Source organism: Agrobacterium sp. LAD9 (genome assembly GCF_003031125.1).
Lineage (GTDB): Bacteria > Pseudomonadota > Alphaproteobacteria > Rhizobiales > Rhizobiaceae > Agrobacterium > Agrobacterium radiobacter.
In genome coordinates, this window is the sequence record NZ_PHGS01000013.1 from 230,687 (window position 1) to 288,357 (window position 57,671).

52 protein-coding genes (1 of these 52 cut by a window edge) are annotated in these 57,671 nt (G+C 57.0%); 24 read left to right on the plus strand and 28 right to left on the minus strand.

Annotated features, from left to right (window positions below; genetic code table 11):
* Positions 1-78 precede the first annotated feature (78 nt).
* The 7 genes from DA915_RS14850 (at position 79) to DA915_RS14880 (ending at position 8,300) form a co-directional block, all read left to right on the plus strand.
* Positions 79-978 carry a LysR family transcriptional regulator gene (locus tag DA915_RS14850; protein WP_153064559.1) on the plus strand — a complete coding sequence of 300 codons (900 nt, stop codon included), beginning with the start codon at positions 79-81 and terminating at the stop codon, positions 976-978.
* A 305-nt stretch (positions 979-1,283) separates the two neighbouring features.
* Complete coding sequence (locus DA915_RS14855; RefSeq protein ID WP_192886532.1) at positions 1,284-2,261, plus strand: tripartite tricarboxylate transporter substrate binding protein; 978 nt, start codon at positions 1,284-1,286, stop codon at positions 2,259-2,261.
* A 70-nt stretch (positions 2,262-2,331) separates the two neighbouring features.
* Positions 2,332-4,032 carry a thiamine pyrophosphate-dependent enzyme gene (locus DA915_RS14860; RefSeq protein ID WP_202864241.1) on the plus strand — a complete coding sequence of 567 codons (1,701 nt, stop codon included), beginning with the start codon at positions 2,332-2,334 and terminating at the stop codon, positions 4,030-4,032.
* Between the two features lie 16 nt (positions 4,033-4,048).
* Positions 4,049-5,557: an aldehyde dehydrogenase gene (locus DA915_RS14865; RefSeq protein WP_107676357.1), complete on the plus strand. Its 1,509-nt coding sequence runs from the start codon at positions 4,049-4,051 to the stop codon at positions 5,555-5,557.
* Positions 5,496-6,815: a CaiB/BaiF CoA-transferase family protein gene (locus DA915_RS14870; protein ID WP_244600721.1), complete on the plus strand. Its 1,320-nt coding sequence runs from the start codon at positions 5,496-5,498 to the stop codon at positions 6,813-6,815. Before DA915_RS14865 ends, DA915_RS14870 begins: the two co-directional genes overlap by 62 nt.
* 10 nt (positions 6,816-6,825) lie before the next feature.
* A complete protein-coding gene (locus tag DA915_RS14875; RefSeq protein ID WP_107676359.1) occupies positions 6,826-7,761 on the plus strand; it encodes a hydroxymethylglutaryl-CoA lyase in 936 nt (311 codons plus the stop codon).
* An 11-nt stretch (positions 7,762-7,772) separates the two neighbouring features.
* Entirely contained in the window at positions 7,773-8,300 is a 528-nt protein-coding gene (locus tag DA915_RS14880; protein WP_107676360.1) for a gamma carbonic anhydrase family protein, read from the plus strand.
* A 54-nt stretch (positions 8,301-8,354) separates the two neighbouring features.
* Here DA915_RS14880 and DA915_RS14885 read toward each other — a convergent pair whose 3' ends face one another.
* Positions 8,355-8,903 carry an NADPH-dependent FMN reductase gene (locus DA915_RS14885; protein ID WP_107676361.1) on the minus strand — a complete coding sequence of 183 codons (549 nt, stop codon included), beginning with the start codon at positions 8,901-8,903 and terminating at the stop codon, positions 8,355-8,357.
* 147 nt (positions 8,904-9,050) lie between these two features.
* Here DA915_RS14885 and DA915_RS14890 point away from each other — a divergent pair, with 147 nt between their 5' ends.
* The 5 genes from DA915_RS14890 (at position 9,051) to DA915_RS14910 (ending at position 13,558) form a co-directional block, all read left to right on the plus strand.
* Positions 9,051-9,734 carry a GntR family transcriptional regulator gene (locus DA915_RS14890; protein WP_192886534.1) on the plus strand — a complete coding sequence of 228 codons (684 nt, stop codon included), beginning with the start codon at positions 9,051-9,053 and terminating at the stop codon, positions 9,732-9,734.
* 403 nt (positions 9,735-10,137) lie between these two features.
* Complete coding sequence (locus DA915_RS14895; protein ID WP_192886536.1) at positions 10,138-10,476, plus strand: cupin domain-containing protein; 339 nt, start codon at positions 10,138-10,140, stop codon at positions 10,474-10,476.
* A 98-nt stretch (positions 10,477-10,574) separates the two neighbouring features.
* Positions 10,575-11,504 carry a dihydrodipicolinate synthase family protein gene (locus DA915_RS14900; protein WP_107676364.1) on the plus strand — a complete coding sequence of 310 codons (930 nt, stop codon included), beginning with the start codon at positions 10,575-10,577 and terminating at the stop codon, positions 11,502-11,504.
* A gap of 79 nt (positions 11,505-11,583) precedes the next feature.
* Entirely contained in the window at positions 11,584-12,045 is a 462-nt protein-coding gene (locus DA915_RS14905; RefSeq protein WP_107676365.1) for a tripartite tricarboxylate transporter TctB family protein, read from the plus strand.
* A gap of 10 nt (positions 12,046-12,055) precedes the next feature.
* Positions 12,056-13,558, plus strand: coding sequence for a tripartite tricarboxylate transporter permease (locus DA915_RS14910; RefSeq protein ID WP_107676366.1), 1,503 nt, complete (start codon positions 12,056-12,058; stop codon positions 13,556-13,558).
* Positions 13,559-13,598: 40 nt separating this feature from the next.
* On the opposite strand, the gene DA915_RS14915 is transcribed toward DA915_RS14910, so the two are convergent.
* Positions 13,599-14,276: an IclR family transcriptional regulator gene (locus DA915_RS14915; protein WP_107676458.1), complete on the minus strand. Its 678-nt coding sequence runs from the start codon at positions 14,274-14,276 to the stop codon at positions 13,599-13,601.
* Between the two features lie 179 nt (positions 14,277-14,455).
* Between DA915_RS14915 and DA915_RS14920 the strand changes: the two genes are divergently transcribed.
* Both DA915_RS14920 and DA915_RS14925 read left to right on the plus strand, forming a co-directional pair.
* A complete protein-coding gene (locus DA915_RS14920; protein WP_107676367.1) occupies positions 14,456-15,379 on the plus strand; it encodes a fumarylacetoacetate hydrolase family protein in 924 nt (307 codons plus the stop codon).
* Positions 15,379-15,759 (plus strand): carboxymuconolactone decarboxylase family protein, encoded by a 381-nt coding sequence (locus DA915_RS14925; protein WP_107676368.1) that lies wholly within the window; start codon positions 15,379-15,381, stop codon positions 15,757-15,759. The genes DA915_RS14920 and DA915_RS14925 overlap by 1 nt, the downstream gene beginning before the upstream one ends.
* Before the next feature lie 101 nt (positions 15,760-15,860).
* On the opposite strand, the gene DA915_RS14930 is transcribed toward DA915_RS14925, so the two are convergent.
* Positions 15,861-16,436, minus strand: coding sequence for a VOC family protein (locus tag DA915_RS14930; protein ID WP_107676369.1), 576 nt, complete (start codon positions 16,434-16,436; stop codon positions 15,861-15,863).
* A 71-nt stretch (positions 16,437-16,507) separates the two neighbouring features.
* Between DA915_RS14930 and DA915_RS14935 the strand changes: the two genes are divergently transcribed.
* The 4 genes from DA915_RS14935 (at position 16,508) to DA915_RS14950 (ending at position 19,945) form a co-directional block, all read left to right on the plus strand.
* Positions 16,508-16,744 carry a hypothetical protein gene (locus DA915_RS14935; protein ID WP_153064560.1) on the plus strand — a complete coding sequence of 79 codons (237 nt, stop codon included), beginning with the start codon at positions 16,508-16,510 and terminating at the stop codon, positions 16,742-16,744.
* Between the two features lie 93 nt (positions 16,745-16,837).
* Complete coding sequence (locus DA915_RS14940; RefSeq protein ID WP_107676371.1) at positions 16,838-18,325, plus strand: NAD-dependent succinate-semialdehyde dehydrogenase; 1,488 nt, start codon at positions 16,838-16,840, stop codon at positions 18,323-18,325.
* 526 nt (positions 18,326-18,851) lie between these two features.
* Positions 18,852-19,229 carry a CidA/LrgA family protein gene (locus DA915_RS14945; RefSeq protein WP_107676372.1) on the plus strand — a complete coding sequence of 126 codons (378 nt, stop codon included), beginning with the start codon at positions 18,852-18,854 and terminating at the stop codon, positions 19,227-19,229.
* A complete protein-coding gene (locus DA915_RS14950; protein ID WP_107676373.1) occupies positions 19,226-19,945 on the plus strand; it encodes an LrgB family protein in 720 nt (239 codons plus the stop codon). Before DA915_RS14945 ends, DA915_RS14950 begins: the two co-directional genes overlap by 4 nt.
* A 124-nt stretch (positions 19,946-20,069) precedes the next feature.
* Here DA915_RS14950 and DA915_RS14955 read toward each other — a convergent pair whose 3' ends face one another.
* The 4 genes from DA915_RS14955 to DA915_RS28685 form a co-directional block, all read right to left on the minus strand.
* A complete protein-coding gene (locus DA915_RS14955) occupies positions 20,070-21,035 on the minus strand; it encodes an alpha/beta hydrolase (protein ID WP_192886538.1) in 966 nt (321 codons plus the stop codon).
* A gap of 479 nt (positions 21,036-21,514) precedes the next feature.
* The gene (locus tag DA915_RS14960) at positions 21,515-22,837 is read right to left on the minus strand and encodes an ATP-binding protein (protein ID WP_107676375.1); all 1,323 of its coding nucleotides are present in this window, start codon (positions 22,835-22,837) and stop codon (positions 21,515-21,517) included.
* The gene (locus tag DA915_RS14965) at positions 22,830-23,576 is read right to left on the minus strand and encodes a response regulator (protein ID WP_107676376.1); all 747 of its coding nucleotides are present in this window, start codon (positions 23,574-23,576) and stop codon (positions 22,830-22,832) included. The genes DA915_RS14960 and DA915_RS14965 overlap by 8 nt, the downstream gene beginning before the upstream one ends.
* Before the next feature lie 169 nt (positions 23,577-23,745).
* Positions 23,746-24,207, minus strand: a complete 462-nt coding sequence (locus tag DA915_RS28685; protein ID WP_153064561.1) for a hypothetical protein — start codon at positions 24,205-24,207, stop codon at positions 23,746-23,748.
* Between DA915_RS28685 and DA915_RS14970 the strand changes: the two genes are divergently transcribed.
* The 4 genes from DA915_RS14970 (at position 24,206) to DA915_RS29460 (ending at position 29,998) form a co-directional block, all read left to right on the plus strand.
* Positions 24,206-25,078 (plus strand): DUF3313 domain-containing protein, encoded by an 873-nt coding sequence (locus DA915_RS14970; protein ID WP_107676377.1) that lies wholly within the window; start codon positions 24,206-24,208, stop codon positions 25,076-25,078. The two genes, DA915_RS28685 and DA915_RS14970, sit on opposite strands and share 2 nt — an antisense overlap.
* Positions 25,079-25,263: 185 nt before the next feature.
* A complete protein-coding gene (locus tag DA915_RS14975) occupies positions 25,264-26,337 on the plus strand; it encodes an efflux RND transporter periplasmic adaptor subunit (protein ID WP_107676378.1) in 1,074 nt (357 codons plus the stop codon).
* A gap of 2 nt (positions 26,338-26,339) precedes the next feature.
* A complete protein-coding gene (locus DA915_RS14980; protein WP_107676379.1) occupies positions 26,340-29,438 on the plus strand; it encodes an efflux RND transporter permease subunit in 3,099 nt (1,032 codons plus the stop codon).
* A 410-nt stretch (positions 29,439-29,848) separates the two neighbouring features.
* A complete protein-coding gene (locus tag DA915_RS29460; protein WP_192886539.1) occupies positions 29,849-29,998 on the plus strand; it encodes an alpha/beta hydrolase in 150 nt (49 codons plus the stop codon).
* On the opposite strand, the gene DA915_RS14990 is transcribed toward DA915_RS29460, so the two are convergent.
* From DA915_RS14990 to DA915_RS15020, 7 genes are all read right to left on the minus strand, one after another.
* Entirely contained in the window at positions 29,958-30,734 is a 777-nt protein-coding gene (locus tag DA915_RS14990; RefSeq protein WP_107676381.1) for an SDR family oxidoreductase, read from the minus strand. The two genes, DA915_RS29460 and DA915_RS14990, sit on opposite strands and share 41 nt — an antisense overlap.
* 16 nt (positions 30,735-30,750) lie before the next feature.
* Positions 30,751-31,899 carry a galactonate dehydratase gene (gene dgoD, locus DA915_RS14995; RefSeq protein WP_107676382.1) on the minus strand — a complete coding sequence of 383 codons (1,149 nt, stop codon included), beginning with the start codon at positions 31,897-31,899 and terminating at the stop codon, positions 30,751-30,753.
* Between the two features lie 67 nt (positions 31,900-31,966).
* A complete protein-coding gene (locus tag DA915_RS15000) occupies positions 31,967-33,595 on the minus strand; it encodes a GMC family oxidoreductase (protein WP_107676383.1) in 1,629 nt (542 codons plus the stop codon).
* A gap of 32 nt (positions 33,596-33,627) precedes the next feature.
* The gene (locus DA915_RS15005; RefSeq protein WP_107676384.1) at positions 33,628-34,530 is read right to left on the minus strand and encodes an aldose 1-epimerase; all 903 of its coding nucleotides are present in this window, start codon (positions 34,528-34,530) and stop codon (positions 33,628-33,630) included.
* A 3-nt stretch (positions 34,531-34,533) separates the two neighbouring features.
* A complete protein-coding gene (locus tag DA915_RS15010) occupies positions 34,534-35,535 on the minus strand; it encodes an ABC transporter permease (protein ID WP_107676385.1) in 1,002 nt (333 codons plus the stop codon).
* A 13-nt stretch (positions 35,536-35,548) separates the two neighbouring features.
* Positions 35,549-37,075 carry a sugar ABC transporter ATP-binding protein gene (locus tag DA915_RS15015; RefSeq protein ID WP_107676386.1) on the minus strand — a complete coding sequence of 509 codons (1,527 nt, stop codon included), beginning with the start codon at positions 37,073-37,075 and terminating at the stop codon, positions 35,549-35,551.
* Between the two features lie 126 nt (positions 37,076-37,201).
* On the minus strand, positions 37,202-38,185 hold the full coding sequence (locus tag DA915_RS15020; RefSeq protein WP_107676387.1) for a substrate-binding domain-containing protein: 984 nt from the start codon (positions 38,183-38,185) through the stop codon (positions 37,202-37,204).
* A 374-nt stretch (positions 38,186-38,559) separates the two neighbouring features.
* Here DA915_RS15020 and DA915_RS15025 point away from each other — a divergent pair, with 374 nt between their 5' ends.
* Together DA915_RS15025 and DA915_RS28690 are read left to right on the plus strand one after the other, a co-directional pair.
* Entirely contained in the window at positions 38,560-39,324 is a 765-nt protein-coding gene (locus tag DA915_RS15025; RefSeq protein ID WP_107676388.1) for a FadR/GntR family transcriptional regulator, read from the plus strand.
* A gap of 698 nt (positions 39,325-40,022) precedes the next feature.
* Positions 40,023-40,670, plus strand: a complete 648-nt coding sequence (locus tag DA915_RS28690) for a hypothetical protein (protein WP_153064562.1) — start codon at positions 40,023-40,025, stop codon at positions 40,668-40,670.
* Between the two features lie 18 nt (positions 40,671-40,688).
* On the opposite strand, the gene DA915_RS15040 is transcribed toward DA915_RS28690, so the two are convergent.
* From DA915_RS15040 to DA915_RS15105, 14 genes are all read right to left on the minus strand, one after another.
* Complete coding sequence (locus DA915_RS15040) at positions 40,689-41,699, minus strand: ABC transporter ATP-binding protein (protein WP_107676391.1); 1,011 nt, start codon at positions 41,697-41,699, stop codon at positions 40,689-40,691.
* Positions 41,696-42,673, minus strand: coding sequence for an ABC transporter ATP-binding protein (locus DA915_RS15045; RefSeq protein WP_107676392.1), 978 nt, complete (start codon positions 42,671-42,673; stop codon positions 41,696-41,698). Before DA915_RS15045 ends, DA915_RS15040 begins: the two co-directional genes overlap by 4 nt.
* Before the next feature lie 11 nt (positions 42,674-42,684).
* Positions 42,685-43,596, minus strand: a complete 912-nt coding sequence (locus DA915_RS15050; protein ID WP_107676393.1) for an ABC transporter permease — start codon at positions 43,594-43,596, stop codon at positions 42,685-42,687.
* Positions 43,593-44,567, minus strand: coding sequence for an ABC transporter permease (locus tag DA915_RS15055; RefSeq protein ID WP_107676394.1), 975 nt, complete (start codon positions 44,565-44,567; stop codon positions 43,593-43,595). Before DA915_RS15055 ends, DA915_RS15050 begins: the two co-directional genes overlap by 4 nt.
* Positions 44,568-44,832: 265 nt before the next feature.
* Complete coding sequence (locus DA915_RS15060; protein WP_192886541.1) at positions 44,833-46,413, minus strand: ABC transporter substrate-binding protein; 1,581 nt, start codon at positions 46,411-46,413, stop codon at positions 44,833-44,835.
* A 397-nt stretch (positions 46,414-46,810) separates the two neighbouring features.
* Complete coding sequence (locus tag DA915_RS15065) at positions 46,811-47,866, minus strand: aminomethyltransferase family protein (RefSeq protein WP_107676396.1); 1,056 nt, start codon at positions 47,864-47,866, stop codon at positions 46,811-46,813.
* Positions 47,867-48,034: 168 nt separating this feature from the next.
* Positions 48,035-49,225, minus strand: a complete 1,191-nt coding sequence (gene bhcA, locus DA915_RS15070) for an L-aspartate--glyoxylate aminotransferase BhcA (protein ID WP_107676459.1) — start codon at positions 49,223-49,225, stop codon at positions 48,035-48,037.
* Between the two features lie 48 nt (positions 49,226-49,273).
* Complete coding sequence (locus DA915_RS15075) at positions 49,274-49,741, minus strand: ureidoglycolate lyase (RefSeq protein ID WP_107676397.1); 468 nt, start codon at positions 49,739-49,741, stop codon at positions 49,274-49,276.
* An 82-nt stretch (positions 49,742-49,823) separates the two neighbouring features.
* Entirely contained in the window at positions 49,824-50,807 is a 984-nt protein-coding gene (locus tag DA915_RS15080; protein ID WP_107676398.1) for a ketopantoate reductase family protein, read from the minus strand.
* A gap of 45 nt (positions 50,808-50,852) precedes the next feature.
* Entirely contained in the window at positions 50,853-51,839 is a 987-nt protein-coding gene (locus tag DA915_RS15085; RefSeq protein ID WP_107676399.1) for a tripartite tricarboxylate transporter substrate binding protein, read from the minus strand.
* Between the two features lie 111 nt (positions 51,840-51,950).
* Positions 51,951-52,715 (minus strand): class II aldolase/adducin family protein, encoded by a 765-nt coding sequence (locus tag DA915_RS15090; RefSeq protein ID WP_107676400.1) that lies wholly within the window; start codon positions 52,713-52,715, stop codon positions 51,951-51,953.
* A gap of 48 nt (positions 52,716-52,763) precedes the next feature.
* A complete protein-coding gene (locus DA915_RS15095) occupies positions 52,764-53,705 on the minus strand; it encodes a LysR family transcriptional regulator (protein ID WP_107676401.1) in 942 nt (313 codons plus the stop codon).
* Positions 53,702-55,705 (minus strand): hydantoinase B/oxoprolinase family protein, encoded by a 2,004-nt coding sequence (locus DA915_RS15100; RefSeq protein WP_107676402.1) that lies wholly within the window; start codon positions 55,703-55,705, stop codon positions 53,702-53,704. Before DA915_RS15100 ends, DA915_RS15095 begins: the two co-directional genes overlap by 4 nt.
* On the minus strand, positions 55,705-57,671 hold the 3' portion of the coding sequence (locus tag DA915_RS15105) for a hydantoinase/oxoprolinase family protein (RefSeq protein ID WP_107676403.1). It continues 64 nt past the right edge of the window; the window shows 1,967 of its 2,031 coding nt (coding positions 65-2,031); the start codon falls outside the window, past its right edge — the gene reads right to left on this strand; it ends in the stop codon at positions 55,705-55,707. Before DA915_RS15105 ends, DA915_RS15100 begins: the two co-directional genes overlap by 1 nt.

The following is a 57,671-nucleotide window of genomic DNA, read 5'->3' on the forward strand; positions in this document are numbered from 1 at the left end:
GCGTATCATGCCCCACGTCTTCGAAAAAGTCGGGAAAACTTCGTTGTTCAGCATCGAATATTTTGATATAGATTGATCATGGATGTGCCGGCCACCTCTCAACTCATTGACTTTCTTGCCGTTATTGATCACGGGGGCCTTTCTGCAGGGGCCCGCGCGCTCGGGCGGGCACAGGCCGCTGTTTCTTACTCGATACAGTCGCTCGAGCGTGAGTTGGGCGTCCTCCTGTTTGATCGGGCAGCAAGACCACTTGCGCCGACAGACGACGGCCTGGCTCTCGCGGCTGTAGCACGCGATGTCGTGCACGATATTGCTCGCCTCCAAGCAAAGGCTGCCAATCTGCGCGGAGGCATCGAAAACCAGGTTAGTCTCATCGTCGATACTTTGATGCCCATGGCGCCCCTTATCCCTGCAGTCGCATCTTTTGCAGAACAGTTTCCCGCGGTCGACCTCGAGGTCGTTGTCGATGCGATGACCTCGCCGCTGAGCGCTGTTATCAACGGTCTGAGTGCACTTGGGATTGCCGGCCCCATGGCGCTGAAGCATCCAGAAATCATTGTTGTTCCTCTGATCCAGGTGAAGAGAGTTGCCGTCGCCGCCCGAACTCACCCGCTTGCGCAAATCAACGAGCCGATCTCCTATGAGGTGGCGCGGCGGCACAGGCAGGTAATCATGCTGGACCGCGACCAGACGAGTACCAGCCGAGCTTTGAATGCCGTCTCTGATCAGTCCTGGCGCACCAGTGACATTGGCGCAAAGCGCGAAATGTTGTTGGCCGGTCTTGGCTGGGGAAACATGCCGCTTCACGTCGTCGAAGACGATCTTTCCACGGGGCGGCTGGTGGAACTTCCTTTCACGGTGGATCTGGCTGCCCGGTGGTCTTTGCCGCTGCAGATGTATCTGATTCGCTCAAGCCGCCATCCATCTGGCGTCGCTGCCAACTGGTTGTTTCAGCGCGCATCCATTCTTGTCGGTTAGATTTCCTGCATCCTCACGTCGCCTCTGTTTCAGCGACTTTCCCTCCCCCGCTGCGCACGACGACAGTGTCCGTCTGTCATTTTCTACCCTGGCGTCTGAATGGGAAATGCCATCGCGTGGTAGAAAGTCACGCGCATCACAAAATGGTATCTTGCATTGGATACCAAAATGGTTGTAGATACGGAATACCGGACCACCTCTGCCTATTTGCTGCATTGAGACCCCGGAATGACGGCCGATCGTCGATCGTGGAGGAGGGCAACTGGCCGTCTCTCAATTAGACTTTGTCAGGGAGGATGAGACTCATGAGATTTGAATTGAAGCGAAGAACATTGCTCACCGGTGCGGCGGCGTCCCTTGCGCTGCCTTCTATCCTTCGCGCGGCCGAATGGCCAGCGCGCGCAGTGACCTTGGCCCACGGTTTCGGACCTGGTGGCAATAGCGATGGTATCGCACGCGTTGCAGCCGAAGGCCTGACGGCCCACATAAAGCAGAGCTTCATTGTTGATCCCCGGCCCGGCGCCGGTGGGACGACTGCCGCCGACCAAATCGCGCGCGCTGAACCTGACGGCTACTCGCTGATCATGCTTACCGGAGCACATGCCGTTGCGGCAGCCGTTTATGCCAAGCTGCCTTACCAGACTGTCGACGACTTCACCTTCATCAGTCTGATTGCGGGCGGCACGCCATTCACCATCGCCACGTATCCGGATCATCCCGTCAACAATCCTAAGGACTTGATCGAGCAAGCGAAAAAGGCAAACCGGCCCTTCACTTATGCGTCTTCCGGGATTGGCACAACGTTGCACCTGGCGATGGAGCTTCTTGCGTCGCAGGCAGGCATCAAACTCCAACACGTCCCCTACAAGCAAAATGCCCAATCAATGGTCGACCTTCTCTCCAAGCGATTGGATTTTGTGATTAACGGGCCAGCCTCCGTTTTCCCCCAGATCCAATCCAAGGAAATCAAGGCGATCGCGGTTACAAGTCCCCAGCGCTATGCCGATCTTCCTGATGTCCCCGCCATCGCCGAAGTTTTACCCGGATACGACGTCACCTCCTACTACGGCATCGCAGGACCAAAGGGCCTACCCGCAGACATAGTCGCGAAGCTGCAAGGCATCATCGCCGATGTCGTAAAACAAGAGGCCAATATATCGCGCATCAAGGGCCTCGGCTCCACCGCAATGTCCTCAACCTCTCAGCAGTTCCACAATCGAGTGGAAGCGGACGTCGCGAAGTGGACGAAGGTCGTCAAGGACGCAAACATCGAGCGTATCTAGTTGCGTCAACCACCTCTGCGTCGACACGGCTCCGTGGACGTAGAGGTGGCTCTATGGCCCATGAGTAGAAATGGAACATTTTATGGAAAACGTCTCCAAAGCCTGGCCCCTACATAAAGACCGCGGATTCGCAAAAAGCCTCCATTCCCCGAGGATGACGACGGCGGAGGCCATCGTGAAAAGTCTGATAAGCCGCGGGATTGATACAGTTTACGCGCTGCCAGGCCTGCAGAGCGATCCATTGTTTGACGCTTTTTACAAAGAATCCGTATCACTTCGTGTCATCCATCCCAGACATGAGCAAACGGCAGCCTATATGGCCCTGGGTGCGGCACTCGCGACCGGCAGGCCACAGGTCTGCTCCGTCGTACCGGGGCCGGGTTTTCTGAATGCATGCGCCGCGTTACTGACTGCCTTCAGCATGAACGCACCGGTTGTCGCGATCATCGGCCAGATACCCCAGACTGACATCGACCGCGGCTACGGACATCTGCACGAACTGCGTGATCAATTAGGCGTAGCCGACCGCTTCAGCAAGTTTACGATGCGGATCACTCATCCGCAGCAGGCGCCTTCGGTGATTGCCGAAGCGCTGGCGAAGGCGACATCGGGCAAACAAGGTCCCGTCGTGCTGGAATGCGCGATGGATGTTCTTGCACAATTTGCGCCCGTTGATCTTAATGAACCTGCTTTCCCTGTCCGCTCTTATCCTATCGATCACGAAGCCGTAGACAGGGCTGCGTCGATGCTGGCGGATGCCAAACGTCCTTTGATCGTCGTTGGAGGCGGAGCTCAGGATGCCGGACCAGAGATTGCTGCTCTTGCGGAATTGCTTGAGGCGCCGGTGGCAGGATTTCGCCGCGGTACGGGTGTCATCCCCTCAGACCACCGTCTTTCAGTCAGGCTGCCGGTGTCGCATCGACTCTGGGCAGAAGCGGATGTGGTGATCGGGATTGGCACACGGCTTCATATGCAGCAGTCCATGTGGGGCGTTTCAGATGATCTCAAGGTCATCCGGATCGATATCGACCCGCAGGAGCCGGATCGCTACCGCAAGGCCGATGTCGCACTGGTCGGAGACGCCGCACTCTATGCATCGGCGCTGGCTGAACGGCTTTCCGATCTCGCTATCACCCCCTCCTCCCGGGCTGTCGAGCTGGCCGCGCACAATGCGTGGCTGGCCGGCAGACTCGAGGAGCTTTCCCCGCAAGTCGGCTTCCTCAAGGCAATTCGCGCTGCTCTGCCGAAGGACGGCATTTTTGTCGACGAGGTGACGCAGGTCGGTTTCGTCAGCCGCCTCGCCTTCCCCGTCAACGGTCCGCGCACGTTTCTTTCGCCCGGCTATCAGGACAATCTCGGCTGGGGTGTCGGAACGGCACTCGGCGCCAAGGCCGCTATGCCTGACCGCGCCGTCGTTTCGATAGCCGGCGATGGAGGTTTTCTCTACCAAGTCGGCGAGCTGGCGACTGCCGTCAAGCACAACCTCGCCGTCGTCTTTGTCGTCTTTGACAACAAGATGTTCGGAAACGTCAAGCGCATCCAGCAGGAGCGCTATGGCAACCGCGTCATTGCAGCAGATCTGGAGAGCCCCGATTTTGTCAAATTAGCAGAAGCCTTCGGGGTGTTGGGACTACGCGCCGAAACCCCGGACGAACTGGAAAAGGCAGTGCGGGCCGGGTTTGAAAGCGGCCGCCCGACCCTCGTCCATGTGCCGTGCGGGGTGATGCCAAGTCCCTGGCCGTTAATCTTGATGCCCAAAGTCCGTGGTTGAACGCGTGGGAGACGATATGACCTTAGAACAGACACTGATCCATCTTGACCCCGGTGCTCGCGCCTTCCTGAAAAAGGATCAGCAGATATTCGTCGGCGGCGGGTTCATGGCGACTCCCGATGTTGAGCGCATCGAGGTGTTCGACCCCTCAAGCGGGCTTGCGATCACCACCATACCTGCATGCGGGCAAATCGAGATCAATGCTGCCGTGGCCGCCGCCAGAACAGCCCTCAAAGGCGAGTGGTCGCGGATGCGCCCGGCGGACCGCGAGCGCGTGATCCAGAAGCTGGCGGATCTTCTCGAACGCGACGGCGAGACCTTCGCGCAACTCGAATCCCTCAATAACGGCAAGAATATCGGCATCGCACGCGCCATCGAGGTCGGCGCTTCGGTGGATTACTTGCGCTATATGGCTGGCTGGGCAACCAAGATTGAAGGCCATACGCTGGACAGTTCCATCCAGGCGCCTCCGGAAGGCAGCCGCTACATGACCTATACACTCCGCGAACCAGTGGGCGTCGTGGGTGCGATCATTCCCTGGAACTTTCCTCTCTCGATGCTTGTCTGGAAAGTCGGTACCGCACTGGCAGCCGGCTGCACAATTGTCGTCAAACCCTCCGAGGAAACCCCGCTGACGGCTCTGCGTTTCGCACAGCTTTGCATCGAGGCGGGGCTTCCAGCCGGTGTCGTCAACATCGTGACCGGTTATGGTCATGTGGCAGGAGCTGCGCTTGCCAAGCATCCAGGCGTCGACAAGCTGGCCTTCACCGGGTCCACCGAAGTCGGCAAGATCATCGGTCACGACGCCATAGACAGCATGAAGCGCTTTACTCTGGAACTCGGCGGCAAGTCGCCGATGCTCCTGTTTTCCGACATGCAGGATAATCAGGATCAGCTTCTGGTACGGCTCGGCCTGTTCTTCAACCAGGGACAGGTCTGCACCGCCGCAACACGGGTTCTGATCGAGCGCAGCATCTACGATGAGACTGTAGACAAGCTGGCAAAGGTTGCAGACAGCCTTGCCTTCGGCGCGGGCCTCGATCCGGCGGCGGAGCTGAACCCGGTGGTCTCGGCCCGGCAGCGAGACCGTGTTCAAGGCTTCATCAATCGCGCGGAGTCGGACGGCGCATGCCTCTCGAGCGGCCGCCGGGCGGTCCCGGAGCGGGGCTACTTCGTGGCCCCTACCCTCATCAGCAACGTAACACCGGATATGGAAATCGTGCGAGAGGAAGTCTTCGGTCCCGTCATCGTCGCCATGCCTTTTGAGGATGAAGACCATGCCCTCGAACTCGCCAACAACACGCCCTATGGGCTCGCGGCGTCGATCTGGAGTACCGACCTCAACCGGACCATGCGGCTGTCACGGGCGCTGAAGGCCGGCACGGTCTGGGTCAACACCCACAACGTTCTCGATGCCAACCTTCCCTTCGGCGGGATGAAGCAATCCGGTCTCGGACGTGAGCATGGCCGCGAAGGGCTTGAACATTACTTGGAAACCAAAACGGTCACCATTCGATACCAATGAATTCGTCTACGGAGAGATTAACATGACAAACTTGCCACTCGCGGGACTTCGTGTGCTCGAATTCACCCAGATGGTCATGGGGCCATGCTGTGGGCTGATCCTGGCCGATCTCGGTGCTGAAGTCATTAAGATCGAGCCGATGCCACGCGGTGACCGCACCCGGCATCTATCGGGTCTCGCTGCCGGTTTCTTCGCTGCGTTCAACCGCAACAAGAAGAGTATCGCCGTCGATATGAAAAGTCCGGAGGGGCTCCAGCTGGTGAAGCAACTCGTGGGCGGTGCTGATATTGTGATCGAGAATTTCCGGCCCGGTCGTATGGAAAGTCTCGGCCTTTCGTACAAGACCCTCTCGGACATCAACGAGAAGATCGTCTATTGCTCCCTGAAGGGCTTTCTGCCTGGCCCTTACGACAAACGCTCTGCACTCGACGAGGTCGTGCAGATGATGGGCGGCCTCGCCTATATGACTGGCCTGCCAGGCAAGCCGATGCGTGCGGGAGCCTCCGTCAATGACATCATGGGCGCCATGTTCGGTGTCATTGCCATCCAGGCCGCGATCCGCGAACGCGAGAAGACCGGCAAGGGCCAGGAGGTACAAGCCTCTCTGTTCGAGAACAACGTCTTCCTGATGGCACAAGCCATGTTGGCCGAGGCGATGACCGGCGAAGTTTCGGAACCTTGGTCGGTCAAGGAAAGGCCGTGGCCGGTTTACGACCTGTTCGATATGACGGATGGAACGCAGCTCTTCGTCGGTATCATCGGGGATGGCCAATGGAATGATTTCTGCGTCGAGTTTGGCCGACAGGAATGGCTTTCCGACCCCCGCCTCCAGAGTAATAATGATCGCTCCGCCCAACGCTTCTGGCTGCTGCCGGAAGTCCGCACGATGCTGACGGCCCTGCCGACCAATCAGCTCATCGAGCGTTTGGAAGCTATCGGACTTCCTTTCGCACCGGTCCGCCGGCCCGGCGAATTGCTTCAGGATCCGCATCTTCTGGCGTCCGGGGGGCTTATCGACCTGACACTGCCAAACGGCGTCGCGGCCAGGACCCCCGCGTTGCCGATCACGTTCCACGGCAAGCGGCTTAACCCGACCGAGGGGTTGCCAGGCGTTGGTGCGCATACCCGTGATGTGTTGAGCTCCTACGGCATCAGCGCCAGCGAAATCGGCAATATGATTGCCAACGGTATTGTTGCCGAGAGGCCGCTCGAGCGTTCCGGAGAAGGTAGCGTTCAACGCAAAGCCCAGTCGGCGTGAGGAGACGAATGTGACAAGAGAGAAAGTTCAAGTCGTGGAAGTTGGCTTACGCGACGGCCTGCAGATGCTGCCAATGACGATTCCGACCGTCGAAAAGCTAGAATGGCTTTCGGCGGAGGCGAAAAGCGGCGTGAAGCGTTTCGAAGTGGCGTCGTTCGTGCCTGCGAAGAACTTGCCTCAGATGGCGGATGCTGCCGAGGTCGTCCGTGCGGCACGCGATATGCAGTACCTCACCGTGGCCGCACTTGCGCCGAACCTTCGCGGCGCCGTCAATGCGGTCGAAGCAGGCGCGCAGGTCGTGGTTATGCCGGTTTCGGCAAGCGCCGCGCATTCCATGTCGAATGTACGCAAGACGCCGGATGAAATGGTCGAAGAGCTTGGTCGCGTATCCCAGATGCGGCGAGAGCAGAACTGGAATATCCATCTCGAAGCGGGTATTGCCACGGCATTCGGCTGCACCCTTCAGGGTAATGTTTCGGAAGACGAAGTCGTTCGTCTCGCGGTTGCGGCGGTAGAAGCCGGAGCTGATGAGGTCGGCCTTGCTGACACCGTCGGTTATGCGACGCCCGCCCAGGTGAAGCGGATTTTTAGCAAAGTGCGGGCAGCCGTCGGCGAAAAGTGCAAATCCGCGCATTTCCACGACACGCGCGGAACGGGCCTCGCCAACGTAGTCGCCGCGCTCGATGCTGGCATCCGCTCCTTCGACGCCTCTCTCGGCGGCCTCGGCGGGTGCCCGTTCGCTCCGGGCGCGAGCGGCAATATCGCAACGGAAGATCTGGTCTATATGCTCGAATCCATGGGCCTCGACACCGAGATCGATCTTGATGCCCTCATCGCCAGCCAGTCCGTCCTCCGCCGCATTCTTCCTGGACAAACGCTGTTCGGAAAGTTGGCGCAGGCGGGCGTTCCACTGGGCTTCGCGGGGGAAGACATGGCTGCCGAATAAGGAGCGGGGAAATGGCGATCTATAGTCTTGAGGGCGTATCTCCGCGATTGACGGAAGGCACCTCATGGGTTGCAGACACGGCTGTAGTGATCGGTGACGTATCGCTTGGCGAAGGGGTCGGAATATGGTTTGGCGCGGTCGTGCGCGGGGATAATACGCCAATTAGCGTGGGGCGCAGGACCAATATTCAGGAAAACTGCGTCATTCACTCGGATCCGGGCTATCCCGCCGCCATCGGCGAAGGATGTACCATCGGCCATGGCGCGATCGTGCATGGCTGCACCATCGGCAACAATACGCTGATCGGGATGGGCGCGACCGTTCTCAATGGTGCGGTTATCGGCAACAACTGCGTCATCGGAGCGGGTGCGCTGGTGCGCGAGAAGGAACAGATTCCGGACAATTCGCTGGTCGTCGGTTCGCCCGCAAAAATCATTCGCCAAGTGGATGAAAAGGGGGAAGCGATGTTGCGCAGATCCGCCGAAGGCTATGCCAACAAGGCTCTCCACTTCGCAAAGGCGCTGAAGCGTATTGGTTGAACGATATCGGTCCTGAAATACGAACGGAGCCGGATAGCCCGGCTCCGTTTTCGTTTACCTGTGTGCAAGGCGTTCGCTGAGTTTCTTCAGCGCGACCAGTTGATCGGTGATCAGCTTGATTGCCGCCGGATCGGTCAATTCCCCGCTCTCGTCGAACTTCTTTTCAGCAAAACCAATGAAGACCTCCGGCTTGTTGAGGGTGAAGCAATTCATGTAGACGAGGATCTGGCGAAGGTGATATTGGCCCCGAGCCGTACCGAGCATGCCAATGCTGGCACCCAGGATCGCGACCGGCTTTTCCTCCATCGGAGGCTCCGGTGCGCGTGATACCCAGTCGAGCGTATTTTTCAGAACGCCTGAGACAGAGTAGTTATATTCGGGCGATGAAAGCAGAACCGCATCAGCCTCGGCGATCTTCTGCCGGAGATGTGCCACCGAGGTGGGTAACCCGCCTTTTCGGACGTCATCGTTATAAAGCGGGATATCGGATATTGGCTCAACCGAGATCTCCATACCTTCAGGGGCTAGCTTTTGAGCGTTTTTCAACGCCATCATATTGAATGAGCCTTCGCGCAGGCTTCCGCAAATTCCAACGACCTTCATAACATATTCCCGTTTACGGATACCATTTTGGTATACATTATAAACGACTTGGTTCGCAACTCCAAATCGCAGTCGCGAAGAAAAGGTCAAAGAATTGACGTACAAGGCAAATATCGGTATTCCTTCATGGATACCGTGAGGATGCACATGCAGGACGAAGACGCTGGGAAATCAGCAACGATAATCACATATGAACGCCTGAAGAAGGCAATTCTATCGCTCGAGCTTCTTCCGGGCCAAGCCCTTGCGGAACGTAGTCTGGAAAGCCTGCTGGAATCGTCCAGAACGCCCATCCGTGCAGCGCTTGTTAAGCTGGAGAGCGAGGGTTTGGTACGCAAGGGAGATCGTAGTTATTCGGTCGCCCCGATCGAACTGGACGAGCTTGAACAGGCGTTTGCGTTTCGCGCGCTCCTTGAATGTTCGGCGGTTCGTGCCGCGGCTGCAATCGCGACCGCCGACGACATTGCCCGGTTGAGAGCGCTTGCCCATGAATCGTCGGCCAGCTCTCATGAGGTGGAAGCCCGCGCACCTAAAGCAGAGGAATTTCATCTCGAATTCGCCCGGATAGCCGGCAACGTGTTCACGATTCGCGCGCTGAAGGACATAATGCGCGTCGTCTATCGTGCACGCTGGCTGGATTTGAAGGCAGACAAGGATGATTTAGGCTCACGTGAGCACAATACGATCGTTGATCTCATTGAAATCGGCAAAGCTGATGAGGCCGTCATCATGATGGAAAAGCATGTTGCTCACTCCCGTGACAGGCTTTTGTCCGCGATCAAGTCGCAAGCGCAGGGCTTTCGCATGCGCGGTCTCAAGGTCGTCGGCTGACGATCCTGCAATCGAAAACTCCATCACGGCAGAATGACTACGCAGAACAGCCTGCGTGCTCCGACCGGCTTGTACCGCAAGACGTCACCCGCCCCCCAAGTCCGGATATCTGGCGATCCGGTCCCGGATCTCAAAGAATTGTTGCCTTCTCATCTGGACTAGTTCGGGTCGCCGACGACTCTGACGGTGTGCTTTTTCCCAACTCTTTTTTGGAATCCGCGAGCAAGCCTCTCGTATCGACCCCTACCATTTGATGACGCCCAATCACACTGACTGTCAGCCAAGTCCGCGAGGTGTTTGGCTTGAGTTGAAGTCATTTCCGTTGACAGCATCATGAGGCGGGTATATTTGGTATATTAGTTTGGATACCAAAATGGTGACCGGTATAGGATAGATGATTGTGATGACTGAAAAGGTTGAAGAGGCAAAGCCCATCGGCTTCACGACGGAGCGTTTGGCGCTTGCCGATCTCGCAAGCGAAATAGGCACGATCGATGGCCATGTACTTCGAATGAGCCGCACCACAATTGCGCCAGACGGAGGCTATGCACCGCATTCGCATCATGGCCGGCCGGAACTCATCTACGTTCTCGACGGCATCTTCACCGACAGCCGCGATGGGACAGATACCAACTATGGGCCGGGTGAAGTGATTTCTATGACCAATGGCGTCACACATGCCATTCGGAACCTGAGCGGGAAACCAGTGACATATATTTCCGTGACGGTGCGTAGGCCGTAGCAGCAGAGCTGAGCTTCGCGGGAGGAGAACAATCCATGCGAAACCAGACTTGGATTGCCGACTGAAAGGGCGGCATAGAACGGGATCGTCGAAAGCCTATGAGCGAGACTTCGACTAAAGCCTGGGTCGTCAGCCTGACCCACTTCGATCGGGATGGTAGGCTTGATGAGTCTGCCATGCGGGCACATTTTCTGCGACTTGCCGATGGAGGGCAGAACGTCTACGCGGCAAGCACCAACATCGGGGAAGGTTTTTCGCTCGATGAGGCTGAGCTCTCTAGGACCCTCAGCATTGCCGTAGAGACGCTTAAGGGTCGAGCCGGCGTGCGGGCCGGCGGTCGGGAAGCACGAAGCGCCGGCGAAGCGCTGACAACGATCCGGCTTGCACAGGAGGCGGGTGTCAGCGCCATTCATCTGTTTCAGCTCGACGTTGGCCATGGAAGCAGCAAACCCGACGCAGGTGAATTGGAGCGGTTCTACTATCAGGTTCTTGACAACAGCGATCTACCGATCGTCCTTTCAAACTATCCGAAGCTCGGTTATCCGGTGCCGGTCGAGTTGGTTGAAAAGCTTGCGGAACGTTTCCCGCAAATCATCGGTGTTCGCGATGCAAGCGGCGACATGGCCTACCTCGCCAAGCTTGTTTCCCAGTTCAAGGGTCGCCTAGAAATATCAGCGGTCGGCGTGCGGGCCATGTTGCCAGCGCTCTTTCAGGGGGCCGATACGATCATGACCACCGAGGCCAATATCGCGCCTGCGCTCGTTTCGGCGGTGATCGATGCCTTTTGCGCCGGCGACTTGGAAACCTTGCACCGGTCCTATTGTGGACTGGTGTCGCTTCACCTTGCACTCAACCGGTTCGGTGGTTCCGGCGGGCGAGGCATGAAATCGCTGCTCGATGGTCTTGGTCTTCCCGGCGGCATGTTGCGGCCGCCACGCAAGCCAATCAGCAGGGACGATCAACAGATGTTGCTGAAGCTGGTACGGCAGCTCGATCTGCCGGAATTGAAGGGAGTTTGCACTTCGTGATTGTTTGACCGTTCTCGTGGAGGAGGCGGTCGGCTTCGTAGTTTTCCCGGCGTACTCAGCCGGTTCATGGGAGGATCCAATGAATACCAAATCCATCGTCTCCGGTGGTGTCTGCATCTTGATCGGCAGCTTCTTCGGCTTGTCGGCGCTGACATCACTCAAGATTGGGACGTCGACAAACATGGGCCCCGGGTATTTTCCGTTGAGCCTGGCCATCATACTTATTGCGATAGGCGCCTATATCGCGCTGAAAGCCCTTGGGGAGCGAAGTGACGGATTCCGTTTCAACCTCTCCGCAGTGCCGTGGCGGGGAGCGCTATTGATATGTGTTTCTCCCCTCATTCTTGGCTTGACCATTCGTGGCATGGGACTGGCGCCCGCAATCTTCCTGACCGCGATTGTATCTGCCTTTGCCAGCCGAGCCCAGACAATCAAGACGGCGGTCCTGGTCAGCGTTGCGCTGACCATTTTCTGCGTGCTGATCTTCGGCGTGATCCTGAAACTTCCGATCCCCATCATCGGCCCGTGGTTTGGACTTTAAGGAGCGCCCAATGGACATATTATCTCACCTCGCACTGGGTTTCTCCATCGCCATGACGGCACAGAACCTGCTCTACTGCTTCATAGGCGTTCTCGTGGGAACCGCCATCGGCGTTCTGCCAGGTCTTGGCCCCGTAGCCACCATGGCGATGTTGATGCCAATCACCTTCAATCTCGATCCAACAGCGTCCCTGATCATGCTCGCGGGGATCTATTACGGTGCGCAATACGGCGGCTCGACCACCGCCATCCTGATCAATATGCCAGGTGAATCGTCTGCGGCGGTAACCACGATCGACGGTTATCAGATGGCCAAGCGCGGCAGAGCCGGCCCGGCGCTCTCAGCGGCGGCACTCGGCTCATTCTTCGCTGGGTGCGCTGCGACCGTCCTGATCGCGCTCGTCGCCATCCCACTAACGCGCGTTGCACTTGAGTTCGGACCTGCCGAATATTTTTCACTCGTCCTGCTCGGGCTGGTCTCGTCCGTCGTTCTCGCTTCCGGCTCGATGCCGAAGGCGATCGCAATGATCCTGATCGGCCTGTTGCTCGGGCTCGTGGGCAGCGACCTCTACACAGGCGTTGCACGCTTCACCATGGGCTTTACCGAGCTGTCCGATGGCGTCAACTTCACCGCTGTTGCGGTTGGTTTCTTCGGTATTTCCGAAATCTTCCGCAACCTGCAGGCGGAAAACGGGAGGAGCACGGAGGTCTTCCCAATCGGCAAGCTTTGGCTATCCAGGGAAGATTTTAAGCGAATGATCGCACCGGTGTTGCGCGGGACAGCTGTCGGCTCAATCCTTGGCACACTGCCAGGCGGCATGGCCGTCCTGTCATCCTTCGCCGCCTACACCATCGAAAAGAGCGTTTCCAAAAACAAGGAGGAATTCGGTAAGGGAGCGATCGAAGGCGTTGCAGCGCCAGAAAGCGCCAATAATGCCAGCGCGCAGACGTCCTTCATTCCGATGTTGACCCTAGGCATACCCTCTAATCCGGTCATGGCCCTGATGATCGGCGCCATGATCATGCAAGGTGTCGTTCCCGGACCCAATGTCATCAGCCAGCATCCCGATCTCTTCTGGGGCATCATTGCCTCCATGTGGATCGGAAATCTATTGCTTGTGATACTGAACCTGCCATTGGTCGGTATCTGGGTGAAGTTGCTCAGGGTCCCGTACCACGCGCTGATACCGGTGATCATCGTCTTCTGCTCGGTGGGCGTCTACAGCATCGCTAGCGCCCCGCTCGATCTGTGGCTGGTCGCGATCTTCGGTCTCGTCGGTTACCTGCTTATAAAGCTGGACTTCGAGCCCGCACCGTTGCTTCTCGGTTTTGTGCTCGGCCCCCTTCTGGAAGAGCACTTCCGCCGGGCGATGATCCTGTCCGGCGGCGATCTCAAGATTTTTGTCAGCGAACCCGTCAGTGCCGGACTGCTTTTCCTCGCCGCCTGCGTATTGATCGCGGTCTCGTTCCCGGCGATCTATCGGAAACGCGACAAAGTCTTCGTCGAGGAGTGATTGACATGCTGGGACGCGTGTTGGCGCGTCCCAGCGCAAATTATCGTGTGAGAAGGCGCGAGATATCCCGGGACGCGTCGAGCAACGGCTTCACGAGAGAAGGTAAAACCTCACTCCTGGTGGCGGGGACCAGAATACCAAGGCTTGCTTCGCAGCGGCCATCTTGCTCAATGACGGGAACGGCGACACCATGAACCCCAAGCTGCAACTCGTCATGGGAAATCGCAAATCCTTCCGCGCGGGTCAGCGCGATACGCTTACGGGCGGCTTCCGGGTCGTCTGCGTTTTTCAGAACCCGCTCAATATGTTTCTCATCCTGAAAGGCAATAAGCGACCAACCACTCGCACCTCGAAGGAGAGAATGACGCGAGCCCGGACGATGTTCGACGCGCACCAGATGTTTCTGACCAAGGGCTTGCTCTATAACCACCGCCTCGGAATTGGCGATGCCGTGCAGTACGACAGTTTCGCCCGTTTCAGCGGCAAGCTTCTGCATCACCGGCTTGGCATTGCTGCGAAGGTCCGTGTCCATGCCGCGGGCCAATTGTAACACCGCCGGGCCGAGTGCATAGCCTCTCGTCTCGCGCCTTATATAAGCGCGTTGTGCAAGCGTCATGAGAAGCCGGTGTGCGACAGTTCGGTTGATGTCACAACTGCGCGCCACCTCGGCAGCGCTGACCGGGCCGTCCCGCGCCACACACTCCAGCACAGTCAGCATCTGATCACCGGTAAGCGAAATTTCTACCACGGCCGTCTCCAGTTCCGAACATCGGCAGTCTTATCGCGAACGAACTGGAAAATACCAGTACCAACCGCAAGGCGGAAAAGGTCCCGTTGACCTGATCGATCCAATGTGATCTATATACGAACACTTTAGTTCGATAAACGGGATATAACATGAAACTTGTCAGCTATCGAGATCAGGGAAAACCACGCTTCGGAGCGATCGTTGGAGACCGCGTCGTAGATCTGGCGCGGTGGAGCGCCATTTGCAGAGAAAAGCATCCTTCTCAGGCCCCAATACCCGTCAGGATCGAGGATTTCTTCGAAGACATAGAAACGCTCGAGCCGGTGCTGAAAACGATCGTTGCGGCTTTTCTCACAGGCGGCGTCGGGTATCCTGATGCCAGCAAACCACTCTCAGAGGTCAAACTTCTCGCTCCGATCCGTCGCCCGCCCAAGACCATTTGCGTGGCTCGCAACTATGCCGAACACGCCAAGGAAGCGGGGTTGGAAATTTCTCCGATCCCAATTCTCTTCGCGCGCTTTTCCAGTACTTTTGTTGCAGATGGCGATCCGGTCGTCGTTCCAACGGTTTCGGACGATCTGGACTGGGAGGGTGAACTCGCCGTCATCATCGGCAAGGACACCAAAGGAAGGCGTCTCTCCAAGGCCGAGGCCATGGACTATGTATTCGGCTATTCCATCTTCAACGACGTCACGGTGCGCGACTATCAGTTTCGTGTGACCCAATACACGGCCGGCAAGAACTTCCGCGCCTCCGGTCCTTTCGGCCCCGTCATTGTCACAGCTGACGAGATTGCCGATCCGCACAAACTCGATATCAAGACGACGCTCAATGGTGAGCAGATGCAGTTCGCCAATACCGACACGATGATCTACGACATTCCAACAATCCTTGAAAATATCTCCGAGTTCATCGATCTGGAAGCTGGCGACGTCATCCCGACAGGCACACCAGCGGGTGTCGGCTTCAAGCGCAAGCCGCCGATTTTCCTCAAGGATGGCGATACGATCACCGTTGAAATCCCCGGAATTGGCGTGCTTAGCAATCCTGTCGTTGGAGAAGGAAAACACTGATGTCCGAAGACATGTTTGAACGTGGCCTGACGATCCGTAAAGAGGTTCTCGGTGCCGAGTATGTGGAAAAGTCATTGCACGCGGCTGACGACTTCAATCGCGATTTCCAAAAACTCGTGACTGAATATTGCTGGGGCGCGGGCTGGGGGCGATCAGCCCTCACCCGTCGAGACAAAAGTCTCCTCAACCTCGTCATGCTCGGCACTTTGAACCGCAGCTCCGAATTCAAGCTGCACCTGAAGGGTGCGCTGACGAATGGCTGCAGCCGCGAAGAAATCAAGGACACCCTGATACAACTCGCCATCTATGCAGGCATCCCGGCAGGCGTTGAAGCATTCAGGCTGGCGCGAGAGGTATTTGCCGAGGCAGACAAGACCTGAGTACAAGCAATGAATGGGGCCTGATTTTCAGAACGGAAAAACCCGCGGCCTGGACCGCGGGTTTTCTTTTGGCATTTAGGCCGGGCATTAGCCAACCTGAGTTAAGCGCCGAGCTTAGTCTGCGCCGCGGTCGCGTCTGCTTCACGCTGAGCTTCGTATGCATTGAAGTCGAATGCCAAGAGATCGATTTCTTCGATCGGGTCGTAGGGCCGTGGCGTCCCATGCCAGCCGATCTTGTCGATACCCCAGTAGAATTCCAGCAAATTGCCGTCCGGATCGCGGGCATAGAAACGTGGTTGATTGCCAGGGCCGCCCTTACGGCAATTGACGATCTGGACGCCTCCGTCTCGCATTTCCCTGAAAAGGCTCAGCAGATCTTCCGGCGATGCGAGTTCGAATGCGATGTGGTGGAGACCAAATCCGTAGGTGGGGGCATCTGGCGCATCCGGGCCAAGGATGTCGTCGCGCATCTTGAAGATCGACAACTCGTGATGGGTGGTGTCGCACCGAATAAAGGCGCCGGCGGCGACGGCGACGCCGTGTCCGACTTTTTCCTTTGGGTATTCGAACTTCTCAGTAAGCCGCATACCCAGGTAGCGACTGTAGAACTCGACCGTGCGATCGATATCCCGGACGGTCAAACCGACATGACCCAGTCTTGATACTCGCGTTTTCATTTTTCCTCCTGTTCGAACTACGAACACATAAGTTCGTAAATCGAACATATATTGAACCAAGAGAGAGATCAATGGGCGAGGATCTTTCTGGAAAACAAATGCCATTCACCATTTGGAAATGGCTCACCGCAGATGAAAGGCACGACCGCTGGCACCCCGCAGAGCGCCGGCTGGAGAAACAGGATCATTTCTCGACGGTGGCATCGGATTCGCCCCTTCTTTTGATCGCAAATGAACAGCAAGTATGCCTCTTGACAGTAAAATCCCCGCAGTCAAAAATGGTGTCCATATTTGGATACCAAAATTGAGCCAGAGTTTACTAAGAAAGCCCCGCCAGATTCGCTGACGCAGAACGAGCTGTACCTGTCACCCCTGTCATCTTGATGTTCCAAGGATTACACATGGTCATTCACCCTTCTCTTCTCTCCCGTCTGAAGGATCAGACGCTTGTCGTTGAAGCCGCAAAGGTTGGCACAGAATGGCAGTCATGGGCGCAAGACGGCAGTCGGTTCGACGTGACGAATCCGGCAACAGGAGAGGTCCTCGCCAGCCTCCCGGCCCTCGGACCGATCGAAGCTCGCCGTGCAGTGGAAGCCGCCAAGCGGGCACAGAAGGCTTGGGCGAAAAGAACAGGCAAGGACCGGGCGAGCGTTCTGAAGCGCTGGCATCAATTGTGGCTTGAAAACCTCGATGATCTTGCTGTGATCCTGACGTCGGAACAGGGCAAACCTCTGACCGAAGCACGGGGCGAGGTTCTGTACGGGGCTTCCTATCTCGAGTGGTTTGCAGAGGAAGCAAAGCGCATCTACGGCGACATCATTCCGGCTCATGCGGAAAATCTGCGAATCTTGGTAATGAAGCAGCCTGTCGGCGTCGTCGGCGCCATTACACCGTGGAACTTCCCCAACGCAATGATCGCCCGCAAGGTGGCACCTGCACTCGCGGTTGGCTGCGCGATGGTTGCCAAACCGGCGGCAGAAACCCCGCTTTCGATGCTGGCACTGGCTATGCTGGCCGACCGCGCCGGTATTCCGGACGGGCTGTTTTCCGTTATTACCGCCCGCAGCGGTTCCGAGTTCGGCAAGGAGATGACGTCCAATCCGGACGTCGCCAAGATCACGTTTACGGGATCTACGGAAGTCGGACGCATTCTTATGCGTCAGGGTGCTGAGCAGATCAAAAAGCTCGGTCTGGAGTTGGGAGGCAATGCGCCTTTTATCGTGTTCGACGATGCCGACATCGACGCGGCCATCGACGGTGCAATGGCCGCCAAGTTCCGAAATGCCGGCCAGACCTGTGTATGTGCGAACCGGATCTATGTGCAGTCAGCGGTGTACGACGCCTTTTTGGAGAAGCTGAGCGCCAGGGTTTCCACGCTGAAGGTTGGCAACGGCATTGATCAGGGCATAACGATCGGGCCGCTGATCAACGCCGCAAGCATCGACAAGGTCCAAGACCACATCGCTGATGCTCTCGCGCATGGTGCCAGGATCGTTACGGGAGGCGATACGAGCCCACTCGGCCCGCTATTTCTCAACCCGACCGTTGTAGCCGATGTTACCTCGGCCATGAAGGTCGCTCGCGAAGAGACCTTCGGACCACTGGCGCCCGTTTTCCGATTTGAAACGGTCGATGAGGTGATCGCGATGGCAAACGATACCGAGTTCGGCTTGTCGGGCTATTTCTATGCCCGCGACATGGCGCGGATCATCAAGGTAGCCGAAGCGCTGGAAGTTGGCATCGTCGGGGTGAATACCGGTCTGATCTCAACCGAAGTTGCTCCCTTCGGTGGCGTGAAGCAATCAGGCCTCGGGCGGGAAGGTTCCCAATATGGTGTCGAGGACTATCTGGAAATAAAATATGTATGCCTTGGCGGACAGGAAGCTTAGAGGAGAAACGGACAGGTGAAGACCAATCCAGGCGACCATCAATGGACGAAAATGGTGGACGACGGCTTCGTCCAGTTTCCAAAACGCATCAGAGAACGGACAGCCGCTTTTCCCCTTTTTCGGTCAGGAAAAGCACCGGAACCGCTCAGGCTACATTCACGCCGGTATGCTCATGACCTTCGCAGATCGAGGCATGGGGATTGCAGCGTACAAGAACAACGGCAGACCGCAGTTCAATTCGACATAAATTCATCAAGGCAGTGAAAACCAGCGATATGATTGCGATGAGTTGCCAAATCTTGGAGGCGACCCGGAGTTTGGTTTTACCAACGCCGTTCTCTATGTGGGTGAAGAGATCGTTGCCTCCGCGACAGGTGTCTACAAAATCATCCATGCGAAAGAAGGCGGGTCGCTGAAAACCTAGATGGGTCGAGCTAAGGCTCGTCAACTATCGACAAACTAAAGGGGTCAACAATAGCTACTCTTCTCATCCCGAGAGAGGGCGACGACGACGGAGATTGACCACATGTTGCGAGGTATCGCTATTCTGCTTCTATTCCAGCTTATCGGCGAGGCAATCGCCTTTCTCGCCGGAATACATGTACCTGGCCCCGTTATAGGGATGGTCCTGGTCTTCCTCGTATTCCTGGCAAATGGCGGCGAGAACCAGATCCTCGACGGCACTGTTCGATCGGCCGACGCGCTCCTCGCTCATCTCGGTATGTTCTTCGTTCCGGCGGGCGTCGGCATCGTTGCTGTCTGGAGTGCGCTCAGCGGAAGCATCATGGCGATCATGGCGATCATGGCGGTTTTGGCTGGATCGGCGCTCATCACGCTACTTGTTACCGTTTCAGCATTCATCTTGACCCGCCGAGTTGCTGGCGAGGGATTACCTCGGAAATGAGAGAACCTGCTGAACTCTGGATCTACTTGTCGACATCGCCACTGCTCTGGCTATGCCTGACCATCTATGTCTGGATTGTTGCCGATAAAGTTTCAGCAATGCTACGCCGTCACCCACTCGCCAATCCGGTGCTGATTGCGATTGCCGTCCTGTCTGCATTGCTGTCGGGGACAGGCGCCGAATACCGTCGGTTTTTCGAAGGCGCACAATTTATCCATTTCCTGCTCGGGCCAGCGACGGTAGCTCTGGCGATTCCGCTATACCGTCAATGGCAGCATGTCAGGCGGTTGTTCGTGCCTCTTGTCGCGGCACTCGCTGTTGGTTCAATCACCGCAGTTATGTCGGTTGTATTTCTAGGGCACTTATTTGAATTGCCCCGGGATGTTCTGATTTCCTTCCTGCCGAAATCTGCGACCGCCGGCGTCGCCATGTCCGTTTCGGAGTCGCTTGGTGGGAACCCATCCTTGACGGCCGTTCTGGTCATTTTGACCGGGATATTCGGTGCCGTCCTTGTCACTCCGTTGATGAACCTGCTAGGGATCAGGGACTATGCGGCGCGGGGATTTGCAGTGGGCCTTACGTCACACGGTATAGGAACCGCGCGGGCCTTCAATGTCGACCCAATGGCCGGGCTGTTCGCCGGCATAGCTATGGCGCTCAATGCCATCGCCACAGCAACCATCGTGCCAATCGTGGCGAAGCTTTCTCTTTCCTGATCTCCCTTACTACCACTGTCGATCCAAGTCAGCGACTATGCAGTCGGCAGGGGTGCGGATCCGCCAACGAGCGGGTGTAATTCGCTCCCTTTCCATCGTCAGGGGTATAGGCAGCCTAATGAATTCATCGAGTAATCTTCGCAAAAGTAAGGTTGCCAAGGGCGCTCACTGGTAGCAACATCCCACGCCCTGCTTCAGGCCTTGTCAGGAATGTATTCCCAAGTGCTTTCAGAATATCGGCGTTTTGAGCAAAGGCACTGTGTCCAAGCACGTCCTCCTGCGAAGCATCGGAGGCATCGATAACGGTGATCCCATATTGCCGCAATAGTTTTTCATATGGCCGAAAGTCTGTAGCCCCGAGGCGCTGCACATCGCCCGCGAGCCAAGTCGAAAGCTTGAGCGCCAAGTCGTTCTGCGATGAAAGAATGGTGATATGCGGTCGCTTGTCGCCCATCTCAAGAACCTGACGCCGGAAAACATCGACATCGATATCAGGCGAGGCGAGGATGACAGACCGAATCTTCGGAGAAACCCTGCCCTCTTTGTTAGCCATGTCGCGTAACGCTTCCATCGTCAACCACGTGCCCATCGAGTGGGCAAGAACGGTCACCTCGGCAACGTCTGGGCTGTCGATCGCGGACTTCAGGACAGCACCAAGCCCGAAGCGAGAGTAGACTGTGCTCTCCCGGTCATACACATAATCGAGTACGTTGCCGCGTGACGGCCATGTGAACAGAACTGGTGCCGCGTCGATGCGTGCGTCGTGAACCAGCTGAGCGAAACCAAAGACGGATTCTGCATAATCATTGTTGAAACCATGCACGAATACCAACACTCGCTTCTTCCCATGACTCGCTTTGCGGAACCACGGTATAATCTGGCTGTCGTTCAGGAGGTCTGCCTTTGCGGTAACGAAGGAGCGCCGTGGGTCGGGCTTTTGAGTATCCGGCCATTGAACCCGACCGATCTCCCGGGCACTCGCAGGTGGAATCGACACCACGATATTATCGAGGCGCACATTTTCTCCGCGTTCGCCAGTATAGCGAAGCGCGGGACTGTTAGATGGCTGGCGCGTGGTCGCGACCAGCATGTCGACACGCTCGGTCCGGGGCGCAGAAATCCCTATCGGACGCATGACGTCCGTGGGATGACCACAGGCTGCGAGCACTGTCAGTATCAACAGAAGGAAACCTAATCGGGCATATGGACCTGTCGACAAGGGGGAAATGCCGCCACCTCGCTCGATTGAGTTGAACAGGAAAGCGGCCTGAACGTCAGTTGCCATACTAGAAGGGGTGGCAGGGAAGACAAGTTGGGTCCTAGCTTGCATCGATCGAAGCCCTCTAAATGATTTTCGACAACTACTCGACCATAAGGAAACCGAAGATCCGAGCATGGCTGGCAAGGCATTGGCGACGGAGGCTCCACTTGGTCCCGGCATCATGCCCATCGCAACACACCGTCGGTGTCTTTGCCACGCCGGACGCGAAACCAAATGATATAATTGCAACAGTCAACAAGAGCACCAAGCGTTGGAATTAATTGGGTTACCTAGCGTAGCGCATATTGTCACATCCTCGGACGTGGCACCATAATTCGCACCATAAGCCCGTGAGGTTGGGCGGACAGCAACGTCACGGTCCCACGGTGTGAATGCGCGATATCGGCGACGATGGATAGCCCCAGACCGAAACCGGCCCGGCCGGTGCGAGATGCGTCACCCTTGAAAAAGGGTTCAAATACCTTCTCCTTCAGAGCTTCGGGAATTCCCGGCCCGTCGTCTGCAACCGAAATTGAAAACCCTGCTTCATCGGAATCCAATCGAACGTTAGCTCTTGAAGCGAACTTCATGGCGTTGTCGCAGAGATTTGTCACCGCGCGAGTAATTGAAAGAGGACGACAATTCACAATTAACTTATTTGGCCCTTGATACGCCACCTCAAACCCCACGTCGGAAAAGTCGCTGCAAACGGTTTGAAGAATGCTTGCTACGTCAACACGTTCAATTCCTTCGGTTGCGTAGTCATCCCGTAAATAGTTCAGACTTTCCGCAAGGAGGCCGTCGATATGGTCGATGTCAACCAGCAACGCTTCCCGCAAAACCCCGTCCTCCATGCGCTCCGTGCGCAATCTGAGTCTGGTCAATGGCGTTCGAACATCGTGGCTGATGCCCCTGAGCATTCGTGTTCGGCCGTCAACCATGAGACGAATGCGGTTTCGCATGCCATTGAGCGCACGCGCAAGCGATGCGATCTCGACCGTGCCGCGCTCATCGAAAATTTGTGAGCTGTTGTTAATATCGGAATCCGTCGCGGCTTCGGATATTCTCTTTATCGGCTCGGTGACGGCCCTGATCGCAAAGATGAAGAAAAAGGCGATCAATACGATGATCGCAATGAAATAATATGAACCTTGAGTGAGAAACGCGCTTGTAAGGATGGTATCCGGAACGCCAAAGTACATGAGCATTGTTTGATCGTCGACTTTTTCGGCAATGACACGGCGATCATTAAAAAAGACGCGCCAACCACCCAGAGGGGGCTCTCCATCTAGCGGGAACAGAAAGTCGATTCCCCTTCCAGCCATGTCCTGCATTTCGGGAGACACTCTAAATTCGTCAGTCAGCGATATGGGTGCGAGCGAGATGTCCAGTCCGGAGCGTTGAGCGTTAGTCAGGATAGACGCGCGTTCTGCAGGAGATGCTTGCGCCAAAAGGCGAGCGATAGTCTTAGCTTGCTCGGCAGCGTTTTCCAGATTTGGCACGGCATAGGCGTTCTTTGCATAATTCTCCAATGCTCTGCCGGTGACGATGACCGTTACCAGCGCAACAAGAATGATCACGGTGATTTGCCCACGAAGGGTTCGCGGGATCCCGCTAACGTTCCTAACCATCGGCCTCGTCCACGGCGGCAGTGAAGATATAGCCACCCAAACGGACCGTTTTCAGAAGCACGGGATCTCGAGGATCGATCTCGAGCTTCTGCCTCAAGCGACTGATGTGAACATCGATGCTGCGTTCGATGGGACCCGCCAATCCTGCATGCGTGACAGCAAGCAGTTGCTCTCTGGTGAGCACACGACCGGGATTCTGACAGAAGGCGAGTAGCAGGTCGAACTCATGGGTCGTCATCGCAACGCGAGCGTGGCTGGGATCGTGAACCTGACGGCGGATCGGATCGACCTGCCATCCATCGAAACGGAACGTGCGTTTTCGCGGGCTCTCCTCCCGGGGACTAGAGAGCCTCGAGCGGCGAAGGAGACCCCTAATACGAGCGGTCAGTTCTCTGAGCACGAAGGGTTTCGTGACGTAATCATCCGCACCAATCTCCAATCCGACGATGCGGTCAATGTCGCTGCTCACCGAGGTCAGCATCAGGATTGGAATATCACCGCTGCTGCGAAGCCGACGGCAAATGCTGAATCCATCCTCTCCTGGTAGCATCAGGTCCAACACGATGAGGTCGAATTCCAGAGCGCGCAACTTCGCGTCCATGGCAGCGCCGTCGGCTGCCACTTCGACCGACATTCCTTGTTCGCCGAGACTATCGCGAACCATGCCGGCGATTTGCGCGTCATCTTCTACAATCAGGATCTTCGGCGTCTCTAACATCGCTTGTCCATTGTGGTCCATAGGTCGGCAACCTCCCGCCTTATATTCATTCTCGTATCATAACCACGCAGGCCTTCGGGCGGCTTAATATTAAGTTTTGTTGCGATCAGAATGAATTGGCGGAGTTACTGAAACAAATCTTAACACGATGCAATACTCATCCGACAACGGGTATGAGAGACAACGAAGGTCAAATCCACTTGCCTTTCCTGACGAGTGCCACGCCAACAACGACCAGAGTGCCCATGCTTACGCTCCCTCGAATCGCATTGCATGCCGCGACAGACATCCGCGCGAGTGAACTGGAAGCAATCCAGCGATCGATCTGCAGTTCGACAATGGCAATCAAGCCGTTGTCGTCGGGAGAAGCATCGAAAATGCGAATTTGTCCGCTGCAGCGCAAAAGGGAAGCTCGCGCGATGGATGTGAACTTGGAACCGATTGCCAGCGAAGTAGCCTCGTCGTGACAACCGTGTCGACTCCGATGCTGCGTGAGGCGTCTAGTTCTTGCCGCCGAAGCCAGGCGCCCGCCCGAAAGATCGTTTGAGATACAGGAATAAATATGAATACCAGCTGCCAACACCGTCTGACGCTCGGCAGTTCCGACGTTTCTCCGCAACTCACAGACCACCGACAAAGGCAGACATTTCATGAAACATTTCTGTACGGGACCTAGCTTCAATCACATGCTCAGAATCGTATACAGCCATCGGGCACTAAAAATAGCTCCTCTTGTCCTGACCGTTGGCTTAGTCAGTTGCAGCTCGGTGCAACTGACTGAATCGGGGTCGCTTAAGTCCTATAGTAACCTTGGCCCGGTCGAAGGTCGCGTCAGCAAATCACGCACCTTTTTAGATAGACCCTCATTGTTGGCCGCGACCTCCGTTGCCATAACTCCGACCAAATTGTCACCACTCGCATATTCGAGGATACATGATGCGGGAAATGACAGATTGGTCGCGAACGCCCTTGACCGAGCATTGTGCATTGACCTTAGCGACAAATACCGTGTCGTTGGACCGGGAGAGCCGGCTGACATCACCGTACAGGCCGTGATCACCGACATCGTACCGACGAGCAAAACCGCTGCCGGCTTATCTACCGTAACCACCATCGGAACATCCATTGTTTTTCCTGTAGGGGTACCACGGCTTCCGATCGGTCTCGGCGGTCTCGCTGTCGAGGCGGAGGCATTGGATGGAAAAGGAGTGCAGAGGGCAGCCATCGTCTGGTCGCGCGGCGCGAATTCGATAACAAACGGAGCGCGTGTCTCGGAAGTCGGTGACGCCTATGGGCTCGCGTCATCATTTGCAGCGCAGTTCTCAGAGATCTTGGTGAAGGGCCGCAAGCCATCGGGACTAGATATATCATTACCCTCCGGACAAAAACTGAGGTCACAGTTAGGAGGCAAGCCAAAGAACGCTTCCTGCGAAGCATTTGGAAGAGCGCCGGGGATTAGTGGGGTACTGGCCGGTGTTGTTGGGGCTCCGCCGTCGTGGACCGATCGTGCGGCAATGCAATAGAGCCCTTCGCCGCGCGAATATTGCCGGGCTGAATATGCACCCAGATGCTCTGGCGACATATCCGACGACAAAGTGGCGCTCTCACGGACCATCATGAAACCGACTTCCGAAACGTGATTGTCTCCGTTGCAGAAACACAATCGACATCATTCTGCGCGGCCTAGCCGCGTCGCAGGAGCGCATTCATGCGAAATATCATAATCACAAGGCTTGCCTTTCTATCGGCGGTCCTCCTCTCCGCTTGCTCAGAAGAGGAGCCAGCGCCGAAGCCGCCGCGGCCGATTAAATCGCTGACGGTTCATGCCGAACTCGTCGGTGAGACTATGTCGCAGACGGGCGAAGTCCGACCTCGCTACGAGACGCCGCTCGGCTTTCGTCTGGAAGGGCAACTTACCCAGCGTTTGGAAAATGGCACGCCTGTGAGGGCTGGAGACGTCTTGGCCACGATCGATAAGACGCCATCACAAAACAAGCTCCTTGTGGCAAAAGCCGAGCTTGCCTCTGCCGAATCCGCGGAAAATCACGCCGACACCGTTGCGGCGCGCAATTGGGAGCTTTTCCCGAAGAACGCAATTTCAAAGGCGCAGTTGCAAGAATCCGACGCAAATTTTCAAGTTGCCAAGGCGAGACTGGAGGCGGCAAGAGCCTCGCTCGCCGCCGCTGAGCAGGAACTATCCTTCACGGAACTGAAGGCACCGCGTAATGGAATCGTTTCGGCCGTAGGCGCGAATGAAGGCCAAGTGGTCAGCGTTGGAACCATGGTCATCACGCTCATTTCCGACAGTGAAAGAGACGCCGTTTTCGACGTGCCCGAAACGCTGCTTTCTGTGGAGCCTCCCCTCCCTGTTGTCGAGGTCAGTCTTATCTCGAATCCTGCGGTTTCGGTCACAGGGCGGGTCCGCGAAATAACGCCATCGGCCGACGCCACGACAAGGACCTACCGGGCGAAAGTATCCTTGGAAGGAGCTGGCCAGTTGCCCTTCGGTGCCGCAGTCAGCGGCAAGATTGTGGTCTCTTCCCACAAGCTGTTTCGGGTGCCCGCGTCTGCCCTCCTGAACCGCACCGGCAAGACGACCGTCTACGTCTACGACAAGACAACCAGTCAGCTGCGCGGCCGGACGATCGAGGTCGAGCGCTTTGATGCCAACGATCTCTTCATCTCCAACGGACTGGTTGATGGTGATATCGTTGCCACAGCGGGCGTTCTCAAGTTGCGTGAAGGGGAAATCGTCACTCTCGAGGAAAAGGTCGGAAAATGAGCATGGCGTCCGGTTCTTCCAAGCGTTTCAATCTGTCTGCCTGGGCGCTTCAACACCAGTCCTTGGTCATATTCCTTATGATCGCCATCCTTGTTGGTGGGTTCTTGAGCTATCAGCGACTTTCGCGAAACGAGGATCCACCCTTCACAATTAAGACGATGGTCGTGCAGGCTCTCTGGCCCGGTGCCAGCACGACGGATACAGTCCACCTCCTGACGGACAAGCTCGAGAGGAAGTTGTCCGAAACCCCGCATCTTGATTCTACGCAGAGTTATTCCCGGCCGGGCCAATCCGTCATTTTCGTCAATCTGCGCGACGACACGCCGCCCGAATTGGTCGAGGATATCTGGTACATCGTTCGGAAGAAAATAACCGATATCGCACCCACCCTCCCCGATGGTGTCCAGGGACCGTATTTCGACGATGAATTCGGCGACACCTTCGGTAGCATCTATGCGTTTCAGGCCGAGGGCTTTTCTCAACGCGAACTGCGTGACCGCGTCGATGCCATCCGCGCCGAAATTCTCTCCCTGCCCGATATCGGCAAAGTCAATCTACTCGGCGTGCAGGAAGAGCAAATTATCGTCGCGTTTTCCTCCAGCAAATTGGCGAGCCTCGGGATCAATCCCTCGACGGCCATCGAAGCGATCCGCGCCCAGAATGCAGTCAGCCCGACGGGTGACGTGAAGACCGGGGACGAGAAGATTTCCGTCCGCGTCAGCGGCGCATTCGCTTCCGAAAAGAACCTGCACGACCTGACCTTCCTGGTCGATGGCCGATACATCCGGCTTGATGATGTTGCCACGATTTCGCGCTCGCTTGTCGATCCGCCCGCCCCGTTCGTCCGCGTCAATGGGCAGGATGCGATCGCTCTTGCGGTCTCGATGTCGAAGGATGGAAATCTGGTCGATTTCGGGCAAGCGCTGAAGGACAAGATGTCCGCGATTGCGGCGAAGCTGCCACATGGGATCGAGGTGACCCTGGTTGCGGATCAATCTACCGTCGTGAACGACGCCGTCGGCGGGTTCATCAAGGTGCTGATCGAAGCTATCGCGATTGTACTTGGCGTCTCCTTCGTTTCGCTTGGAGCGCGAGCCGGCTTGGTCATTACGGTCTCGATCCCCCTGGTGCTCGCCATGACTTTTTTTGGCATGGAACTGACGGGCATTGGATTGCAGCGTATTTCGCTGGGCGCACTGATCATCGCCCTCGGTTTGCTTGTTGATGATGCAATGATCACCGTGGAAAGCATGGTGTCGTGCCTGGAAAACGGCAAGGACCGATCGGTCGCGGCGAGCCATGCCTATGAGACAACGGCCTTTCCGATGCTCACCGGGACACTGGTTATGATAGCTGGCTTCATCCCCGTCGGCTTTGCAGCTTCCAGCGCCGGAGAATACACCTTCTCCCTTTTTATGGTCGTGTTAATTGCTCTCGTATCGTCATGGATCGTGGCCGTGCTGCTCTCCCCGATCATCGGCACATGGTTACTGCCGAAGATCCTTGCGCATGGGCACAACAAGGAGGGAAAGATCCTGTCGGCCTACCGCAGGGCGCTCCACTGGACATTGTCCCATCGATGGCTGACGATGGCAGCCGCTCTTGTCGCACTCGTCCTGTCGATGTTCGGTGCAACCCGGCTTGAGCAGCAGTTCTTCCCCGCGTCCGACCGGCCTGAACTACTGGTCAGCCTCACGCTACCCCAGAACGCGTCACGCGAAGCAACAGATCGCCGTGCGAGGCAGCTCGAGGAAATCCTGAAATACGAAGCCGGTGTCGACCATTTCACAACCTATGTCGGCTCCGGATCGGTGCGGTTCTATCTTCCCATGGATCTGCTCCTTGAGAACGACAATGTCTCGGAAACGGTTGTCGTCGCAAAGAGTGTCGAGCAGCGCGAAGCCGTGCGGAGCCGGCTGGAAGATGCGATGGCGAACGAATTCTCGGACATCGTCACGCGCGTTTCACCGCTGGAGCTCGGGCCTCCGGTCGGATGGCCCCTGAAATTCAGGGTGTCAGGTCCCGACTATGAAACAGTCCGTGCGATCGCCATGAAAGTTGCCACCATCGCCGGCGATCACGCGGACACACGCGACGTGAACCTCACGGCAGGGGAACCGCAGCGCAGCGTCACAATCATGATCAATCAGGTTGAAGCACGCGCGCTCGGGATGAGCTCGGAATCGATCGCCAGCGAGGTGGCGGCGGTTTTCTCCGGTTCGAAGATCACCACCGTTCGTGATGGCGACCGCCTCGTTGATGTGGTGGTCAAAGGCATAGAAACGGATCGCACCTCGATCGCGATCATCGGAGATCTGCAGCTGAGAAGCGGCGACGGAAAGGCCGTGCCGCTGCGACAGGTCGCGACTATTGCCTATGGTATGACGGAACCAATTATCTGGCGTCGGGACGGCAAGCCGATGATCACCGTCCAAGCAGATGTCGCCAAGGGTGTTCAAGCAGCAACGGTGGCGGACGCGGTCGGCAAGAACCTTGATGGCCTACGATCCCAACTGCCGATGGGCTATGCGATCACCGCAGGCGGCATTACAGAGGAGGCCGAAAAAGGCAACTCCTCGGTCTTCGCCGTGGTCCCGGTGATGTTGCTGGTCATCGTAGCACTTCTGATGGTGCAGCTTCAGAGCTTCTCGCGGATGGCAGTTGCCATGTTGATGGCCCCCTTCGGGCTCATAGGTGTCGTCGCAGCAATGCTGCCGACCGGCACACCCATGGGTTTTGTCGCCCAGCTCGGTGTCATCGCGCTCTCGGGCATGATCATCCGGAACGCAGTGATCCTGATACAGGAGGTCGACCAGAACGTTGCTCTGGGCCAGTCACCTGAAGAAGCCATCGTCGCCGCTGCTATTCACCGTGCGCGGCCCATCGTGCTGACGGCGTGTGCCGCCATCCTGGGCATGATTCCGATCGCCGCAGAGATATTTTGGGGACCGATGGCGTTCGCCATCATCGGTGGATTGGCGGCAGCGACGGCTTTGACGCTGACGCTACTCCCCTGCGCCATGTTCTGGCTGCTTTCGATCGAGGGAAGGCAGCAGAAGCCCCAAGGTGCTGCGGAGATATCGTCCGGTAAGATCGCCTGATGACGGTTGCGCAGATTGGTCGCCGAAAACGCTCGAAAAAAAGCATCCGCAAATTCGGATGGCTTGGTGTAGTTGGTCGTAGGTTCTCAGAGTGCCTGCGGCCACAGGCCGGACGTGATGACGCCCGTTCGCCTTGCGGATAGACACACGAGCATGGTCGATATGCTCGTGGCGACAACGAGGCAGCCATCGACGAATCCAGCAATCCTGTCCATGAGCGGAGCGAGTGCTGACATCGGCCTCAACAATGTCGTTGTCTTCATTCCTCCCGACATCGATCGTGACGCGGGCAGATTCAGTGGCAGGGTGACCGGTCGGTCGATCCGCGGAAATCGTTTGCACGGTGAGGGCCGACAAGATTTCCGACCAGAAGGTGGCCGGTTGGTTTAAGAGGACGAATAGCCGCAAAGGTGCTCATCTTCGTGCATGGTTTCAATACGACCTATGCGGATACCGTGTTTCGTTTCGTGCAGATTGCTCATAACATTCATGTGGACGCGGCTCCGTCCCCCGCGATATTCAGCGATGCTGTTGAACGCTTAGACCGCCGTCTATGGTAAGGCAGGTGGCGTTCATGAAAGGGCATTCGTCGGAGATCATGAACACCGCGGCCAACGCGATTTCTTCTGCCGCCGCGATACGACCGCCTGGATGCAGTTTCTTTGTTGCAGCTTCGGCCGCAACCGGATCGGGAAAACTGTTCCAGTATTCGGTGACCTTCTGTGTCAGCACGTAGCCCGGCGCTAGCGCATTCACTCGAACGCCCCTGCCCGCGTATTCGATACCGAGCGATTTGGTCATGCCCAGAAGCGCATGCTTGGCGACCGGATAGGGGAACGTGTGGGGGATGATGGTGAAGGCATGGGTCGAGGCGATGTTGAGGATCACACCACCGCCCTGTCCGATCATTCCCGGAAGCACCGCCTTTGAGCAGTTCCATGCACCCTTCAGGTTGATGTCAAAGCACCGCCCCCATTCCGCGTCGCTGGTCTCCAGAGGCTCATGGAAAACATTGACACCGGCATTGTTGATCAGTGCGTTGATCGGGCCGATCTCGGCCGCGGCACGTTCGATGGCCGCAGCAATTGCCGTCGCATCCGTGATGCTGGCGATGGCATAACCTGCAGTGGCACCGCCGGCCAGCAACGTGTTTATTTCTGTCTCTAGCAAGCCCGCGTCGAGATCGATGAGGAACAGGCGTGCCCCTTCTGCCGCGCAAGCCTTGGCGATAGCAAGGCCGATCCCCTGCGCGGCCCCGGTGATCATAATCCGCTTGCCCTTGAGACGGTCCGTCATAGTCTAGTCTCCTGTCTCACCACTCTGCAAAGCTGCCGTCTTCATGGCGCCAGATCGGATTGCGCCAGCGATGGCCTTCCTTCGCCCGCTCGATGACATAGGCTTCGTCGACCTCGATCCCGAGCCCCGGCCCCTGCGGGATCGAGACGAAGCCATCGGCATACTGGAAGACGTCCTTGTTCGAGATATAATCGAGGATATCGTTGCTCTTGTTGTAATGGATGCCGAGGCTCTGTTCCTGAATGAAGGCGTTGTAGCTGACGGCGTCAACCTGCAGACAGGCGGCAAGGGCGATCGGGCCGAGCGGGCAATGAGGTGCCAGCGCCACGTCATAGGCCTCAGCCATCGCTGCGATCTTGTGGCATTCGGTGATCCCGCCAGCATGCGAGAGATCCGGCTGGATGATGTCGACATAACCGTCCGACAGGACCTGCTTGAAATCCCAGCGCGAGTAGAGCCGCTCACCGAGCGCGATCGGCGTTCCGGTGTGATTGACGATGTCGCGCAACGCCTCCTTGTTTTCCGACAGAACCGGCTCTTCGAGGAACATCAGCTTGTAGGGATCGAGTTCCTTGGCCAGAACCTTGGCCATTGGTTTGTGGACGCGGCCGTGAAAATCGACGCCAATTCCAATGTAAGGCCCAACCGCCTCGCGGATGGTGGCAATGATCTGGACGGCCTTTTCGACTTTCTCCCAGCTATCGACGATCTGCATTTCTTCACAGCCGTTGAGCTTGATCGCCTTGAAACCGCGGGAAACCACATCGCGGGCGTTGTTGGCGACGTCGGCCGGACGATCGCCGCCGATCCAGGAATAGACCTTGATCTTGTCGCGCACCTGGCCGCCAAGCAGCGAGTGAATGGGCTGACCGAGCGCCTTGCCCTTGATGTCCCAGAGTGCCTGGTCGATGCCGGAAATGGCGCTCATGTGCACGGCACCGCCGCGATAGAAGCCGCCCCGATACATGACGTTCCAGTGATCCTCGATCAGGAATGGATCTTTCCCGATCAGGTAATCTTCCAGTTCGTGGACGGCAGCCTGCACCGTCAGCGCCCTGCCCTCGACCACCGGTTCGCCCCAGCCGGAAACACCTTCATCCGTCTCGATTTTCAGGAACAACCAGCGTGGCGGAACGATGTACGTGGTGAGCTTGGTAATTTTCATCGGGTCATGCCTTCTTGCTGAACGCAAACGGGATTGAGATGAAGCGGGGACCGGACATTCAGGAGGCCTACGCAAGAATGAGATCGGCGGCCTTTGCGGCAGCGCCGAGAACGGCGGCATTGGTGTTACCGCTGACGATGGTGGGCATGATCGAGGCATCGATGACGCGCAGCCGATCGACGCCGCGGACTTTCAGGTCCGGTGTCAAAACGGCTTGCGGATCCCGGTCGTGCCCCATACTGCAGGTGCCGACGGGATGGTAACCGGTCTTGACCGTGCGACGGCAATGATCGGCGATCGCCTCGTCACTGGTCACGTCGATGCCGGGGAAGATTTCCTTGTCGATCAGTTCCCGCATCGGCGAAGCCGCGAGAACCGTGCGGGCAAACCGGAAGCTGGCGATCGTCAGACGCAGATCGTCCGGATGCGTGAAGATTTGCGTATCGACGATGGGATTGGCAAACGGGTCGGTCGAGGCAAGCGTGACGCTGCCGCGCGCCTTGGGTCTCAAGAGCAGCGAATTGATGGTAACGCCATCCCCGGGATCGGTGCCCATCACATCCCGGTCGAGATAGACGGTCGGCACGCAGAACATCTGGATCGTCGGTTCCGCATTGTTGCCGTCGGGATCATAGAAGGCGCAGGTTTCCACGCCGGTGGTGGTCGCAGGGCCGGATTTGAACAGCAGATATTGAAGCCCGGCCTTGATCATCGGCCAGCCGCGATCGGCCCCATAGTAGCCGAACGAACCCTTGGTCGTCGCGACCACCGGGCACTCGTAGTGATCCTGCAGGTTGCGGCCGACGCCGGAGAGCGAAACTGCCGTCTGAATGCCGTGACGGGAAAGCTCATCTTCCGGGCCGATGCCGGCGAGCATGAGGATTTTCGGCGTCTGATAGGCTCCTGCCGCCAGAATGACTTCGACGCCGGCGGTAGCGGTCTTCTTCGAGCCGTTCTGCATGTAATCGACGCCAGCAGCTCTGCCATTTTCCAGAACGAGGCGCGTGACGGTCGCCCCGGTTTCGATCGTCAGCAGCGGATTGTTCATGACGGGAGCGAGAAACGCATCGACCGCGCTGCAGCGGCGGCGGGTCTGCCAGTCGATCGTATGCTGCATGAAGCCGACGCCGAACTGTCCGGCGCCGTTGAAATCCGGATTATATGGAATGCCCATGCCCTGCAGGGTTTTGACATAGGTGCGCGTCATCGGGCTGGTATGGCCAAGATCGGAAATCTTCAGCGGCCCGCCGACCCCATGAAACTCCCCGCCGAGATGGTCATTGTCTTCCTGCGCCTTGAAATAGGGCAGGATATCCCGGTACGACCAGGCGCCATCATTGTTTGTCCCCGGCTCGGTCACCGCCTCGTTCCAGCGATCATAATCGGCCGCCTGCCCGCGCATGTAGACCATGGCGTTGACCGTGCTGCCGCCACCCAGGACCTTGCCCTGCGGCACGATCGGACCCCGGCCGTTCAGCTGTTCCTGCGGCTTGGTCTGATGCATGGACAGATAGGTGTCCTTGGCGAGAAACTTCATGTAGCCTGCCGGAAAATGCATGATCGGATTGGCCTTGCGGGGGCCCCGCTCCAGCATCAGAACGCGCGCCTTGCCATCGCGCACGAGACGCGCGGCAACGACGCAGGCCGAACTGCCGCCGCCCACGATGATATAGTCGTATGCCGTCCCTTGGGACATGTCCTGTTCTCCAACCGCGCTGGCGGTAACTGCTATTGTTCTGCCCAGGCAGACGGCTTCATGTAGATGCTGCCCGCAAGTGTTTCTCCAGGTTCAAGCACCTTCAGATCGCCGAGACCCTTCATGTTGTGGCCGTCTGCCAGATGCGACATCGGCTCGAAACAGAAATAATCCCGTTGGAAAGCCGGATCGAAGCTGGTGTCGGATACGAAGACGAAAGCGTGGCGAAACAACGGATCCGCCGTCAGGGAAAGCCGCGCCTGCCGCTCCGGCCAGACAATCTGCGCCTCGCCGCACCAATCCTCAAAGCCATTGTTGACCCAGCGATGGGGCAGACCGCGGGGCTCGCTGAAATCGACATCTAATGGAATGTCCGTCGCCTCGCCTGGCAGCCAGCCGTCTACTTCGGTCCAGTACTTTCGCGCCGGTGCCAGCAACGTGGTCTTCGGCGTCATTGGAAAATAAGGATGCCAGCCAAGCCCGAAAGGAAACGCGTCTTCCCCCGTGTTGGTGACCGAAAGCGTCAGCTTGAAGCCGTCCTCCTGCAGCACGAAACGCTGGGATGCCCCATAGCTATAGGGTGTTATCTCGCCGGCCGCATGATGAAACGAAAGATCGAGCGAACCGGCCGTCTCTTGCGCGACAGTCCACTCCGCCTGCCAGCCTTCGCCATGCAGATAATGCCTGTCCCAATCGGTATTGGCCTGGAAACGATAGTCGCGGCCGCGAAAGCTGAACCGGTTGTCCCGGACACGATTGCCAAATGGCACCAGCGGATAGCAGCCGGACGCCAAGGCATCGGCGTCGTCACCGGGCGCTTCGCGCAAAAGCGGCAACCGGACCTCATCGCGCTCCCACCAGAAGCCGAGCACGATGCCACCCTTGGTGGATATGCGGGCCGAAAGATTTCCATTGCTGAGATGAACGGCAGTCACGGCCTACCCCTTGTTGCGGGCCGCGCCGCGCTTGATCGCCTGGATATTGGCAAGAACCGCGATGACGATGATCAGGCCGCGCACCACCTGCTGGAAGAACGGATTGATCCCGAGAAGCACGAGGCCGTTGCCGATGAGGGTGATGACCAGCACGCCGAGCAAGGTGCCGAGCATGGAACCGCGCCCACCTGAGAGCGCCGTGCCGCCAACGACGACCGCGGCGATGACGTCAAATTCCAGACCACTTGCAGCCGTCGCATTGCCGGAGCCCAGCCGCGAGAGAAGAAGGATGCCGGACACGGCCGCCATGGCACCGGCGATGGCAAACAGGGCAACGCGAATGCGGGAAACGTTGATGCCCGACAGGAATGCCGCATGCGCGTTGCCGCCGATCGCAAAGACAGAACGCCCGAAAGCGGTCTTACGGCTGACGAAGGCAAAGACGGCAAACAGCACCAGCATGATGATGGCCGCCGGCGGCACGCCGAGCACCGGACGGTCGAGCATATCGACGATGTCGTTGCGTCCGATCGAGACCGGCAGCGCATCGGTGACGAACAGCGCCGTGCCGCGCAGCGCGCTCCAAAGTCCAAGCGTGCCAACGAAGGATGGAACGTCGAAATAGGCGCGCAGGATGCCGGCAATCGATGCGAGCGCCGCGCCAATGGTGATGGCGAACATGAAGGCGATCGGCGTCGGGATACCCCATTGCAGAAGATAGGCGAGCGCCACAGAAATGAAGGCGACCATCGGGCCGACGCTGACGTCGATTTCACCAGAAATAATGATCAGCGTTGCTGCCCAGGCAGCAATGCCGATCGTTGCAGCATCGCGCAGGATGTTGATCTGGTTGTTGAACGTCATGAAGCCGCCGGCGGTGGCGGTAAAGACGATGTAAAGCACTGCGATCGCAACGAAGAGGCTGATCTCGTTCATGTGCTGCGAGAAGCCACCGCGCCGGCGCTCAGCGGATGCGGGCGTCTTGGCTGCCTGTTCCAGGGACATTGTGTATTCTCCGTCAGTGACCGGCGATGCAGGCTGCCATGACGGCATCCTGATCGATATCGGGGGATGTGAATTCTTCCTTCAGCGTGCCTTCGCGCAGGACCATGACGCGGTCGCAGACAAGTGGCAGCTCCTCGATCTCGCTGGAGACGAAGATGATGCTGCGGCCTTCGGCAGCAAGCTGGCGGATGATGGCATAGATCTGGGCCTTCGCCTCGACATCGACGCCGCGCGTCGGCTCGTCAAGCAGAAGGATGCGGCTGTCGGCATGCACCCAGCGGCCGATGACGACCTTTTGCTGGTTGCCGCCCGATAAGGTTCCGATCGGCGTATCGGTCTCCGCGGTTTTGACATGAAGCCGCTCGATGACCCTTCGCGTCGCCTGCGCCATCCGGTGCGCCGACAGGACACCGTAGGAACTGACGCTCGCGAAATTGGTCGAGACCGTATTTTCATCGACACCAAGAAGCGGCACGATGCCCTCTTCCTTACGACTTTCCGGCGTGTAGCCAAAACCGGCATCCAGCATGCGCCGGTATTTTGGCCGGCCGGCGGTTTTTCCATCCACCGAGACCGTGCCGCGATCAAAGGCACGAACACCCATAATCGACTGCAGTAACTCCGTGCGGCCGGAGCCCAGAAGGCCGGCGATGCCAAGCACCTCGCCCTGGCGCAGCTTGAAGGAGATCGAGGAGAGTTTCGGCTCCAGCGCCAGACCGGTCACTTCCAAAACGACCTTTTCGCGCGATTTCGTTTCGAGCACGGCGGCCTGCGCCGCCTCCGAGCCGAGCATCAACCGGACGATGTCGCGCGTATCGGCGCCGGCCACGTCAACCGTGTCAATGATCCTGCCATCGCGCATGACGGTTGCCGATTGCGAGATCCGGCGGATCTCGTTCATCCGGTGGCTGACATAGATGACGGCAATACCTTCGCTGGCGATGCGCTTGACGGCGGTCATCACCTTTTCGGCCTCCGCTGCGGCAAGCGAGCTGGTCGGCTCGTCGAGGATAACCAGTTTCGGCTTTCCGAGCAGGACTCGGGCGATTTCAAGCAGCTGGCGCTCGGCGGGGCTGAGACCGGCCACGAGCCGGGACGGGGGCAGGTCGAGGCCAAGGCGCGCCATCGCCTCCTGCGCCTGCGCTTCCATATCGGAATAGCTGAGAATGCCGGCCTTGCGCGGCCAGCGGCCGAGAAAAAGATTTTCGGCCAGCGTCATGCCGGGCACCAGAGACAGTTCCTGATATACGACGCGCACGCCCTTGGCGAAGGATTCCTGCGCGCGGGCCGAGCCGGATTGGGTCAATTCCTCGCCGTCGATGCGCACCTTTCCGGTGTCTGGCACTTCGGCGCCGGTCAGCATGCGGATCAGTGTGGATTTTCCGGCACCGTTCTTGCCGAGCAGCGCGCGGACCTCGCCCGCAGCCACATCGAACGTGGCGTTATCAAGCGCCAGTACACCGGGATAGCGTTTGGTACAGCCTTCGATCGAGGCGATGACAGTACGATCATGGCTCGGGTGGGCGGCGGAATTGATCATGACGAAGCCTGTTTCGGAGTTGATGCGCCATCGTATTCATGGCATGGCCCGGCAGGGCAAACGGTTGATGTTCGCCCTGCCGGTCGGGTCAAGTGCGCCACCCAAGGGCTGGCGCAGCTTGGGAGATCACGGAATGCCGTCGGAATGGGCTTCGAGCCAGGCCTTGCCGGACGCGGAGGTGTCATAGAGGTCGATATCGTAGGGCACCTTGATATCGGCCGGTGCCTGCCCGTCGATCGACTTGATCGCCTGCGCAAGCGCGAGTTTGCCGAGGCCTTGGCCGGAGATGTCCACGACGGCCTTGATGACGGTAAAGTCGACCATCTCCTGGGCGATTTCCGTCGTCATGTCGCCGCCGAAGACCACCGTCTTGCCGGCACGGCCTTGACTCTTCACCGCACGGGCAGCTCCCAGCGTCGCGCCACCGGCTTCGCCGAAAAAGGCGTCAAGATCTGGATTGGAGGATAACATTGTGGCAGCTACGGAGACTGCCTTGTCGAGCGTTGCACCTTCCTGGTTGGCAACGATCTGGGCGCCCGGTACCTTAGCCTTCAAGGCTTCTTCGAAACCTTTGCGGCGGGTGACGCAGACTTCGACAAATTCGCAATTGAGAACCGCGATCTTCGGAGCAACCTTCTTTTCAGCGAGGAAATAGTCTGCCGCGGCGTTGCCCAGCTTGTGGCCGAAATCATAAGGATCGCCGATGGCATAGGCGGAGACGAATTCCTTCATATCCTTCTCGCTAAGGCATGTGTTGTAGCAGACAACCGGGATACCGGCGTCGTGGGCGCGCTGGATGGCACGGTAGGAGCCATCGGCGGAAACCGGCGAAACGATGATGGCCTGCACGCCGGCGGAGATCAGCGAATCGATGAAGGACGATTCCTTGCTGACGTCGCCCTGCGCATTGGTTTCGATGATTTCCAGCTTGCGGCCGGCATCGGCAGCACCGGTCTGAATGCCCTTGCGGACGCCGGCATAGAAGCCCTGCGCGTCCATGTAGATCGCGCCGACCTTCAAGTCCTTGTCCTGCGCCGATAAAGCGCCGGCGCCAGCGCCAATAGCCAGCATCGCCATTGCCGTCAAAGCGGCAGTCTTCATGAGCTTCATGGTACTCCTCCCAAATCTTGTCTGTGACGCGACCGACGGGTTGCGATCCCGCGCCTGGGGCGGAACGCTTTCAAAGATACCTTTCATCATATCATTGTCAATATAAATACGATTTATTGTCGGCGGACTCGCGGGAAATGAAATTTGCGTTCATGGACCGAGTACGCAGTTCGGAACAAAAATGCCGAATAAGGCATCTTATACCGTATTTAAGTTCGGTATTGCACCAGGAACCAGCGCAAATCGGCGGGTAAACTTGCTTGATATAAATACGATTTATTTTAGAGTAGTACCTTGCGCAGCTGTAAATTGTGGTTTCGTATGATAGGTAAATCCGACATGGCAGGCTGCCTCATCGCCTGCGGGAGAGTAAAATGACTGTTGCACGAACGGCGAGAATGGTTTCCGCCAATGGTTTTCCCATCGCTGACAGCGGCAAGCGAAGCGTTCGCGAAGCCCTACTCCAGCAACTTGTCGATATGATCGTTTCCGGCGAGATGGCTGAGGGCTCAACTCTGCCAAATGAAGCGGAATTGACCGAGAAGTTTGGCGTCAGCCGCACGACTTTGCGGGAGGCCATGCAATATCTTTCTGCTCTTGGCATTGTCCGCTCACGCACACGGGCAGGGACAACGATCTTGCCAAGAGAAAACTGGAACTATCTGGACCCTCTAGTGCTTGACGCAACGCTCAAGTTCGGCGCTGACGAACATTTTTACATATCGCTGATCGATGCGCGCCAGTTGCTGGAACCTGCTGCAGCTGCTCAGGCCGCCGCGAACGCAACGGCCCGTCAACTCTTCCACATTTCGAAAGCATTTGAGGAAATGGTCGAGGCAAATGCGCGCGACACCGAAGAGTGGAGCCGCGCGGATTTGGACTTCCACACAGCCATTATCAATGCGAGCGGAAATTGGGTCTATCGGCAGTTTGCAACAGCTATCCGTGCAGCCTTGCTGGCCAGCTTCCGGCTTACCAATCGTGCGAGCCAGTCCCACGAACAGGCAATAATGAAGCACCAAGATGTACTGGAAGCCATCAGAATGCGGCATCCAGAGGACGCGCGTTACGCGATGGAGCAGCTTATCGGCATTGCGCGAATCGAGATCGCGGAGGCTTTGCACAAGGTTCGTTCATGATCCTTCGACTAAAAGACAAATGTAACCCATATTTTCCCTCAGCCGTATTTTTTACGTTGTCCTGTTCTGCAGGTCGTTCAGTATTGCAGTAAAATAAACCAATGCGTTTGATATCATGCAGTTTTATTGCTGTAACGTGCGCCTATTTATTTCTTTATCTTCAGCGGTAAGCTTGCCGGCGATTGGCCGAAAACGATTCCAACAGGCCACATGGGATTTGTGGCGCTGATCGCGGAGAATTGTTCTAATTCTCGCATCGAGAATGAAACTCGAAAAGGTTGCCGACTAGCGACTATATTGTACGGTCCGAAACTCACGGATCAAGAGATCAAGGTATGGCGTAAGCACAACATGAATGCTTGCGAAATCAATCTCTCCGCCCGGTGGAACAGGGGGCACCACCATCCGAAGGCCGTCACTCCCTCATGCAGGCATGTTGATCGCTATGATCTTTGCGCCTAGGCGAGCATCTACCGGTTTCTCACACGCCGACCACTTCATCCGCCAAAAAGCTAGCTATTTTTCCAGGTTCACCATCACGTCCGAAGTTATTCACTAAGCCTCCTTTGCGTCGCTACTAGACTGCCCGTTTCGGCAGCATTTTGGCTTGATGTGCCCCAGCGAAGCGGCAGTGTTTACAATTGGGCTTTTAGGGATTCTACTGTGGTTGCTAGGGGTGATTTGTCGAGGAGACGATCATGGATTGCCGTCACTGCCACAGTGATGATCTGCGCAAGGCCGGCTTCAAGAGCGGAGCGCAGCGCTATTTCTGTCGAGCCTGCGGGTGTTTTGCGCTGGATCCGCAAGGAACATGCCGCCGTCCGGGCTCGCCTTGCCGAGGCAGAGCTGGCGGCCCCGGACGAGCCAGATGTTCTCGAAATGGACGAAATCTATACATTCGTTCAAAAAAAGCGCAGCGGGCGGTAGTCTGGACCGCCTTTAGCCGCCGGCTGGGCCGGGTGATCGCCTATCATATCGGTGATAAGGGGACCCACAGCGCTATGGCCCTTTATCGCCTGGCCAGACAGGCGGTCGGGCGCATCGACCGCATCTATACCGACGCCAATTCCTGCTATCGGCTGGCCTTCGAGCGAAACGGCGTGCCGGAGCCACATGTGGAAACCAAGGCCCAGACCCACCTGATCGAGGCATCCAACTCCTCGATCAGGGAACAATCTGGCCCGCTTCAATCGCAGATCAAAACGCTTCTCAAAGACCCAGCGCATGCTCGAAGTTACCCTCGACCTCTTCTTCAACAGACATCTCATCAAGAGTCCAAAGTGAACACTGCCCAGCGAAGCTGGGGCACCGGGTGTGTATCCCTCTGTGTCGCGCTCCCGCGATAGGACCGTCGCGGCGGCTCATCATGAGTTCAGATGGCAGGCACTGCGGTGACCGGGAGCGACCGTTTCGAGTTGCGGAGCCACCTCTCGGCAAACAGCCATTGCATGTGGACAGCGTGGGTGGAAATGACAGCCATCAGGCGGATTGAGCGGGCTTGGAATCTCGCCTTTTATTGCCGTGAACTGCCGCTTGCGTGCGGTGATGCGCGGCACTTCAGCCAACAAAGCCTGAGTATAAGGATGGTTCGGCCGCGCAAAGATCTCTTGCACGGCTGCCTCCTCGACGATGCGACCAAGATACATGATCGCGACTCGGTCCGAGAGATGCTCGACCACGCCGAGATCGTGACTGATGAACAGATAGGTAAGGCCCAACTCCGAGCGAAGATCCATGAACAGGTTCAGAATCTGAGCCTGGATTGACACGTCGAGCGCCGCCACCGCCTCGTCGCAGACCAGGAATTTCGGCTGTACGGCGAGCGCACGGGCAATGCCGATGCGCTGCCGCTGACCACCGCTGAACTGATGCGGGTAGCGGCCTTTGTAGGCCGGGTCGAGACCTGCGCGGCGCATCTGCGCATCCACATAGGCATCGAAACCGCCACGAGGCACGAGGCCATGCACTCGCGGCGCCTCGCCTACAATCTCGGCCACGCGCAGCCGTGGATTGAGGCTGGCATAGGGGTCTTGGAAAATCATCTGGACCTTCAGCTTGGCGGCTCGCGTTTCGTCAGCAGAAAGCGCCGCGATGTCCCGTCCCTCGAACAAAACCTGACCATCCGAGGGCGACATGATTCCGGCTACAATGCGCCCCAACGTGGACTTGCCGCAGCCGGATTCACCAACCAGCCCTACCACCTCACCTTGCGCGATGGTCAAGTTGATACTGTCGACTGCACGCACCACCTGTTCGTGGACGGTCCCACCGAGCGCTTTTCTTGCGCGACGCGCCAACTTCACCGCCAGATCCGGCACCTTGCCGAAACGCTTGGAGATGCCCTTCAGTTCGATGGCGTTCTCAACGTCGCTCATGCGCTTCTCTCGTTCTGCGGGTGGAAACAGCGCAGCACACGGCCAGGGGCCGGTCTGGTATCGGGCGGATCAGATTCGCACGCAGCATCAGCCCACGCACATCGGGTACGGAAGGCGCAACCGGGTGGCAAATTAATCAACTGCGGCGTCATGCCGGGAATCTGGCGCAGCTTGCCGCCTCGCGTATTTCGACTCGGGACACTGCCGATCAGGCCATTGGTATAGGGATGAAGCGGCCGGTCGAGCACTTCGGCGACATCGCCACCCTCCACGATACGCCCGGCATACATGACAGCGATATCGTCCGCGAGCCCGGAGACGACGGAGAGATCATGGGTAATCCAGATCAGCGCCGTGCCAACCTCGCGTGTGAGTCTCTGCACCTCCGCGAGAATCTGGGCCTGTATCGTCACATCCAGCGCCGTGGTCGGCTCGTCGGCGATAATCAGGTCGGGCCGATGCAGCAATGCGATCGCGATCGCTACCCTCTGTCGCATGCCACCCGAGAACTGATGCGGGTAACTTGCCAGACGCTCATCCGGACTGGCGATTCCCACCATGCCCAGAGCATCGCGCGCTCGCACCCTCGCGTCCTCCCGGGAAACCTTAGCATGAGCCTGCACCGTCTCGATCATCTGCGTGTCGATGCGCAACACCGGGTTGAGCGTCATCATCGGATCTTGAAAGATCATCGCGATACGGTTACCGCGCAGGTGCCGCAACTCGCGCTCGCTTTGCCTTACAAGATCACGCCCCTGGAACAGAAGGCGTCCTGCCACAATCCTTCCCGGCGCATCGACCAGTCCCATCAGCGAGAAGCCGGTTACCGATTTGCCCGAACCGGATTCCCCCACCAGCCCCAGAACGCGTCCACGCGAAACGCTGAACGACACGTCGTCGACGGCCTTGATGACGCCCGCGCGGGTGAAGAAATGTGTGCTGAGGCCTTCTACTTTTAGCGTTGGTTCGCTCATCTGCTCAGCCTTCAGCGCTTCAGACGAGGGTTCAGCACGTCACGCAACTGGTCGCTGACGAGATTGATGACGACGATCGTCACCAGCAGTGCGATACCCGGATAAAAGCTGATCCAATACATGCCGGACAGCATGTATTGATAGCCATTGGCGATCAGAAGACCGAGGGATGGCTCTGTGATCGGCACGCCGAGGCCCAGATAACTCAGCGTCGCCTCCAGCGCGATGGCGCGCGCGATCTGGATGGTGCCGATGACCATCAGCGGCGGTGTGCAATTTGGCAGCAGATGCTTGAAGAGCAGGCGCCATCGAGGCAACGCCAAGCACTTGGCCGCCTCCATATATTCACGCTTGGACTCCACGAGGGCTGCGCCGCGTGCGGTCCGCGCATATCCCGCCCACTCGACGATCACCAGCGCAAACATGACGTTCACGACGCCCTTGCCGAGAATGGCCAGAATCATCATGGCCACGAGTATGGTCGGAAACGATAGCTGAAGATCCACCAGCCGCATGATCGTTGTCTCGACCTTACCGCCGACAAAGGCGGCGATCAGTCCGAGCGCCGATCCGATCACACCTGCAATGATAGCCGACCCGACACCTACGCTCAGCGAAATGCGGAGTCCGTACAAGATGCCCGACAACATATCGCGGCCCTGATCGTCGGTGCCGAGCCAGAATGTGGTGCCATTGGCCGAGATAGACCCCGGCGGCATTCGCCCTGACATGATGTCGAGTTGGGCAAGGTCATAGGGGTTCTGCGGCGACAGCCAAGGTGCAAACACCGCTGCGAGGATGATAATGACAAATATGATGAGGGCCAGCACCGCGAGCTTGCTCTCGGCGAATTCGCGGGAAAAGCGTCGAAACGACGTCGCCTCGCTGCCTGTGACATCCGGGACGGCGATCATCGCGCTCATTCCATACTCTCCAGCCGCACTCGTGGATCCAGCACTGTATAAAGAAGATCAACGATCAGGTTGACGATGATGAACACGAACACGACCATCATCAGATACGCGACGATCACCGGCCGATCGAGCACGTTGATGCTGTCGACGATCAACTTGCCCATACCCGGCCAGGCGAAGACGCTTTCGGTCACCACGGCGAAGGCGATAGTCGTTCCGATCTCTATTCCGAGCACCGTAACCAAAGGAATCATAATGTTCTTCAGCACATGGGCTACCACCACGCGGGTCGATGAAAGCCCCTTCGCTCGGGCGAATTTCACATAGTCCATCTGCAGGGTCTCACGCACGCCGGCACGAGTGAGACGCAGCATCAGAGCGATGTTCCCCAAGGCAAGATTGAGCGCCGGCATGGCCATGTGGGCCAACCCATCCCCCGTGAGGAATGACCATTGTATCCCAAACAGCGATGCGGTGTCCCCTCGTCCGGTGCTGGGCAACCAGCCAAGGTAAACCGCAAAGACCATGATCAGCATGAGCCCTACCCAGAAGGTGGGCAGGGAGAAGCCAAGGATCGAACCCGCCATGATGGCGCGAGCGCTCAACGAATTCGGGTATAGCCCGGCGTAGAGCCCGAGTGGAATGCCGAGGACAATCGACAAGAGCACGGCGGTCAGCGCCAGTTCCAATGTCGCCGGCATGCGCGAGGCGATGAGTTGCAGTGCCGGCTCGTTGAACACGAAGCTATTCCCCAGATCACCGTGCACGGCACCCCACAGGAAGCGCAGGTACTGCTCCCATAGTGGCTTATCCAAACCCAGCTCGGCCACCGCGCGTGCGCGCTCAGCCTGATCGGCATCCGGCGAGATCAGGATTTCGATTGGGTCGCCAATAACATTGACAGCAACGAAGACGATCACGGTCATCGCGAGCACGACAAGAACCGCCTGCAGCAGTCGGCGCAACAACCAGGTCGTCATCGCAGGATACTCCCGGTGTCGCAAGCCGTCATCGCACCCGACGCCCAAGGCAGCTCGACGCGGAAAAAAACGAGGCGCTGGTTGCTACCGCCGCCCCTTCGATCGACATGGCGTCCGCGCTGAGACGCCTTGATCGCCGCGGCACCCGCCAGCCCGGTGCTATAACCGCTGCGGGGGTGTGGTGCGGCAATTTCGGAACGCTGCTGCGATGTCAAAATTGTATGTCGCTCCATTGAACAGCGGTAGATCGAACCTCGTGTCAGCATCACTTCGCGGGTTTGGCCAGCATTGCCCACGTAAACCCGGAGATGTGCGGCTGGTAGCGCACGCGATCAGTCCGGGCCACCCAGTCATAAGTCGGGTAATACAGCGAGATCACCGCCACATCCTCTCCTTCGGCAATGGTAAAGGCCGCCCCAAGAAGTTCGGCACGCTTTCGGTCGTCCATTTCGACCTGTGCTTCTTCGATCAGCCGATCGACTTTCGGATTGACGTAACGGCCACGGTTAGATCCACCGAGCCCTTTTTCCGGGTTTTGACTGTGAATAGCGGTCCGCAGATACACGCTGGCATCGTCGCTGCCATAGCCCGAGAACGTCATGGAGTAGGCACCCTTTGACGTCTGCGGGAAAAAGACGGCATTGGGGACCAAGGCGACGGTCATCTCGATTCCCAAGCGCTGAAAGTACTGCGCCACCGCTTGAGCCACCACGTCGCCGCCCGGATAGCGGTCTGATGTACCGTGCAGAGTCAGCTTGAAGCCTTTGGCGTAACCGGCTTCAGCCAGTAGTTCCCGGGCCTTGACCGGATCGTAAGGCGGCGGGGTGAGGCTTGGTGATGCTCCGAACTGGGTCGGTACGGCCATCTGGCCCGCCGGTGTGCCCATGCCCTGGAGCAACTTCTCCACGATGGCCCGGCGATCGACGCCGAGGGAAAGTGCGCGCCGGACGCGCACGTCCTTGAGCGGATTCTCCCCGTTCGGTCCTTTTACAAACGGCGAGTCGTCCCGATACTGGTCCATTTGCATATACATGACACGAAAGCCGGGCTTCTGCATGACTGCCAGACCCTCGCGCGCCTTTAGCTGGCTCAAATCGGTTGCGGTGGGGAAGTTCATCATGTCGATGTCGCCCGACAGCAATGCTGACGTCCGTGCAGCGTCGGACTTAATGGGTCGTACGACCACCTCTGCCCAATCGGGCGTCCCACGCCAGTATATCTTGTTCCTGGTCATAGCCAGGTGATCGGACGGGACATACTCCTTCAAGCTGTAAGGACCTGTACCGATGGCAGCCCGACCCGAGTTGAAGTCCGCGGTCGTAATCCCCTCACCCAACTTGGCGGGTACTATGAAAATCCAGGTAAGATCCTGCAGAAGAAACGGATTTGGCTGGCTCGTCGTCAGGCGTAATCGATGCTCGCTCAGAGCTTCGGCCTTGACGATGCTTTTGACGTAGGGCGTCAGCGGGCTGGGGCTGTTGCGTACCTGCGGCACGCGCCCGATGGTGAAGACGACGTCGGCAGCTGTAAAAGGTGTTCCGTCGTGAAACGACACGCCTTCGCGCAGGGTAAACTCCCAGGTGGTTGGGTCGATCACCTGCCATTTCGCCGCCAGCATCGGTACCAACTCGCCATCCGGGCCGATGGCAATCAGCGGATCGTAAATATGTGGATGCGCGTCCCGATTTTCTGCACCGTTGAAATAGTGCGGGTCCAGCGACGTAGGATCGAGCTTCGTGCCGATCACCAGCCTATCGTCGGACGGCGCGGAGGCGGCGCGCCCGGCGGTAAATGCGCCAGTCATCAATACGGCAGAGGCGAGAAAACTGCGTCTTCCAATAGGCATGGGAATTCCCTGAGCTATGGGTTGAAAAAATCGTTCGCATCGTGAGCGTTTCAAACCCAAAGCGGCGCCCCGCCCTTTGAGAAGCCTATCCAAGCCAGCGCGCCGCGCCATTCCTGTATTCGCTTCGTACTGGATCTATTTGAAGACTATCAGCGGGAGAAATGAAATAAGCCATTTCTAAGTTTATGGGCCGGTATAACTTTTGGGAATGCCGCTATACGACGCTCCTCGCTGCGAATGCCGAAGAATCGTGGCCATTCGAATTGGGCTGGATCTGGCCCCTTGAGGGCTATCGCCCCGCGAGTCAAGTCTCGCCGCGGCAAGGAGAGCTGATAAGCTGTCGAAGCGAGCTGCGAACTCTGCTGATTGGTGCGCCACCATCTAAAGGTCAGAACGTTCACAGAGGTATGAGACAGACCTCGACAGCTTGTCCTAGTATCTCCACTGTACACACGTTTGGTGGGTCTGTGTCTGGATCCACCAAGGCGAAACCAAAAATGTCACCGTCGTTGGTGAAAGACGCCGATGTGACGTGGCCTATGGACTTGTCGGATACCAACAGACGATTGCCACCTTCTACGATCCAACCAGGTTCCGCAATACTCCTCGAAATCATAAATCGGACCAGTCTTGATCCTATGCCCAACTTACGGGCCAAGTAGGCACTCTTCCCAACGAAATCAGGTTTATCGATGTGGATCCAGCTTGGGGGTCCAACGTCTTGAGGATGAGCACAAAAGGGGATATCGAGGCCGATCATAGGTACACCCGCCTTGGCTCTCATTGAAGCCAGCATATGCGTTCCGATATCCGTGATCTGAAACGATGCCCCTGCTGTCAAAAACAGTTCGTATAATCTCGACCTGTCTTCCTTTAAGATGTGAAATTCCCAGATAACCACCTCTCCCCGAACTGTGAGGACAAGCCTTGCTGGAATTTCGCCAATCCATCCGTCGTCAGCGCCTGAGGGAAGCTGCTTGCTACCGTTGCCGCCTCGCCAACCGATTTTGGTGAGAACGACAGCTGCAAGCGGACCGGCTATAGCAAGCACGTCTCGATCGCACGTCAGATTGATGATGCGAACGCTTCCAGACATCTCGGATCTAAGACTGTCAAAATCTCGCTGGGCATATTGTCCCGGGCCGGTGAGATAAAAAATGCCCTCAGCGGGCTGGCTGGTTCGCCAGATAGCCGTTACGCCCCCAGATCTGTCAAGCGCGGGAGCATCTATTACGTCGTTGATCCCAGGGGCGTTAACCGCAAGCCGCAAATTCATAAAATTGCAGGCGTCGGGGCCAGAAATCTCAAACTTTCCCCGCGATGTCAGATCAACGATACCAACGCCACTATACAACGCTTCAATCTCGGAGCGAGCGTCGCTGTTATCAATGCCGCCCCGAGGAGACGACTTCTTCTCTTGTAAGCAATTGTCCACAAGCCCGCGGTTCTTCATGTGCCGTTCTCTGCCTTTGAAGGAAATTCCGTCACGATCGCCCCGATCAAAGCCGGGGAGGAATAATAGCGTACATCGAAAACCGGGCGTCAGTTGCAAGCGTGCGCATCAGTCGGGTGGGAGTATTTTTCAACTCATGCTGCGCCCGTCGACATTATATATGCCACACTATTGTACGGAAGCATTCTTGGCGTTTGCAGTGGTCCGATAATAATCTTGGGCTGCGGCAACACCAGAACCAAGCTTTACCGCAATACCAAGATCCGCCATTGCCATCTCCGCGGTTGCAATGCCTGACAGCGCAGTTACGTCGGTCATCCAACCGACATGGCCAAACCTAAAGACTTTCCCAGCAAGTTCACCGAGGCCGGTCCCAAATGCCACGCCATAATCTTTAAGCGAATGTCCGACAATGCGATTGGCATCGAAGCCATTCGGAGTGCATATCGTTGTAACCGTATCCGAATACAACTCACGCCTCACAGCGCATAACTGCAAGCCCCAAGCTGAAACCGCTTGGCGGACTCCTTCTGCTATGCGGTAGTGTCGATCAAAAACTGTTTCCAGTCCTTCATCCAGCAGAATCTCGGCGGCGAGCTTTAGTCCATTCAGCAATCCAATCGGCGGGGTATATGGAAACCCATTCTGGTCATTGCTGTTTTTCATTTCTATTACGTCAAAGAAAGACCGAGGCAAATTTGCGCTGGCAGCTGCACTTAAAGCTTTGTATGACAAGCCTACAATTGCCAATCCTGGCGGAAGCATGAAACCCTTTTGCGATGAGGCAACTATCCCGTCAACACCCCAGTCATCCATCCTGAAATCCATCGAAGCTATTGAGCTAACGCCATCCACAAATAGCAACGCGGGGTGTCGGGCCGCATCGAGTGCACGTCGCACTGCGGCGATATCGGAGCGAACACCGGTCGCTGTCTCATTATGCGTGGCTAGAACGGCCTTAATCCGGTGCGATTTATCAGCCGTCAAAATCTCCTCGAACCGATCGGTTGGAATCCCCTCACCCCAGGTTTGATCTAGTGCTATGACATCAAGCCCATGCCGAAGGCACATGGCAATCCAGCGGTGGCTGAACATACCGTTGCGCGCCGCTAGTACCGTATCAGCTGGTGATAACGTGTTTGTAATGACGACCTCCCAGCCTCCGGTACCCGTCGACGGGAAGACAAAAACGTCAGCATTTTGTGTCTTTAAGATGCTTTTGACGCCGCCGACGGCGGACTTGAGGATTTCTCCAAACATCGGCCCGCGGTGATCGATACTCGGAATATCCACTGCCCGGCGTAAGATCTCAGGTATGTTTGTTGGGCCTGGAATAAAGATGGGATTCGGGGTTAACACGTGCCGACCTTTCATCATAGACGAGCAGGATTGTCTTTTGTGAAGCATTCAGGACGTGACTTCGAACGAGGGGACATCCACCAATTCTACATCGTCCGCGGAATCGTCCTTCCACGTGAGAACCGTGAAACGTGCAGGACGGTTGAACACTATGGCGGGGTGGTGCCATACGTCTTTATTGTAGGTCACAATCTGGTTGGCATTGGCTAAAAATGCCCGAGCATTGTGCATGTCCGGTCTGCCGTCTGGAGCGTCAGGTGCAACCATAACCAACCAACTTTCAGCGTCCATCGGCACAAATGTTTGTGAGGAATAGCGGTGGCGTTCCATCTTATTCGAATGCAACGGAAATGCTTTCGGTTCTGCAAGTCCGACAGCTAGGTTTAATTTCGCGGTATCGCGAAGATTTTGGACGGCGTCGTGAATGCGATCCCAACCAGGAGTGAGTGGGACGGAAAGCACCGTCCCGAAAGGTGCAAACGCTTCCTGGGTAAGTAAATCGGCGGCGATACGCATTTAGACTCCTACAGATAGGGGCTGAGAATCTGATTAAGTTTGAATTTGGGCGCCTACAGGCTATAGGCGCTGAACCAATTTATCATGGTCCCTCATAGGTTCCGGTTGCCCGCCCAAGATGAACCGCAAGACTGGTAAACATCGTTAGCGTAGGTGCGCTGATTTTTAGTTCGTTTGCGAACCGCAGCGGGACACGCAATTGGGCATCTATTTCAAGAGGGCGGCCAAGTTCCAGATCATGAACTATTGACGGTTTGGTCGCTATTTGAGCCGCACGTTCCAAACGGCTCGCGACGGTACCGAGTACAGGCCGCCCGAGCTTCTCCGCAATGAGCATAGTCTCTTCAAGAATGTCGCTGGCAAAGTCGCGCATCACTGGATCGGAGAGCAATTCCGCCATGGTCGATCGGGTTAAAAGGCAAAGCGGACCACTGGCAATGTTACCCATTAGCTTTGCCCAAACCTCGGTACGAATGTCTGGCGTCACTTCACAAGTCACCCCGCTAGATCCGAAAATTTGAGCAATCAAACGCGTACGCTCACTAAGCGCACCTCCAGGTTCGCCAATGATAAGCCTGACATTGTTCGAAGCGGAGCGTACAACTCCCGGCTTCGCGACCGAACATGCAATATAGATGAGACCGCCGATAGTCCGCTCGATGCCAATCGACTCACGAACCACATCTCCTGGATCAACTTCAGGGATGCGCTTCCCTTCCCAATCTCCACCATCTCCGTCGAAATACCACCAAGGTATCCCGTTTGTAATAAATATCACCGAAGTTTGTGGACCTAGAAGTGGTCCGATACCTTGCGCAACTTCACCAAGGGCAGTTTGTTTCGTTGTCACCAACACAACGTCCTGCGGGCCAAGTTCATTTGCATCAGATGCCGCTCTCGGTCGGGAGAGATGGTCGCCATCATGCGCGCATACAAGCAGGCCTTGTGATCTGATTGCCTCTAGATGGGCGCCTCGCGCCAGAATGGACACCTCGGCGCCTGCTAGCGCGAGCCGGCCGGCTAGGTAGCCACCCACTGCGCCGGCCCCATATATGCAAATTTTCATTTTATATTACTCGTTGTCAGGTATGATCCAAGCCGAAGCTTCGCGTTATTTTGACGCAAAACGACCGAGCCCGAGCGATTTCACGATTTTTTCATGCTCGGCCAAACTTTCGGACATCATCTTACCCATGTCCGCCGGTCCCATGCGCGTCGGTACAAACGCCAAGTTACTGAGGGCTTGGAGAAAGGCCTTATCGTAAGTTGCCTCAAGCAAAACCTCGCTCCACCTTTTCGTGATTTCCTCCGGAAGCCCTTTTGGCGCTCCCATGCCTACCCAAGGTAACGATGCCCATTTGAAACCCAAGTCGGCCATGTTCGGAACATCTGGGAACTCTTCAACCTTATCTTTATTCAATACGGCGAGCATACGAATTGTACCCTCGCGCTGCGGCGCCAGCGCTTCTCCAGAAAGCAAGGCGCACATCACGTGTCCCCCCAAAACGGCAGTGAGTGCCGGTGCTCCCCCTCCAAAAGGCACGAAGGACAACTCCACCCCTTCCTCCGCTGCAAGCCTTGCCATCAACAAATGGCTGTTGCTGCCAAGCGTTGAGATACCGACCGTGAGCTTCTTGGGCTGCTTTCGCGCGAAATCAATCCAATCTTTGTAAGAGCCTAGAGGTGAGTCGCTTTTTACAATGAGAAAGCTCAGGAACGAAGCATAGGTGACGAGAGGCGTAAAATCGCTGACAGGATCAAAGGATAAGTCCACCATTTGTGGTGCCACAGCATTGTTGCTGACGGACATTAAGCCAAGCGTCAAGCCGTCAGGTTTTGCACGGGCCAATTCGCCCAGCGCAACCGTCCCGGCGGCGCCCGCACGGTTTACCACCGTGATAGTTTGCCCGATGATTGGCTCCGCTGCGCGGGCAAGGGCCCTCTCGGTGACGTCAAACGTACCCCCTGCAGCAAACGGCGATAGGAACGTCACAACACGGTTCGGTTTCCAGGACTGCGCTCGCACAATGCCTGGCATTGCAAGCGTAGCGGGAATAGCAGTAGCCATTGCTAAAAATTTGCGCCGATGCAGCTTCATTGCGAAACTCCCATTGATCTGGTTAATTTCAAAGATGAATATGGAATTAGTCTGGGCCGCCGTTGAAACTTGAGACGACCTCAGCTACCTCCCCGTATAGACGTTGGGACCTTAACTGGCGTAATCCGGCTCCTCCTTGTCCAGAATTCGTCGCCAAGCATTGAGATGCAGGCGAGCGTCCAGCTTATCACCCCAGGGCCCATGCCAATTGCGTCTAGCGCTGTCCGGTAGAACGTGCAGCGGGCGGCCGGTCGATAACGCCAGAACTTGGTACATGGTTGTACGTTCGGCGATGTAGCATTCATCGAATGCATCCTCGATGGTCGGTCCAACCACGGTCACGCCGTGACCACGCATAACCATTGTCGTCTTGCCTGGGCCGAGCAAACTCGCAATACGTTCGCCTTCATCGCTGTGATGGGCGGGAGCATCGCCCGCCGAGTCATAAACAATACGGTCGTTGAGCAGCAGATTTAGATGGTGAGAGAGCGATATTTCTGATTGTGTCATCGCCATCGCGGTCAGATAAGGCGAATGCAGATGAATCACGCATTTCGCATCGGGGTGCTTCATGTGGATTGGCACATGGATGTTGAATGCGACAAGGCGAAGTTCGCCGGCACCGCGCAGAACGTTGCCCTTGAGATCGCACACGATGAAATCCGACGCCTTGAGTTCCTGAAACAAATAGCCTCGCGGATTGATCAGAAACGTTGGCTCGCCCTCGCCTGGCAGCATGAGGCTGATATGGTTGCCGATATGTTCATTCCATTGAAATCGCGAGAATACACGGAAAATAGCCGCTAGATCGCAACGCAATTTCCATTCATCGTCTGAAATGTCTGCTTGAGTGAGCGGCTGATTATTTGCGAGCATGCTGTTCTCCTTGGTTGATATATGTGGCCCTTCGGTCGCGTTTTGACATCAAGTTCGGTCCGTTTTCGCGGCGCCGTTTTTTAAAGGTGATGATTGAGTTAGTTCAGAAATGAGGCTTGTAAGCAACGACACAAGCAACTCTCTGAGTTGATCTACTAAACTGGAGGTACCGAGTCCCTCACTGTAGGACATTACCAAATTCCGATTTACTTCAGGCTTGAATGGACGCGCGACAAGTCCTGCCGGTAGGTTTGTTAGAGTAAGTGCGTCGACAATGGCGTAGCCGATGCCCTGCTTGACCATTGCGACGGCGCTGAGTGTCGATGTCACTTCGACGGCAAGTATTCGCGAGATTCCTTCCTGCCTAAAGGCGGCATCAATCGACGCGCCGAAGTCGATCCAATTTGCGAAACCGACCTCTGTTTCGCCCTCCAACATTGGCGGGGAAAGACATGTTTCTGAGGCCAAGGGGTGTGTCTGCGGCAAAACGACAACGCAGGGAACGCTGCCAAGTATGCAACTCGTCACACCCGGTACGACCATTTCTGTCAATGAAAGACCGACATCCACTCGGCGGGACAGCAGTGCCTCTCCAAGTTCCACAAGAGGCAAAAGCGAAACGGTCATGCGCGAGGCCTGACGTTGCTGGCGTAAAGTCGCGACCGCAGGCGGTACGAGCGAAACGGCGAGCGAAGATGTCGCGCCTAACCGTAACAGTCCCCCAGTGCGACCGCCAAGGTCCCTGGCAAACCCTTTGAACGCTTGAAGTTCCTTATAAAGCCTCTCTGCCTCCGGCAGAAGCGCCTGGGCTTCTGCCGTTGGAATTAGGCCGTTTGGAGTTCGCTTGAACAACTGATACCCAAGTCTGTCCTCGCAATGACGGAGACCTTTAGAAAGTGCCGGTTGAGACACATTCAGGACCTCTGCGGCCCCACTGATAGAGCGGGCCTTCAACACTGCACGAAAGATCTCGATATCGCGTGCGTTCATGATTGCCCCGCAAGATCGGCCTCCCGCTTATACCCTCGTGTCTCCAAAGGAGGTAGGATATCACGTGGGCGAGGACCTTCCATGGCTTGCCTCGGCGTTAAGTCTGGCGCGGAACGCACGGCTGCAAATATCTCCCGCTTAAGCCGGCCACGCTGGTTTGACGGTACTTTTGCAAGTGCTTCATTGAGTGCCATGTAGGCATCTTCATCCCATCGGGCTTCGTGAAGCTGGCGGTATGCGCCACCATCAAACCCATTGCGCGGCTTCGTCTTATCGCGCAGCTGTTTCGTAGCGACCTCGTCGATCTGCTTATCGACAATAACGACTGCATAGTCATTCGAGGCAGCTTCGATGCTCAGTCGACCTGCGAGAACGTCTGCAAGAACGCGCTCTGGTGGGCGAGTTGTCGGATCTCCTCTGCCGCCGCCTCCAGGTGAAACAATCCGAACAACGTCGCCGGTTCTGACATGCAACAGATCGGTATTTTTGAGTTGTTGCTCATTTGGAGTTTCCGGGTTTAATGTAAAGCTACCCGGAGCGCCCGGTTTTCCCCCGAGAATTCCCCACGCCTGGAACATCGAGCGGTCGCGATTACGGGCTGTCACCGTGGCCTCCGGGGCATAGGTCGTGAATTCTAAGACGGTCGCCAATCCCCCGCGATGAAAACCTGCGCCGCCCGTATCTGGCATCAAGCCATAACGCAATATCCTCACCGGAGCTTCCGATTCGGTGATTTCGACAGGGCTATTCTTCAGGTACGCGGCGTCCGCGCCGGCTCCATCGGTCCCGTCACGGTGGGGCATCCCGCCACTGCCCCCCACGATCGGTGCGATTGCTGCGATCACTCTTCGGCCAGTCCGCGGATGATCGGCTGCGAGATTGACCACCGACGCTCCACCTGCAGGGGCCGCCGGCAGCCGTTCCGGAGCGGCCTGTGCAAACGCCCCGAATACCAGACTTCGTATACGGCCGCAGGTGAGGCTGCGTAGACCAACTGCCGCAGGATGTGACGGGTTGACAACGCTGCCTTCCGGCAGCACACAAGTGAAAGGTCGGGTTGTGCCGAAATTCAATGTTATATTTGGTGACAGAGCGGTGAGCACATAATAAACACCGACCAGGATCAGTGAATGCCTTGGGTGCCCGCCGGTCGGCACGTTCATCGATGAGAGGGTTTGTGGATCGGTGCCGGTGAAATCGAGTTCAGCTGAATCGCCCTCGATACGCAGCGTGAGCTTCAATCGCAACGGATCGCCATTGACGCCGTCCTCGTCGCAGTAGTCGGTGAAGTGATAGGTGCCATCCGGAAGACTATTGAGCACAGAGCGAGCTTGGGCTTCGCCATAGTCGAGGAGGTCGGCCAAGCCGTCAACGAGTCGAGTTTTTCCAAACTTCTGCACCAAACCAAGGATGCGCTTTTCACCCGTATTCACTGCTGCAACCTGAGCCTTCAGGTCGCCCCAGTTCTGGTCTGGCACGCGAACGTTGGTTCTGATTACCTGAACCAAGGTTTCGTCGAGCACGCCCTTTCGATATAGCTTGCTTGGCGGAATTCTAAGCCCTTCCTGATGTACCTCTGTTAGCGTTCGAGAGAGGCTGGCCGGGACTGCGCCGCCGACATCGACATTGTGTATATGGCCACCGGCAAAGCCAATGATCTCACCGTCGAAAAACACCGGTTTCCAGATATTTGTATCGGGTGAGTGCGTCGACAAGTAGCCAGAATAGGGGTTGCTGGTAATGCAAATATCCCCCGGGTCGTAGCCGCCTGGTACAAGCTTGATCGCAGCTTCGTAGTCCACCCCGGGGTACCATGTCGCTCCGAGATCCTGAGGTGCAGCGCAGGTCTTGCCATTCGCGTCGAGTAATTGTGTGGTGAAGTCCTCGGTCTCTTTGACGAAGGTCGAATGCGCAGTGCGGTAAAGTGTTGTTGCCATGCTTTCCACTGCGGCACGGCAGTGATTACGCAAAACTTGCAGAGTTACTGGATCGGTACGCATCAAGCCTGCTCCATAACAAGGTTGCCGAATTCGTCAGTGATTGCAATCCAGCGGGGCGGCACCAGGGTAGTGCAGTCGGGCTGTATAACGATGGCTGGCCCGTCGATTATCGCCCCAGGTTCAAGCTCAAGACGTGAATAAATGCATGTTGTAACCTTTGAACCGCCGAGATAGAGGAGGTTTTTGCCGATAGGCTCTGCGTGATGTTGTCTGAGCGGTCGACTTGGAATGGAGATCGGTGGTGCTGGCTGGCGCGCCGACGCGCGTAGACTTACCACTTCTACCAACGCCTGCTTGTCGCAATGGCCGAACATTTCTGCATGGGCTGTGTGGAAAATCGCTTCGACCATCTCAGCGTCTTCGTCCAAGGTGGTTGAGGGGAGTGCTATGTTGACCTCGTACGATTGGCCTTGATAGTGGAGATCGGCCGAAAGATTGATCTCAGAATGTGATGAATTATTCATGAGCTTCAGAGCGGCTTCAGCTTCGTTGGCAAGCTCAACCAAAACGCTCTTCATCGCTGGCCAAGTCCATCGGTTGAGCGGCATTAGCACGGTGCGCATTGTGTCGCGTCGGAGGTCAGCAGCCAGAGCTCCCATGGCGCAGAGCGTACCTGGGCCTGGGGGGATCAAAACTTTGCGGATACCAGCGGCCTCGGCGACAAGGGCGCCAAGCATGGGGCCTGCGCCGCCAAAGGCCATCAGCGATAATTCTGCGCCATGTACCCCAGCACGGGCCAGCAATTTATCGATCTCTACCAACATGCCGCTGATTGCGACACGCAACACGCCCTCTGCGACGGCTTCTGTCTCCATTTCAAGAGAGGCCGCGATCGGCGCGATGGCCGATTGTGCCAACGCAGCGTCAGGCCTAATCGATCCGAACCCAAGTTCACCGTGACCGAGGATACCGCAAATCAGTGCGGCGTCTGTGACCGTACAAGCGCTTCCGCCGCGCCCAAAACAAGCAGGCCCAGGTGTTGATCCTGCGCTTTCAGGTCCAACCTGAAGTACGCCCTGCTCGTCCACGCGAGCGATTGATCCACCACCTTGACCGCTCGATACAACTGCAACGGTGGGGACCGAGAGAGGAAAATCACCAATAGTCTGTCCCGCACCAAATGCCGGCATTCCCCCGGTTAAAAGAGCGATATCGGCACTTGTCCCACCAATATCCAGGGTCAGAACCGATTTTAGTCCAGCCGTCTTGGCAATCAGCCCAGCTCCGACGACGCCGGAAGCCGTGCCCGACAACAACATGCCAACGCAATCTCGCCGGCCTTTCTCTGCAGTCATTGTGCCGCCCACGGAGGTCGTCAGAAGCAGAGGTGCTGTTATTGAAGCCTCCTTTAGCCGAGCTTCAACCTGATGAAGATACGCATCGACGCGAGGATGAACATAGGCATTAACAACTGCCGTGGTTGTTCTCTCATACTCCCGGATGGACGGCCACACCTCGCTGCCGCGGAAGACGAAAAGTTCCGGCGCGATGTCCTCGACCATCGCGACCACTTCGATCTCGTGCGTTGGATTACGCCATGCATGCAGAAATGAAACGACGACTCCTTCACATCCTGCAACCTTGGCCAAGGTAATTGCTTCCCGGACAGACTCCTCATCGGGAGCGACGATAGTTTCGCCCAACGACCCCATTCGTTCTCTGATAGGGAAGACGTGCTCTCGCGCGATCAGAGGGGCCGGTCTTTCGCAAAATAAGCTATAGACATTGGGCATGCGGAGGCGCGCTAGCTCCAACATGTCTGTCATTCCAAACGTGGTGAACAAGGCGAGGCGAGCGCCAGATCGCTGAATGATTGCATTGACACCAACCGTAGTTCCGTGGACCAAACGATTGATATCGGACACGGACATGCCTGCACCCTCCAACTGACGTATGCCTTCGGCAACATCGTCACCAGGTCGCATTGGAGTGGTAAGCACTTTAAGACTCTTTAGCCTTCCGGTTT

What these genes read in the sequence shown, in the direction of transcription:
- DA915_RS14990 (WP_107676381.1), bottom strand. Translation starts at nt 30,734, where the DNA reads ATGACGGACCGTCTCAAGGGCAAGCGGATTATGATCACCGGGGCCGCG.
- DA915_RS28685 (WP_153064561.1), bottom strand. Translation starts at nt 24,207, where the DNA reads ATGAAATGTCTGCCTTTGTCGGTGGTCTGTGAGTTGCGGAGAAACGTC.
- DA915_RS14880 (WP_107676360.1), top strand. Translation starts at nt 7,773, where the DNA reads ATGGCGATCTATAGTCTTGAGGGCGTATCTCCGCGATTGACGGAAGGC.
- DA915_RS15015 (WP_107676386.1), bottom strand. Translation starts at nt 37,075, where the DNA reads ATGATCAATTCCGCCGCCCACCCGAGCCATGATCGTACTGTCATCGCC.
- DA915_RS14885 (WP_107676361.1), bottom strand. Translation starts at nt 8,903, where the DNA reads ATGAAGGTCGTTGGAATTTGCGGAAGCCTGCGCGAAGGCTCATTCAAT.
- DA915_RS14905 (WP_107676365.1), top strand. Translation starts at nt 11,584, where the DNA reads ATGAATACCAAATCCATCGTCTCCGGTGGTGTCTGCATCTTGATCGGC.
- DA915_RS15100 (WP_107676402.1), bottom strand. Translation starts at nt 55,705, where the DNA reads ATGCGTACCGATCCAGTAACTCTGCAAGTTTTGCGTAATCACTGCCGT.
- DA915_RS15010 (WP_107676385.1), bottom strand. Translation starts at nt 35,535, where the DNA reads ATGTCCCTGGAACAGGCAGCCAAGACGCCCGCATCCGCTGAGCGCCGG.
- DA915_RS14935 (WP_153064560.1), top strand. Translation starts at nt 16,508, where the DNA reads ATGGGCGAGGATCTTTCTGGAAAACAAATGCCATTCACCATTTGGAAA.
- DA915_RS14895 (WP_192886536.1), top strand. Translation starts at nt 10,138, where the DNA reads ATGACTGAAAAGGTTGAAGAGGCAAAGCCCATCGGCTTCACGACGGAG.
- DA915_RS15095 (WP_107676401.1), bottom strand. Translation starts at nt 53,705, where the DNA reads ATGAACGCACGCGATATCGAGATCTTTCGTGCAGTGTTGAAGGCCCGC.
- DA915_RS15055 (WP_107676394.1), bottom strand. Translation starts at nt 44,567, where the DNA reads ATGACGACCTGGTTGTTGCGCCGACTGCTGCAGGCGGTTCTTGTCGTG.
- DA915_RS14870 (WP_244600721.1), top strand. Translation starts at nt 5,496, where the DNA reads ATGGCCGCGAAGGGCTTGAACATTACTTGGAAACCAAAACGGTCACCA.
- dgoD (WP_107676382.1), bottom strand. Translation starts at nt 31,899, where the DNA reads ATGAAAATTACCAAGCTCACCACGTACATCGTTCCGCCACGCTGGTTG.
- DA915_RS15045 (WP_107676392.1), bottom strand. Translation starts at nt 42,673, where the DNA reads ATGAGCGAACCAACGCTAAAAGTAGAAGGCCTCAGCACACATTTCTTC.
- DA915_RS15085 (WP_107676399.1), bottom strand. Translation starts at nt 51,839, where the DNA reads ATGAAGCTGCATCGGCGCAAATTTTTAGCAATGGCTACTGCTATTCCC.
- DA915_RS14945 (WP_107676372.1), top strand. Translation starts at nt 18,852, where the DNA reads ATGTTGCGAGGTATCGCTATTCTGCTTCTATTCCAGCTTATCGGCGAG.
- DA915_RS15000 (WP_107676383.1), bottom strand. Translation starts at nt 33,595, where the DNA reads ATGTCCCAAGGGACGGCATACGACTATATCATCGTGGGCGGCGGCAGT.
- DA915_RS14955 (WP_192886538.1), bottom strand. Translation starts at nt 21,035, where the DNA reads ATGCTGGTCGCGACCACGCGCCAGCCATCTAACAGTCCCGCGCTTCGC.
- DA915_RS14965 (WP_107676376.1), bottom strand. Translation starts at nt 23,576, where the DNA reads ATGGACCACAATGGACAAGCGATGTTAGAGACGCCGAAGATCCTGATT.
- DA915_RS15040 (WP_107676391.1), bottom strand. Translation starts at nt 41,699, where the DNA reads ATGAGCGACGTTGAGAACGCCATCGAACTGAAGGGCATCTCCAAGCGT.
- DA915_RS14900 (WP_107676364.1), top strand. Translation starts at nt 10,575, where the DNA reads ATGAGCGAGACTTCGACTAAAGCCTGGGTCGTCAGCCTGACCCACTTC.
- DA915_RS14980 (WP_107676379.1), top strand. Translation starts at nt 26,340, where the DNA reads ATGGCGTCCGGTTCTTCCAAGCGTTTCAATCTGTCTGCCTGGGCGCTT.
- DA915_RS15090 (WP_107676400.1), bottom strand. Translation starts at nt 52,715, where the DNA reads ATGCTCGCAAATAATCAGCCGCTCACTCAAGCAGACATTTCAGACGAT.
- DA915_RS14960 (WP_107676375.1), bottom strand. Translation starts at nt 22,837, where the DNA reads ATGGTTAGGAACGTTAGCGGGATCCCGCGAACCCTTCGTGGGCAAATC.
- DA915_RS15080 (WP_107676398.1), bottom strand. Translation starts at nt 50,807, where the DNA reads ATGAAAATTTGCATATATGGGGCCGGCGCAGTGGGTGGCTACCTAGCC.
- DA915_RS14970 (WP_107676377.1), top strand. Translation starts at nt 24,206, where the DNA reads ATGAAACATTTCTGTACGGGACCTAGCTTCAATCACATGCTCAGAATC.
- DA915_RS28690 (WP_153064562.1), top strand. Translation starts at nt 40,023, where the DNA reads ATGGATTGCCGTCACTGCCACAGTGATGATCTGCGCAAGGCCGGCTTC.
- DA915_RS14865 (WP_107676357.1), top strand. Translation starts at nt 4,049, where the DNA reads ATGACCTTAGAACAGACACTGATCCATCTTGACCCCGGTGCTCGCGCC.
- DA915_RS14975 (WP_107676378.1), top strand. Translation starts at nt 25,264, where the DNA reads ATGCGAAATATCATAATCACAAGGCTTGCCTTTCTATCGGCGGTCCTC.
- DA915_RS14860 (WP_202864241.1), top strand. Translation starts at nt 2,332, where the DNA reads ATGGAACATTTTATGGAAAACGTCTCCAAAGCCTGGCCCCTACATAAA.
- DA915_RS14925 (WP_107676368.1), top strand. Translation starts at nt 15,379, where the DNA reads ATGTCCGAAGACATGTTTGAACGTGGCCTGACGATCCGTAAAGAGGTT.
- DA915_RS14920 (WP_107676367.1), top strand. Translation starts at nt 14,456, where the DNA reads ATGAAACTTGTCAGCTATCGAGATCAGGGAAAACCACGCTTCGGAGCG.
- DA915_RS14855 (WP_192886532.1), top strand. Translation starts at nt 1,284, where the DNA reads ATGAGATTTGAATTGAAGCGAAGAACATTGCTCACCGGTGCGGCGGCG.
- DA915_RS14850 (WP_153064559.1), top strand. Translation starts at nt 79, where the DNA reads ATGGATGTGCCGGCCACCTCTCAACTCATTGACTTTCTTGCCGTTATT.
- DA915_RS14915 (WP_107676458.1), bottom strand. Translation starts at nt 14,276, where the DNA reads ATGCTGACTGTGCTGGAGTGTGTGGCGCGGGACGGCCCGGTCAGCGCT.
- DA915_RS14890 (WP_192886534.1), top strand. Translation starts at nt 9,051, where the DNA reads ATGCAGGACGAAGACGCTGGGAAATCAGCAACGATAATCACATATGAA.
- DA915_RS15065 (WP_107676396.1), bottom strand. Translation starts at nt 47,866, where the DNA reads ATGAAGAACCGCGGGCTTGTGGACAATTGCTTACAAGAGAAGAAGTCG.
- DA915_RS14950 (WP_107676373.1), top strand. Translation starts at nt 19,226, where the DNA reads ATGAGAGAACCTGCTGAACTCTGGATCTACTTGTCGACATCGCCACTG.
- DA915_RS15025 (WP_107676388.1), top strand. Translation starts at nt 38,560, where the DNA reads ATGACTGTTGCACGAACGGCGAGAATGGTTTCCGCCAATGGTTTTCCC.
- DA915_RS14910 (WP_107676366.1), top strand. Translation starts at nt 12,056, where the DNA reads ATGGACATATTATCTCACCTCGCACTGGGTTTCTCCATCGCCATGACG.
- DA915_RS14930 (WP_107676369.1), bottom strand. Translation starts at nt 16,436, where the DNA reads ATGAAAACGCGAGTATCAAGACTGGGTCATGTCGGTTTGACCGTCCGG.
- DA915_RS15020 (WP_107676387.1), bottom strand. Translation starts at nt 38,185, where the DNA reads ATGAAGCTCATGAAGACTGCCGCTTTGACGGCAATGGCGATGCTGGCT.
- DA915_RS14940 (WP_107676371.1), top strand. Translation starts at nt 16,838, where the DNA reads ATGGTCATTCACCCTTCTCTTCTCTCCCGTCTGAAGGATCAGACGCTT.
- DA915_RS15050 (WP_107676393.1), bottom strand. Translation starts at nt 43,596, where the DNA reads ATGAGCGCGATGATCGCCGTCCCGGATGTCACAGGCAGCGAGGCGACG.
- DA915_RS15060 (WP_192886541.1), bottom strand. Translation starts at nt 46,413, where the DNA reads ATGCCTATTGGAAGACGCAGTTTTCTCGCCTCTGCCGTATTGATGACT.
- DA915_RS15075 (WP_107676397.1), bottom strand. Translation starts at nt 49,741, where the DNA reads ATGCGTATCGCCGCCGATTTACTTACCCAGGAAGCGTTTGCACCTTTC.